Raw genomic sequence first — 51,713 nt, forward strand, 5'->3', positions numbered from 1 at the left:
GTTTGCCATCATTTTAATAATATCAACCATCATTATAGTTTATCAGATAAGGTATGCACAGGAGAGGGAAACTGGTTACAACAAAAACAATATTATCTACACTTTTATGCAGGGTGATGTTGCCAAAAATTACGATGTTATAAAACAATCATTGCTTGATAACGGAGCCGCTGTTGGCGTAACAAAATCTATGAGTCCTGTTACACAACAATGGAGTGATAGCTGGGGCTTTTCCTGGCGGGGCAGCACAGAAGACGATAAAAAGCTTGATTTCGGCAGATTCAGTACAGACGGCGATTTCATGAAAGTAATGGGCACTGCACTTGTTGAAGGAAGAGATATTGATTTGAAAAATTATCCGGGAGATTCCACCGCAATCATGCTAAATGAAACCGCTATAAAAAGAATGCGCCTGAAAGAACCTGTGATAGGGCAGTTTGTTATCAGCGGGGATGAAAAAATGCAGATCGTTGGTGTGGTAAAAGATTTTATTTTGGGTTCCCCTTACGAACCTGTTTCGCCATTAATGATTAACGGTCCCGCCACAGGATGGTTTAACGTCATTCACATAAAACTGAATCCTGCAAAACCAGTTTCAGAGGATCTGAAACTGGCAGAACAGGTGTTTAAACAATACAACCCGCAATATCCTTTCAACCCTATATTTGTTGATGAAGAATATGCTAAAAAATTTGAAGACACTCAACGCACTGCCACACTTGCGGCATTGTTTGCAGGGTTAACCATCATCATTTCATGTCTTGGTTTGTTTGGACTTGCTGCATATATGGCTGAAAACCGAATAAAAGAAATCGGTGTGCGTAAAGTGCTTGGCGCAAGTGTAATGAACATCTCAACACTTCTGTCAAAAGATTTTTTAAAACTGGTGATCATATCATTTGTTATTGCATCGCCTGTTGCATGGTATGCAATGCACCAATGGCTTTTGGGTTATACATACCGCGTAAGCATCGAGTGGTGGGTGTTTGCGGGCGCCGGCACAATAGCTGTTTTGATTTCATTGCTTACAGTTAGCTACCAGGCAATAAAAGCAGCAATTGCAAATCCGGTCGCAGCTTTACGAAGTGAGTAACTTATTGTCTCTCATTCCCAAAAAATTCAGATCCGTCTTATTAGTCTTGTTTCCCCTGTTTCAAAAAAAATTTGCGTAACCTAAAGGTTACATATATATTTGCAACCGTATGGTTACATAACCGGTTGTGATCCATGCCATGCCAGGGCATGGCAAATAAATTGATGGACTTTATAAAAAACTTACAATGAAAAACGAACCATTGATCATAGAGCGCACTTATAATGCGCCGGCCGACAGGGTGTGGAAAGCCCTGACCAATTTAGAGCAGATGCGGAAATGGTATTTTGATCTGGCTGAATTTAAAGCCGAACCGGGTTTTGAATTTGAGTTTGAAGGCGGCAAAGATGACCGGGTGTATTTGCACAAATGCAGAATAACAGAAGTGGTTCCCGGTAAAAAACTGCAGTACAGCTGGCGTTACGACGGGTATGAGGGCAATTCTTTCGTAACCTTTGAATTGTTTGCCGAAGGCAATAAAACCCGGTTACGGTTAACGCACGAAGGGCTTGAAACATTCCCGATGAACAATCCTGATTTTGCAAAGAATAATTTCGAGCAGGGATGGACGCAGATCATTGGTACTTCACTGAAGGAGTATGTGGAGAAGGTAGCTGTTTAACGCCTAACGCTTAATGCTTAACGCTTAATGCCTGCTGAATACTAAGGACGTGTTTTGCATTTTGCGTTAAGCGTTATGCGTTTAGCGTTTTGCATTTTGCGTTTTGCATTAAGCGTTATGCGTTTAGCTTGTTTTAATTGGCCGGCGCCTTCATGCTCTCTAACCCGTTTTGTTGTACCAGCTCCCTGTAGGTAACCAGTTGAATGGTTTTGTTTTTTATCAGGCGTTGTAATTCGGGCGACAGCAATACACTTAACTCAGTTGAACGGTGCATGGCAACCAGTGGTTTTTCATCTGAATGCTGGTCTTTGTTGTTCATGTCTACCAGTGCATTCATTTCGGGTGTTGCCTGTGCAATGTGCATCACAATTAAGTTCACTTTATCTTTCGGTGCTGCAGCAATGCGATTAAAAAATTCTTTCTTCTTTGTTTCGATCGGAACATCAAACATGGTTTGATAGTTTTCACCGAAATACCTTGAAATACCCAAATGGTATTGCTTTGCCAGTTTTTCAACAATGGCCCGTAATTCGGGCGTAGATACTGCTGTGCCCATGTGGTAATCGACATAATCGATCTTCAATCCTGACCGGATAGCCCGTTCAATTTGTGCGGCCAGTTCTTTCTCCACTTCATCCAGTTTATAATGACTGTTTAAAAACTCAACTCTTGAAGGAAGAAAAAGCCCGTTGCTGTCTACCAGACTTGGCACAGCGCTTTGACCCAGTACCGGGCCCCAGCGATAGTATTTCCATTCGCTGTTAAGCATAAGATGCACGCCTACCGATACATTGGGAAATTGTTTTAATACGGCCACCGCTTCCTGGTACCAGGGGCAGGCAAACATAACAGAAGTAGAGAAGGGGATGCCTGTTTCGGCCACCTGTTTAATGGCCATGGTAACAGAATGGCTCATGCCATTGTCATCTAAACGCAGTAGCACTTTGGTTGCGTTTGTTGCAGGTTGTGCTGTTGTTGCGCTATGCAATAACAGGCCGGCGATTAAAAGCCTGATAAATTTTCTCATGCAGCGATAAATTAGGTGTAGGCTAAACTATCGAATTTTACAGAAAGATGGGTGAAAAGCGGTGATTTAATAAGTTCAATGAACTTTTTAAATTCACGACAGTGAAGTAAAATTGAATGGTTGCCGTCAAATTGTAAAGAAGGAGGGGCCCTTATAAAACCTTTTTCAATATCCCTACCGCTTCCTGTTGTTCTTTTTCGTTCAGTGAGGCAAATCCAAACCGAAACGCATTGTAGTTGACAGCGCCGTTGCTGTACACACTGCCATCGCTCATGAACAAGCCCTGCGCAGCGGCTTTTGCCGATACAGAAGGTAAAGGATATTTTTTGTTGAACTGCAGCCACAGGGCCATACCGCCTGCCGGTTTTTGAAAGGTTACCACATCGCTCAGGTATTTTTCCATTAGGTTGCATAAATGGTTGCGCCGTTCGTGATAAAGCTTTACTGATTTTTTTAAATGGCGGGCCATATCGCCGTTCTTAAATAATATCGCCAACGCTTCCTCCTGTAAATTATCACTGCGCAGGTCTATAAGCCGGCGCAGTTGCGCTGCTTCATTAATAAAGTTTTCGGGAGCAATCATATACCCAACCCGAATGGAAGGCGCCAGCGTTTTGGTAAGCGACCCAATGTAAATGACCTGACCGCCATGACTGGCGCTTGCCAGCGGTAAAATAGGACTGCCGCTGTAATGAAAATCGTAATCATAATCATCTTCAATAACCGGTAATTTGTATTCACGAATTAATGCAAGCAGCTTCATGCGCCGTTCGGCGCTTAATGTAACCGTAGTAGGGTGGTGGTGATGCGGAATGATATACAACAGATCGGGTTTTTTCTTTTTGCATATGCTGCTTAGGGCTTCCACATCCATGCCGTTATCGTCAACAGGTATTTTTATAAGGCGGGCGCCAAATTGCTGAAAGATCATATCGGCCATAAAATAGCCTGGTTCGCCAACTGCTACTGTAGAACCGGGTTGCAATATCAGGCGGGCCGCCATAAATATGGCCATTTGGGCGCCATGCGATAGCAACACATTGTTTACGCCAATATTCAAACCCCTGGTAACTGATAAAAATTGCACCAGTTCTTTACGCAGATTCAATGAACCGGCCAAATCGCCATACATGATATTTCGTTTAAAGGCCGTGCTGTTGTATACGCTCCGGTATTCACGCATCAGTAAATCGACTATGCCTAACCGGGGATCCGGAAAACCGTCGTTGATATAAATGCGAAAATCACCTGTACGATTGGCGGGGCCTGGTACACTGATAATTTTATTAATGTGAAAACCTGCATGGGCTGCATAGGGTGGAATATTGGACGATGCTTTAAACGAGCGCGGTTTTATTTCAGGTAATTGCTGCGAAACCATAACACCCCTGCGGGGGATCGTTTCAATCCAGTCTTGCGTAAATAATTCGTGATAAGCTGCAACAATTGTTTTGCGATGCACCTGTAATAGGGCTGCCATTTCACGGCTGCCGGGTAATGGTGAGCCGGGCCTTAAAATGCCTTCGCGAATGAGGTTGATCAGCGCATTCGCTATTTGCTGATATACGGGAATAGCAGCATTTTTATTTATAGCGATCAATGTTTGATAAGGGAGCATGTGGACTACCTGTTTTGTATTAACTGGACTATAAAAGTAGGCCAAAGCAGGCATAATTTTGAAAAGAAACAAGGCACAAGGAACAGGAAATACAAAAACACAAATAAATAAAATAATATGAGTGCAAGATTTAAAATGGGAAAAATTCAACCCAATGCATACCGGGCCATGGATGCGCTTGACAAATTTGTACATGCATCTTCGGTTGATCCGAAGCATCAGGAACTGATACGTATACAGGCGTCTCAAATTAATGGTTGTGCCTATTGTGTACATGCCCATACCGGTGATGCGCGAAAGCTCGGCGAATCTGAACAACGGATTTATCTGATTGGTGTATGGAAAGAAGCCGGAACGGTATTTTCGGAAGAAGAACAATTAATTTTAGCGATGACCGAAGAAATTACCCTCATACACCAGCATGGGTTAAGTGATGCGCTGTATGAAAAAGCCATTGCGTTGTTTGGCGAAGAAAAAACGGCACAAATAATTATGACTATCATAACCATCAATGCCTGGAACCGCATTGGCGTATCATTAACTATGCACCCTGAATTATAAATTATATGGAAACAATCCGGTTTGCACAAAGCGAAATAGAAATAGAAAATTGCTTCGGGGTAATGCAGGTATTACGTCCGCACCTGCTCAAAGAAAATTTTGTACAACAAATCAGGGAAATGGAGCAGGAGGGGTATCGCCTGTTGTATGTAGCCATCGAAGAAAATAAGAACAGTAAAGTAGTAGCCGTTGCCGGTTATAGAAACATGCACATGTTGTATTGCGGCAAAATCATTTACATCGATGATCTGTGTACACTGCCTGCCTGCCGTGGCAAAGGATATGCCGGCCGCTTACTCGATTATATTCATCAGCTGGCAAAAGATACCGGCAAATCGGGCGTGCATCTCGACAGTGGTTACCAGCGCAACAGTGCTCACCGTTTGTATCTGAATAAAGGATATGTGCTGGCTTGTCATCATTTTAGTAATATGTGGAACTCATGATAAACCTGTTAATATAACTGTACCCCTGTTGGGGCGGGGTTCGAACCATGTGATTGATTCTCTCCGGCTACGACATCCCTTTTGGACACAACCCCATCTGATTTGGATACATTTCCCTGCTGTAAGAGGGTGACCTTTGCCGTAAATAAAATGAATTTTATGAGCAACTTGAAGCAAGTAAAATTAGGCAGTCAGGGACTTATTGTTCCAACTATAGGTCTTGGTTGTATGGGTATGACCGATTTGATGGGAATGAAAGTTTATGGAAAATCGGACGAAAGAGAAGCCATTGCCACCATTCACCGCTCCTTTGAGTTAGGAGGCAATTTTTTGGATACCGCAGATCTTTATGGCCCATTTAAGAATGAGCAGCTAATTTCCAGAGCTATTGAGGGAAAAAGAAACCAATACATCATTGCCACAAAATTTGGCTTTGGGCTCGATGATAACGGGCAAAGCACAGGCAGGATCAATGGCAGCAGGGACTATGTTAAGAAGGCAGCGGAGCGTTCGTTAAAAAATCTGAACACTGATTATATTGACCTCTATTACCTGCACCGCCTGGACAGAAATACACCGGTTGAAGAGACTGTAGAAGCTATGGCAGAACTGGTAAAAGAAGGCAAGGTTCGCTATATAGGTCTTTCTGAAGTAGGTTCAGAAACCATCCGGAAAGCACATAACGTACATCCGCTTACCGCCATACAAACAGAATATTCTTTATTTGAAAGGCAGGTGGAAGAATTAGGTATTTTGAATACCTTAAAAGAATTGGGCATTGGCTTTGTTGCCTATTCGCCGTTGGGAAGGGGATTTATATCAGGCGAAATTCAACATCCTGAGGATATACCTGCCGATGATTTCAGAAGGTACTTGCCCCGGTTCAAGGGCGAGCAGTTTTATAAGAACATTGAACTGCTCAATGAAGTAAAACGAATGGCCCAGGAAAAGCAGGTTACTCCATCTCAGTTGGCGATAGCGTGGGTGATTGCAAAAGGACATGTGCCTATTCCCGGAACAAAGCGGGTGAAGTATGTGGAGCAGAATATCGCTGCTGCAAAAATGGAGCTTAGCGCAGAAGACGTAGCTCGCCTGGAAGCCATAATTCCCCTGGGAACTGAAACAGGAGATAGATACGCCGATATGAAAGATGTTAACTTATAACAAAAGTGGGTAAGATTTTTACTTACCCACTACCTTTGATTTTTATCCATGCAAAGCAACAGACATCATATTTTTAATTCCATTTCAGAATTCCACGCCGCCCTGAACCTGAAAAAACCAGCGCATCCTTTGGTCAGTGTGGTGAAACTGGATGATATTAATCCCGAAGATGGTAAGGCTGTGGAAACAATTGTCCATAATTTTTACACTGTTTTTTTAAAGAAAAACTTTGATGGAAAAATCAGATACGGACAGCAGTACTATGATTTTGACGATGGCACAATGACCTTTTATGCGCCGAAGCAACGCATAACCATAGAAGGCTATACACCCACTAAATTAGAGGGGTGGATGCTCGCTTTCCATCCTGATTTTCTTCACGGGTATCCGCTTGCAAAAAAGATCAGGGATTATGGTTTTTTCTCTTATGCCACCTACGAAGCCTTACATGTTTCGGAAAAAGAAGAAGCGATTGTTTCCGGAATAATGCAAAACCTTCAATCAGAAATTGAAGCCATAATAGATGGTTATACTCAGGATGTAGTTGTTTCTCACATTGATCTGCTGTTAAACTACTGCAATCGATTCTATAACCGCCAGTTCATTACCAGGAAGAAAGTGTCTAACGATTTGATTGCAAAGTTTGAAGAGTTGCTGACCGCCTACATAAAGGATAACAGTTCTAATTCAGCAGGGTTGCCAACAGTTCAATATTTTTCGGAAAGACTTTTTGTTTCGCCTCATTATTTGAATGATATGCTGAAAAACCTCACAGGGCAAACCACACAGCAACATATCCACAACCACCTTGTCGAGAAAGCAAAGGTTTTACTGACGACAACTAATTTATCCGTGAGTGAAATAGCGTATCAATTAGGGTTTGAGTACCCTCAATCATTCAATAAGTTGTTTAAGAATAAAACGAACGTAACGCCGTTACAATTCAGAAGATCCTTTAACTGATAAAACTAACAGCAGGTTATTGAAATTTTCGATAAAATCAGGTTTTCGAATAGCAGCGTTAATTCGATAAATTGCGGTATTCCTTCGGCGTATGACCTACCTGTTGCTTAAAGAAGCGGATAAAGTGCTGCGGATATTTAAAACCTAATTCATAGGCTACGTCACTAACCGACTTGTCGGGATTGAATATCTTTTCCTTTGCTACTTCTATTACCGTGACTTGTATATGATCCAATGCAGTTTTACCTGTTTCTTTTTTAATAAGATCGCCAAAATAGTTTGCAGAAAGGTGCAGCTCATCGGCAAAGAAGGCAACCGAAGGAACGCCATCTGTCTGTGGTTTGTCCGAATTGAAATATTCATTCAATAGCCGTTCAAACTTTTCTACGATACCTGCATTCGCATGGTCTCTGGTAATAAATTGACGGTCATAAAACCGAACACAATAGTTCAGGAACAATTCAAGATTTGATACAATGAGCTTTTTACTATGCTTATCGATAGCATGTTTTATCTCGTAACCAATTTTTCGAAAGCACTCGAACACAACTTCTTTTTCCTGGTCGGAAAGATGCAGCGCTTCATGCACGTCGTAAGAAAAGAAGTTGTAATCTTTCATGGACCGGCCAAGCGCGGTGCCGCGTAATAAATCGGCATGGAACAAAAGAGCATGACCCTTAGGCTGGTAATCCTTACCATCTTTGTCTTCAACAGATAGCACCTGGCCGGGGGCAATAAACACCAGTGTACCTGCCTGGTAATCATAATTGCTTCTTCCGTATCGCAGGGAACAGGGCTTTTCGGTCTTAAAAAAAACAATGTATAAGTCGTAATTAATGGCTTGTCCGGCAGGTAATAAGGTATATGTTTTGGAGAAATCAATAACACTCACCAATGGATGGAAGGTTTCAGCCCCAAACATTTCATTGTATTCATGAACTGTATTTATGTTAATCACCTTTTTCATGTTAATGCATTTGCCTGGTCAAAGATAACATTTCCCGGGAGGCCTGTTCCATAGCGGCTGCCAAATCAGTAAAACTGGTAATTAAACCCGGAAACCGGGTTATAAACGGCCGAATGCTCAAAATACCTTTGTATAGTCAAATAACAAAGTTGATATAAGATATAATAAGTAAAAACAGAAATTAAAAATTAGGGATAAAATGAAAACAATAACAAAGTTTATAGCTACGTCCGTAACAGCAATGCTGCTTATGTCTGCCTGTAACACCAACAACACAGGTAATATTGTACCTGCCCAAAAGGATACAATTGTTGCGCCCATTGAAATTATTGGAAAGACTGGCTTTATTACGTTTCCGGGAGGAATAAAGGTTGAAGAAAATTTTCTTTCAGATACTGCACTTCACTGGAAATATACTGATGCAAATGGAACTGCAACCCAGGAAGATGAGCATATTAGCTACAAAAAATTAAATGACAGCCTATACTTTATTAACTGGATTGAAAAAACCGGCCTGACTGTTAGCCAGGTACTTGATATTAAAAAAGGAACGGCTACAACCTTCACAAGCCGGTTTGATGAGAAAAGTGAAAGGGGACAAAGGTCATCACTATTTCTGCAAGGCACTTTCGAGGTAAAATAATAAACAGGTAATCTTCAAAAAATCTTAATTAAAAAATCAAAAAATATGATCGTTTCAATTGTTTATGACAGTGGTTATGGTCACACAGCTAAGCAGGCAGAGGCAGTAGCAAAAGGCGCACGTCAGGTAAATGGAACAGAGGTAACACTTATTCCGGTGTCAGAAAAAAGTATCCCCTGGGAAACCCTGGAAAAAAGTGATGCCATCATCTTCGGATCTCCTACCTACAATGGCCTTATTAGCGCAAGGTTCAAACAGTTTTTTGAGGACTCAACCCGAACCGCCTGGACGGAATTAAAATGGCGTAATAAAGTTGCCGCCGGATTCACTAATTCAGGAGCCCAAAACGGAGACAAGCTAAATTCACTTATATCTATTGCTTTGTTTGCAGCACAGCATGGAATGATATGGGTAGGGCTCGATCTGCATCCTGCCAATCCAACCAGTACGGCACCTACTAAAGATTTGAACCCATTAGGTAGCTGGCTTGGTGCTATGGCACAATCAGACAATGCCAGCCCGGAAGTTACACCTGGTCAAAGCGATTTAAAAACAGCAGAATATCTTGGAAATAGAGTGGCGAAGATCACTGCCCGTTTCAGGAATAAGATCATTTAACTTTTAAAAGGGAAAAACCATGAAGGCAACCATGTTATATGGGCAGGGCGATATTCGATTTGAAGATCGGCCCGATCCACAAATTTTAAAACCGACAGATGCAATTATTAAAATTTCTGCAACCTGTGTTTGTGGTTCCGACCTTTGGCCGTATCGTGATCCTAAACAACTAAACCAACCCAACACAATGGGTCACGAATATTGTGGTGTTGTGGAAGAGGTGGGAAGCGCCGTCAGGCACATCAAGAAAGGGCAGTTTGTGATAGGGTCATTTGCCACTTCAGATAACACCTGCCCTCATTGCCAACATGGATATCAGTCATCCTGTGTTCAGCGGGAGTTTGTATCCGAAGCACAGGCCCCTTACCTGAGAGTACCTCTTGCAGATGGCACTTTGGTTCCAATATTAACTATGCCGTCAAAAGACTTGCTTCCAGGCCTTCTCACACTTTCCGACGTTATGGGTACGGGTTGGTATGCCGCCGATGCTGCAAATGTGAAGAAGGGTTCTACAGTAGTTGTCGTTGGAGACGGAGCTGTTGGCCTGCTGGGAATTCTTTCGGCAAGGTTAATGGGTGCTGAACGCATTATCGCCATGAGCCGGAATGAGCATCGTCAGAAAATTGCCCTTGAATTTGGTGCTACCGACATCGTAACAGAAAGAGGTGATGAAGGCGTTCATCGCATTAAAGAACTCACGAACAACATTGGCGCCGATTCAGTCCTGGAATGTGTGGGCAGCAAGGAATCAATGATGCAAGCGATAAATGTAACTCGCCCGGGTGGACATACAGGATTTGTGGGCCTGCCTCATGGTGTACAGTTCGACGGTCAACAATTATTTTTTACTCATATCCATCTGCATGGCGGTCCGGCTCCGGTAAGAAGGTATTTGCCAGACTTAATACAACGGGTATTACTTGGTGAAATCAATCCCGGTAAAGTCTTTGATCTTACGCTTCCTCTTTCACAGGTGGCCGAAGGGTATAGAGCAATGGATGAGCGAAGGGCAATCAAAGCTTTGCTAATGCCGTAGGAAGATCATTTCCTAATATTGGCCAAATAACAATTTCACAACACCAAAAAATAACAACCCAATGGATAAAAAAATTAAACCCGTGCTGTGTGTAGTAACCAGCAACAACGTAAAAGGCAAAAGCGGTCAGCCTACAGGCTTTTGGTTGAGCGAGCTGACGCACGCATTGGAACAACTGGAAAAAGCCGGACTACAATACGAACTGGCTTCTGTAAAGGGTGGAGAACCACCCGTTGACCAGGTGAGTATGGACATGAAAGATCCCATTAATGCGCACTATTGGAATGACCCAAAATTTCAGGTAGCCCTAAAGAATACACTAAGTATGGAGAAAGTAGAGCCGGAAAAATATTCGGCTGTATTTTATGCAGGAGGCCATGGAACCATGTGGGATTTTGCAGACAGCAAAGGAATACAAAAAGTAACCCGTGAAATTTACGAAGCAGGTGGCGTTGCTTCTGCTGTATGTCATGGCCCGGCTTCTTTAGTGAATGTAAAACTCAGTAACGGTTCCTATTTGATTGCAGGAAAAAAACTGGCTGCGTTTACTAATAATGAAGAAGCCGAAGTTCAGGCTACGGATATTGTTCCATTCTTGTTGGAGACAGCCTTAATTAATCACGGCGCTTTGCACCAGGCTGCACCCAACTGGTCTAAAAATATTGTAGTGGATGGTCGTTTGATAACCGGACAAAATCCTGCATCGGCTGCGGGTGTTGGTGAAGCAGTTGCCAAAATGCTTTTGAGTAATTAGTTCTGATAAATAGGGCCATTATTTCAATAGCGCAAAATTTAACTAATAAAAATTAAAAAAATGAAAAGAGTTCATGTAAACATCGTCAATCACCTGGACAGGATACCCAACCTCGAAGAAATTCTTCCAAAAGAATTTGCTGTGGCTACCAAATGGAAAGAGCAAGGTATTTTAGAGCATTTGTTTATAAAGGATGACAGAACCGGAGCTGTTTTGTTGTTTAAAGATGTTGATGAGGCAAAGGCAAAAGAATTGGTTTCGACATTGCCACTTTCGAAATACTTTGAAAGCATAGAATACGCTGTTGTTGAAAAGCCATTCTAATGTAGTTTGACAAGTGTGCCGGCACTCAATGAGCAGCATGAAAAAATTTTAAACTGAAAATAAAAATGAAAACGAAAAATACACCATTAATAGCATTGGGCACATGGTCATGGGGAACCGGTATGATTGGCGGAGATCAGGTCTTTGGAAACCATCTTACTGCAGAAAATTTAAAACCTGTATTTGACGCAGCAATGAAAGCAGGGCTGAACCTATGGGATACGGCTACTGCTTACGGAATGGGCGCGTCTGAATCTATCCTGGGAGAATTTGTTAAACAATATTCTCGTGAAGAGGTTATTTTATCAACCAAATTCACGCCGCAAATTGCAGGCGCTTCCGGTAATGCCGTTGCGGAAATGTTGGATAGCAGTTGTGAACGCCTCGGCACAGGCTATATAGATATTTACTGGATCCACAATCCGGCTGATGTGAGCAAGTGGACGCCGGGATTGATTCCATTGCTTAAAAGTGGAAAGGTAAAACGTGTCGGAGTGTCAAATCATAATTTGGACGAAATCAAACTGGCAAACAGTATTTTGGCAAAAGAAGGATTTAAAATCTCTGCCGTTCAAAACCATTACAGTCTTCTGTATCGTTCATCGGAAGAGGCCGGGATAATTGATTATTGTAAAGAAAATAACATCACATTCTTTGCTTATATGGTTTTGGAACAAGGCGCTTTGTCGGGAAAATATGATACCAAACATCCGCTTCCCGAAGGTAGCGCCAGGGCCAGTGCATACAACAAGGTTCTCCCGCAGTTGGAAGACTTAATTAATGCGATGAAAGAGATTGGCAATAGTAGAAAAGCTTCTGTAGCACAGGTTGCCATTGCATGGGCTATTGCCAAAAACACATTACCTATAATAGGCGTGACCAAAGTTGCACAGGTTGAGGATGCTGTAAATGCTTCTAAAATTACGTTGACAAAACAGGAGATAGATAAAATCGAAGCGCTCGCAACAAAAACAGGTGTTGATACGCGGGGATCCTGGGAAAGACCGATGATATAATATGGACGAGATGCGGCATATAATTCCAGAATCATAGAAGACAAGCCCGTTTGATTTTCATAACTTTATTATATGCAAAATAAAAAAGTGCGCTCGGTTTCGGAGTTCAATAATGAACTGAAGTTAAAGGGATTTAATGTGTTCCAAATCGAAAGCGACGGTAATGCAACACGCATTTATAGCAGAAAGGATTTTTATAAAATCTGCTTAACAACAGGTAAGAGCATCATTCACTATGCCGACCGGAGTTTTGAAACCGAGGGCACTGTTTTGTTTTTTGGCAACCCGCATATACCTTATTCCTGGGAAACGATTTCAAGGAGCTATGTAGGCTATACCTGTCTTTTTTCCGAAGACTTTTTAAAGCTGTCCGACCGCTCTGAAAGCCTGCAACAGTCGCCTTTGTTTAAGATTGGCGGCACACCAATTTTAAACATAACAGACAAACAACGGGAGTTCTTAAATATCATTTTCCAAAAAATGATCGAGGAACAACAGACCGATTATACCTACAAAGACGACCTCATACGTAACTACATTAATCTGATCATCCACGAAGCCCTGAAACTGCAGCCTTCGGAGAACTATGACAAACGTAAAAATGCCGCATCGCGCATTGCATCTGTGTTTCTGGAACTTTTGGAACGACAGTTTCCCATTGAAAGCGCCGACAATCCCCTTCAGTTAAAAGCAGCACAGGATTATGCAAAATGCCTTTTCGTACATGTCAATCATCTGAACCGTTCTGTAAAGGAAGTAACCGGCAAATCCACAACCACCCATATTGCCGAAAGAGTAATCACAGAAGCAAAAGCACTCCTGCAACATACCAACTGGACGATTGCAGAGATTGCCTATGCCCTTGGCTTTGAATACCCAACCTACTTTAACAACTACTTCAAACGAATGACAGGAACAGCACCCTCATCCCTGCGAGCTGAAATTGTTTGAAATTCTTAATGATCAGTTTGATAATCATTACCATGCAGAACAGGGCTAAAATACCTTTATGTGTAATAAAAACCTGAGCACAACGAGTGCTTCAGTAAAAAACACTAACGATATGAGCCAGGCAAACACAAATATTTTTGAAAGGGATAAAGGCGGCGAAACCATCCGGCTCGATGACCCGGAATATCCGAAACTTTTTGCTGTTATCTTAAAAGCCATTCGAACAACGGCTCAACTCAATAACCTTGTAACAGACGATTTGGGTAAAGTGAGGGAAGTCTTCAGTCGTCTTATTGGTAAAACAGTAGATGAGACATTCTTTCTTATTCCGCCATTTTATACAGATTTCGGAGAAAACATCACCATCGGCAAAAATGTCTTTATCAACCATGCCTGCACCTTCATGGACAGAGGAGGCATTACATTAGAGGATGAAGTATTGATTGGTCCTAAAGTAAATCTTATTACCACCAATCATCCTTTACATCCTTCAGAAAGGAAGGCGACCATTTCTCACCCGATAGTAATAAAAAAAAGAGCATGGATAGGAGCAGCAGCTACCATTATGCCGGGTGTAACCGTTGGAGAAAATTCAGTTGTTGCAGCCGGTGCAGTCGTAACCAGCGATGTTCCGGCCAATACGGTTGTTGGTGGTGTTCCCGCAAAGGTGCTCAAATACCTGGAAGTATAAATATCACATCAAATGAAAAATAAGATACAGCAATTACTAATTATCATAGCCGCATCCTTAATGATGTTAGGCCAGGCCTGTAATGAAAGTTCACAAACGAAAAAAACAGGGAATATGAAGAAAACAGAAAACAAAGAATATTTAACCTTTAAGCTAAGCGATAAGGTTACAAAGAAAAATGTTCAATATAAAAACAGGTACGGAATTACCATTGCGGCAAATCTTTATATGCCCAAAAACATTGACAAAACCAAAAAATACCCAGCTTTGGTATTGAGCGGTCCTTTCGGTGCGGTAAAAGAGCAATCTTCCGGATTGTATGCAAATGAATTGGCTTCCAGGGGGTTTGTAACATTGGCTTTTGATCCTTCGTTCACGGGTGAAAGTGGCGGTGATGTACGCAATGTAGCTTCGCCGGATATCTTCACCGAAGACTTTAGTGCGGCTGTTGATTACATTGGACTGTTACCTATGGTTGACCGCAACCGGATAGGCGTGATGGCTATTTGCGGCTTAAGCGGAATGGCACTCACAGCAGCCGCCAGTGATTCCCGGATTAAAGCAGTAGCCACAGCTTCTATGTATGATATGTCGCGAAGTATAAGCAAAGGTTATAGAGATTATTACACAAAGGAACAACGCCATAAACTGATTGATTATTTAAGTCAACAACGATGGATTGATGCAGAAAATGGCAAATATTCGCTCGGGTTTCATGAAATTCCTTTTGACGAAAATGGCAATATTGTAAAAGGCGACCATTTAATGCCTGAAAATCTACCACAGAACCCGAATCCAATTCTTGCAGATTTCTATAGTTATTACAAGACAAAGCGTGGTTACCACCCAAGGTCAATCAACTCTACTTCGGCCTGGACAGCTACAACACCAATGTCTTTTTTCAGTTTCCCGATGATGGCAAATATTGAAATGATTTCGCCTCGTCCTATTATGTTGATTGCCGGGGAGAAGGCACATTCTCGTTACTATTCAGAGGATGTATATAAAATGGCTTCTGAGCCAAAGAAACTGGTAATTGTGCCAGGAGCAACCCATTGCGATTTATACGACAGGGTTGACCTGATACCATTTGATAAGCTGGAAACTTTTTTCAAACAAAACCTGGAAGAGGCTAAACCTGCTCAAATCGCAAAGGGAAATAGTACGGTGTCGTCACAAGGCAAATAGTGAGAAAAAGAAATTGCGGCATGCACAATGTGCCTCGTAGTGATTGATGCAACACGATTCAAAAACAGGATCTATGAAACAAATACCTTTTCTTATTTTCTATGCACACATTTTTCTCACGAGTTGTGCCTGCTGTGGGAAAGAAAATAATTTAAGTCCCGAAAACCCTGATGTCGTAAACAACAATACCTCCGATACAATTCAAAATAAAATGAAAGTCAGGATTGGAAGCAGCACCTTCACCGCAATGCTGTATGACAATGCCACTGCAACTGCATTTAAATCCCTGTTGCCAATAACCGTCAATATGGTTGAGCTAAATGGAAACGAGAAGTATGCCGATCTATCCCGCAATATTATAACCAACGCCTCCAATCCGGGAACAATTGAGGTTGGCGATTTGATGATATACGGTTCTTCGACGCTGGTACTTTTCTACAAAACATTTCCTACCTCGTACAGCTACACAAGGCTTGGAAAAATTGATAACGTTAAGGGACTTGCTGCCGCAGTTGGTTCCGGAGATGTAGCAGTTACGTTTGAGTTACAGTAAATAAAAAATTTGAATTGATATTAAAAAAGCTCTTTTATGAAAAACGAGAACAATCATTCAAGAAGAAAATTCATTCAAAAAACCTCTGCTGCTATGTGATTGAAATAGCAACTATTTAAAGTCATCTCTCGCAATTTAGTAACTCAACTACGGCATAACAGGCATCAGGCAAAACAGTTACGGTACAGTTTGTTAATGAACACCAACGATTTTAATCCTCAGGTAAGTATAACGCAGGAACAAGTGAGTGGTTACTTCAGGTAAGTTTGTCAGTTGCGTACTACAGGTGCTTTAGGCAAATAAGTTTTATCGCTAAGCTGTTGGGAAGAGGATGTACGTAAGGCCCTGGCTGCCATGTACGGGGAAGATGATGATCAATAGTATGTCCTACTTAGAATCATTATAAGTTGTTTTAGCTTAGTCCCGCATTGCGGGACTTTTTTTACCCGCTGACGTTCCCTATTTAAGTGTCATTCAAAATTATTGGGCAGGATAAGACAGCCTGAACAAGACGGGTTGTGGCCGACATGTATACAGGAAGTGTTCGGGATGTGTTCGGGAAATACCCGAAGCCTTCCTGAGCACATCCCGAACACTTCCTGGATCCTTCCCTGTTTTAATACCTCTTATTTATTTAGTTGACCGATTAAGCGGTGTCCATGTAATTTCTTCTTTTAAACCTCCTGCCACATTAAATCCCCAGTAAATCCGGCGCGCATAAACGGCAAAGTGTTTACCGGAACTGCACTTACAGATAATCACGGCCTTTTACATAACGAGCGACAAATACGCCAAAAGCGGACAAATGTGAGTCAAAGTGAGTAAAAATGAGTAAAAGTGAGCGAATGTGAGTAAATGCGAAAGGCCCCTTTTCCGACTGCGGTATGTTTGTGTCGGAATCGGGCCAGTGGATATACCGGTTACACACACAGTACGGTTCCGTTAGTAAACCATTTTTTTCACTTTTTAAAACCATTTTGTATGGGAAAGTTTGAACAAGGTATCCTCGGCTCATTCAGCGGCAAAGTAGGAACCGTAGTAGGTAGTAGCTGGAAAGGTATAACAGTCATGAAAGGCAAACCCAGTCGCAAACGTTCATCGCCACCCAGTGATGATCAGTTAGAGCAACAGGCGAAGTTTAAAAAAGTAGCTCTTTTTCTGAATCCCATGAAAGGGTTGCTAAACGCAAGCTTTGTCCGTTTTGCCCAAAACATGACGGGCCTCAACAGCGCTATGAGCTACAACATCAAAAATGTCATTACAGGCGAATATCCTGATTTTGGCATTAACTACAGCAAAGCGCTTGTTAGTCGGGGTGACTTAGCCAATGATGCAGACGTTGCGGCCACCGCAGGATCGGGACAGGTAGTATTTACCTGGACTAATACCAGTGGCGAAGCCTCGGCTGCAGACAATGACAGGGCCATATTGGTAGTATACTGCGAAGCGCTAAACAAAGCGGTGTATATGTTGAACGGCGCCACGCGCGATGCAGGTACAGCTACCATTGATGTGCCCAAATTTCAGGGTCAGGTGGTTCATACCTGGCTGGCCTTTAAAAAAGCTAAAGGCAAAGAGTTCTCAGACAGCAGGTATACGGGTCAGTTGACCATTACCTAATGCCGTAAACCTTATCCTACCCTTCACGTTGCAGGTTGCAGGTTACAGGTTTCAGGAACATACTAACATGAGCAATATACCACACATTGAGCTCCCTGTAACCCGACAATTCGGGGCAGTTCTCTGAAACCATGTAACCTGTAACGTGTAACATGACAGTAATTGATTTTCTCACTTTTTAAAACTTAAACTTATGACAACGTTTTCGTCATCGTCAGGTAAGCTGACTAAAAAAGCAAAAGGAATTACCGGTTTCATTTTTGGCAATAAAAACGAAATGGATGCCACTATGACCCATATTCCTTACAGGCAAAAATTTGAACAGGCTTCAAATTTTGCCAACAGTTTAAAAGAGTTGCTGGCCATTACAGACCGTTATCATTATGGCAGCCAGTTTTTATGGTATCATACCGTACGGTACATTTTGCTTCATGCCTTCTCAAACAATCCGATCCCTGGTATCAACTACGAAAAAGTATTGATAACCCGGGGCTATTTATGGAACACGCATAAAGCGCAGGCAAAAGCCGCATCCGCAGCAATCTATTTTAAATGGGCAGACGACAGCGGAATGGGCAATGCCAGACCCAACGACCGGTGCATAGTGGTAGCTTATTGCAAAACACTGAATAAGTGCTTGTTTTCAGCTGAGGGTATTGAGCGTCGTGCGGGTAAAGCTACCCTTGCAGTTCCTGATTTTCGTGGACATGCAGTTCATACCTGGCTGGCATTTATGTCGGCCGATGGAACAAAAGCAGCGAATAGCGTGTATACGGGGCGGGTGACGATCACATAGGGGGTACCCCTACCCTTATCCTATAACGAATGCTGTTCCCGATGAGTAATCGGGACAGCATTTTATCAGACAGTTTCACAATATAATCCTGATTTTTGAGAAACCCTCTGTATAGATTCGACAAATGACGCCTAAAATAAATGTTAGTTAGCCTATAGGCATTTTTTTCTCACTCTTAACTGCGATACTTTATGAAAGTTCCAGACTTCAAAATTTGAAACATGCTGCAAAATATACGTTTGACTTCCATTAAATGACAATTCATACAACTGGTGAGTGTAAGCCAGGTCGCTTCGTATTAATATTGTTGATAACCAAAAAAATCGCACAATGAAAATATCTGGTCCGGGAATACATTTAAAATTAATCAACATTAATTATGTAACCGGAATTTTTAAATTAATCAGCGCGGGCAAAGTTACTACAACCAGTACCAGTAATTGAAACGACAGCGGTTACAGCCATTGCTTCAGTAAAAAACATCCATCAAAATAAAAAACAATCAACATGTTAACACAAACAATTTCAAACCAGATAGTGGTAAGTCCTTCAGCAATTATGCAAACGGGTTTGGGCTTCTGGTCATCCAAAGTATTGCTTACGGCAGTAAACCTCGACCTTTTTTCATCGCTTGCAGAAGGTTGCAAAACAGCGGAAGAAATACAGCAGCAATTTGGCCTGCAGCAACGCGGGCTTAACGACTTTCTGGATGCACTGGTAGCGCTGAACTTCCTCACCAGGGAAGGCAAAGGCAGCAGTGCTAAATACAGCAATACACTGGAAACAGATATTTTCCTGGACAGGAAAAAGAATTCCTATGTAGGTGGTATACTGGAAATGGCAAACAACCGTCTTTTTCCTTTCTGGAGCAACCTGGAAGATGCCCTGCGTACCGGCTTACCCCAGAACGAAGTACGCACAGGTGGTGCACCACTTTTTGAAACGCTGTATGCAAACGAACAAAGACTTGAGCAATTTTTAAGTGCCATGGCATCTGTACAGAAAAGCAACTTTATAGCATTTGCCCGGCAGTTTGATTTCTCCGGCTATCGCAAACTTTGTGATATTGGCGGCGCAGGCGGCGAGTTGGCGATACAGGTTGTAATGCACAGACCTAACATTAAAACCATTAGTTGGGATCTGCCGCAGGTTGCACCCATAGCACAGCGTAACATAGAAGCTGCCGGTGTGCAGGACATGGTAAAAGTGCAATCAGGTAATTTCTTTGAAGATGCTTTTCCCAAAGCAGACATCATTACTATGGGTAACATACTACACGACTGGAATCTGGAAGAAAAGAAAATGCTTATCTGCAAAGCGTATGAAGCATTACCTGTTGGCGGCGCCCTGGTAGTAATTGAGAATGTAATAGATGACGAGCGCAAACAAAATGCTTTTGGTTTACTGATGTCGCTGAACATGCTGATAGAAACCTATGGTGGTTTTGACTACACTGCTGCAGACTTTACAGAATGGGCCAATGAAGCGGGGTTTAAGAGCATCAACATTATGCATTTGACAGGGCCATCCAGTGCATTGATAGCATATAAATAGTTTTTGTATGCACGCAAACCGTAAAACACCAATCCATTTTTCAATTTGGTTGCAGGCTGCAGGTAATTATCATCAAACGTGGAAGCCGGTTACGATTGCTATAATAAAGATGCCCTGAATTTGGAGACATCAGCAGAGAATAAGATCATTAATATGCCCTGAGTCCACACAGGCTTTTGTAAATGGAACAGAGTTCATACACGCCGGGGCATGCGCGGAGAAATGTCGGTCAGCTTACACCAGGAAAAGCTAAATTTTCCCTGTTTGCAGATGGATGTATGAGGGGCAAAGAAACCACAAAGTATCCGTGCTCTTCTGCTACAATAACTTCTTCCTGCTGCATCAACTGATATTTAACGGCAATATTTTTTAACCCGATTTTGTGTGAAAACGGCTTGTCCACTTTCCTTTGCAGGTTATTTTTTATGATCAGCCTTCCATTTTCTTTTACGCTTATTTTAATTTGCAAAGGACGATCCCTGGAAGTAATATTATGCTTAACGGCATTTTCAACCAATAACTGCAGTGTAAGTGGTGGCAACTGATATTGATCATATTGAGACGGTATTTCGCAGGTTAGTTCAACGCCTTTATTGTATCTTAGCTTTAACAATTGATAAAAAGAATTGATAAATTTTATTTCCGTTTGCAGCGTAACCAGTTCATGCCTGTTATTGTCGAGCAGGTAACGATACACTTTAGTCATTTCATTTAAAAATCGGTCTGCTTCCACAGGATCTTCCGTGATAAGAGAGGATAAAGAATTTAAAGTATTAAATAAAAAATGCGGAGGAACCTGCTGGTTCAAGGTTTCCAACTCGGCCCATAATTTCTCCTTTTCCAACCGTTTCCTTTCCTCCTCAGAATGATTGAGCCTGGCATAATAATACAGTGCTTCGTAAATACCAAAAAAAAGGGCAAACTGCAGAAAAAGCTGAAAACTGAAGAGCGTATTGAATAGTTGCCCATTACCTATTTCAGCAAAAGCCTTAACCGGCCCATGCAGTATCAAATTTCTGGCATAAGCAGTGCCCACAAGCATGAAACAGGTGTATAGCATGCCGGCGAAAAAGACAAAGGATATTCTTTTTATAAGCTCGTAACGGCCTGAAAATTTTCCACGAAAATGTAAAATGATAAACCTGTTGCCCTCCCAGGTGAGAGCGATGGATACCGGTATCAGTAATATTCGGCCAACCAGTTCCCAGGTGAGGGGTTGCCCATACAATTTATTTGAATAAACAGCCACCAGCCAAATACAGGTAATGGCTATCACCCTAAACCATTTGTCTTTAACCTTTACCATAAGCCTCAAATCTAAAAAAAAGAATATAGATGCCTGTCACAATTTTTTCACGGGCGCCGCCTGGCAAAAAATTGACCCTTCCTTCAATTCATCTACCCTTCCGGGCGGTTCATGACACCCGTCTCTTTATTATACTGACAGCTGTATTATTTTTAAAATAAATGACCGGCGCAGTATGCAGATAAAAATAACCTTGCGGTATGTAGTGGCCTTTTTTGCATTGAATATGCTGATGGTTGAATTGCATGAACAAACCCATATCATTACAGGATATTTAATTTGCGGTTGTTATGGCCCCAGGGATTTCAACGTTTGGGCAACGTGTGAACAATGCGTTTTACAGCAATGGTCTTTTCTGGCCACTTTGGCCGGTCCTATATTTTCCTGCAGCCTGATGTGGCTGGGCGCCTGGTGGATCGCCAAAGGCATTGGTCATAAAAAGAAGGGACTCGGTTTTTCATTGTTGTTTTCCAATCTTCCTTTTGCCCGCATATTTACTGCCCTGGCCGGCGGTGGAGACGAAAAAATAGTGATACAGGCAATTCGGGGCAATACCGGTCTTTTCCTGAGTCAACTAATGGCAATCCTGATCGTAACAATAATATGCCTGCCGCCGATGATCATTGCCTATAAAAAATCAGTTGTTCCCAACCGCTTTTTACTAATAACAGGCTTCGCCACTATACCGTTAATCTATGGCATGCTGTATCAGCATCTTTTTTTAAACTGGCTGTTGAAAAAAGGAATTGGTTCCGACAGTTATATACTGGGTACACCGTCTCTTATCCTGCTGCATTTTTTACTAATGCTGCTGTCATTTATCTTGTCCAGAAAAGGGTTATCACAATCTGGTCGTCTGTTATGCATAGAAACACGTTTCAGATAAAACCTTATCTGGCGGAATTGTACGAAAAAGGGCTAATCAAAAGGCTGGCAACACATTGGATATAAAACCACAATGTTTGCCAGCCGCTTTAAATCCATTAAAAAAAGGTTCGAAAATTGTATCGACGGTGTTACAAAATCATGTAATGAGGCGTCATACCTCACTTACTGCTTATTGAACACCGGTTGAGGAACAACATTTTTAACCGGTGTTGTTGATTTCAAATAGGCAAAAATCGCCTTCAGGTCATCATCACTTGCTTTAGCAACGCCAGGCCAGGGCATAGGTGGCAATAACGGACGGCTATTATCTAATCCTTTGTACCTGCCTTCGCGTATCGCTTTAAAAAACTGTTGCTCTGTCCATGCACCAATACCTGTTGAATCGGATGTAATATTGGCGGCAAATGAAATACCCCAGGGGCCTACTGCAGATGTAAGCATGCCATTAAATAATACCCAGTTTTTTGCCGTACCAGTGTCAAACTTTGCTATAGGCATGTCGGCAGGTTGCCCTGATAATAATCTGTCCGGATCGGGATAAGGTCCTTGCGGACCCATTTTTTTGGGAGAATGACAATCATGGCAACCCATAATTTCAACCAGATATTTACCCCGTTTAACAAGGCTGTCGCGGGAAATGTTTTCACCTTTAATCAAAATAGCTTCATCCTGTTTTACGGGTTGATTGCAATTTATCAGCAAAACAGCTATAAGCACGGTAAGTGCTGTCAATACAGTAATTTTTTTCATAACTAAAACTTTTAAGGGTTAAACCAAAATTAACAGAAGCGTCAAAGGCGTCTGCTACCTATTGTAATCAAATGAGCTTTTTCATGTATGAATTGCAACTAAGCGAGTGCTTACTTTAGCGCTTGTACTTCTATTCTTCTGTTTGCCGCTTTTCCTTCTTTGGTTTTATTATCAGCTACTGGTTGTGCTTCGCCTTTACCGTCTGTTTCAACTCTTGATTCGTCTATACCAAATTCATTTACGAGTGAGATTTTAACTGCTGCGGCTCTTTTTTGCGATAGTTGTAAATTGTCTTTATCGTTACCATCGCTATCGGTAAACCCGGTGATTTTGACACGTACGTTATTGTGCTCTTTCAGGATGCCGGCCAATTCTTTTATAGTGCCATAAGATTCGGGTTTCAGAATGGCTGAGTTAACATCAAACAAAATAGATGTAGTGCTGAACTTTCCTTCGTCAATAAGCTTGTGTCGTGCATCAGGTAATCCTTTGGCCATTTTGATATTACTTATATAAATACCATACTGGTTTTCGTTATAATTTGTGCCGTGAACCCTGATTTGTAATTGATTCATTATATAATTCATAGGAACAGCTTTAGGTACGTCAAATATTTTTATTTCATTGGCCCACATGCGAAAGCGTTCTTTTTGAACCTGTATAGCCATATGAACCGGTTGCCCGTACCACTGCTCCAACTCAGCCAATGGTTTTGCGGCACCGGTAAAAAAGCTTTTGCCATCTACATAGGATTTAAGCCCTACTTTACTGCTTTTAAATTCACCAGGACTAAACAAAGCGGTAATGCAACCATATTTGTTATAATCTTTTAAAAAATCATTGTCTGTATTAGATGCTGTGTCTGAAGAAAAAAGCCCGAATGACACCTGCGGGTACATCCATCCATTGTTTTTTAGCTGCAGAATAATGTCAAATTCTATAGTATAATTTTCACCGAATTGCTGCTGATTGGCTGTGAGATAAGTAAAAGGCTGATGCAAACGCAACCATTTGCCGGGATATTTATCCAATACGGTTACTTCACCGGTACCGTTGGTATTCCAGCCTGCGGGTAATTCGCCTATCGCTTCCTGCTCAAAGCTTTCGTAATAAAATATTTTTTCACCCGCAATGAAATCATATTTGGTGGTGCTCATGAAAGCCGGTTCTGCTGTTGTAGCATTGCCAGCAGCAGCATTAGGAGCAGAAGCAGCAGCAACAGATTGGCTCCCTGCCTGATCCGGCTGTTGTTTATCAATTGCGTTATCCAGTTTCGACTCGACCCGTTGGTTTACTTTGCTTTTTACTTTGTTCACGAGGCCGCCTAATTGTGCCGAACCTGCAAATGGTAATGTAGCCAACATAATGGCTACTGGAATTTTAATCATGGTAATATGCTTTTGCCAACAAAGCTATGCGCAGTTGGATGCAGTAAAAAGCATGACTTGATTGAAATGCTAAAAATGGCGGGTGAGTTGAAAGGAACTAACGAATACACATACTTGTTGTAAAGGCGAAGCATAAATAAAAAAACCTGCCAGGCCTTAACGGCCTTGGCAGGTTACCCCGTCCTGTGCTGTACTATTTATGATTGAGTTCTGTATACAAATCCTTCCAGAATGAAACTGGTTACGCCTTCAGTTTTTACAATGCGCATTTTAGTAGGATAATAACCGCTTGTTTTAAATTTAACCGGCACATCAAAAGTTCGTTCGAATGAAGCATTGGCATCAATAAACGCTTTGGTGATCATCGGCTCATAAAAAGCTACTTTGCCATTATATGAACCGTACAAAAATGTTTGAGTAAATGGTTGTCCATGTAATTCAGGGGTGTTAACATCGATCCAGTGAGCGCCCATCTGGGGCACACCACCCGGAATAGGAACATAAGTTGCCGGCATATAACCAGGCGCCGGATAGTTTAAGAAACCGGTACTATCGGTTTGATACAGCGGAATTGCCAGTCTTTCTTCTTCGGGAATCATATAAAAATGAAAATCAAAATGCGGCTTGTCGTAAATGCCTGCTGGTTCATGACCATGCGGATTCCATTCGAGCAATGCGTGGGTGAACGGCGTAATAGATGCTTTAGGATGAAATTGTAACGACAGTTCGTTTTCATCATTGTGGGTTTCTTCTCCTTCCATACCCTGATCGAGGCTGTTCATTGCCGCATCGTCGATACTGATAGCAATGCGTTCGGGTTTATTGTCAGCATCCAATTCGATCCAGGTCCATGCAGAGCCATGCTGAAATTTTGATACCGGTCCTTTAAAAATACCGCCTTTACCACCTTCTTTTTTACAGGATGTAAATACTATGGTTGCTGCTGAGAGCAACAAAAAAATACGTTTCATTTGTTTTAAGAGTTTATAGTTTATTGATGATTGCTGTGTAAAATTGCATTTTTAACAACCCCATGTAAAGTGCTGTATGCATGAGTTGTTATGTACGCTGAATGAACTGGCGGGCAACAAATGCAGCTCATTAGTGGTTTTAACCGGCTCATCGGCAACATCAACAATTCATCGCCAGAAAAGCACATTTTATATCATCAAAATATTATATTTGAAATTCATTATCTGATTTGTGCGAAAACTGACCTTTACCGTTTTATTATGCCTTTTATGTCTTGTGTGCCTGCCGCAGTCTGAAAGGCAATACGCTTTTGTACATTATGGAACCGATAAAGGCCTGGCGGCATATGAAGTAAATGGAATTGTACAGGATGAAACCGGTTACATATGGATCGGTACAGCTACCGGTTTACAGCGTTTTGACGGTACCCGGTTCATAACTTTTTATCACCACGATAAGGACAGTTTATCCATTCCGGAAAATCATATTCTTCAGCTTCTTCGCGACAAAAAGAATAACCTGTGGGTGATGACGGCCTCTGGCCGGTTTGGCATTTTTGATACAAAAAAATTCAGGTTTAAAGAAATTGTGTTACGACCTTCCAATGCAGGTTCAATAAGAAGCCCGAAAGGTCTTATTACAGATGCTCATGGAAATGTTTTTGTTGGATGCTTTAAAAGCGAATTGCTTATTTATAATGAAAAAAATAACTGCTTTTTACCAGCTGACAAGTTGATTCCCCATCCTGATCAATGGCCTCTTCTGAACTTTATTGAAGACAGTAATTCGGGCAAATATTATATCGGTTCCGATTCGGGGCTGGTAGTATTTAACCCGAAAACCAAAACGCTCAGTTATCGCGGACACAATGTGGAGAATGAACCTTTGATCAATGAATATGGGCATATCCGGTTTGTGTTACCTCAACTGCTCGATTCAAAACACAGACTGTGGTTCTTTACCTGGGGGCCTACCGCAGGATGTCCTTTCTTTTACTGTTATGATCTGAGTACCAAAAGCACAATCATAAACAATCTTAACCTTATTCCTTTGGTGAAAGGATATTTTGAGCCGGTGCAAATGATAGAACAAAAAAACGGCTGTATCTGGATCAGGGGTACCAATTTATTTGCCCGTTATCTTGAAAGTCAAAAAACTTTTCAACTGGTGCATAACGGCTATGTAAACGAGCAAAGCATTGCCTTTGAAGAAATTCGGGATTTAACAGAAGACCGGGAGCAAAATCTTTGGGTTGCCACCAATAATAATGGCTTGTACCGGTTCAATCCCTCGAAAGAATTTTTTTCAAACATAGGTCATTTAAACAGGGGCACTAATTTACCTGGCAATGGTTCGCCCATTAGTTTTATACCAGATAACAATGGAACGCTTTTAATGGGATCGTGGGGCGACGGAATTTACCGTTATGATTCCTGCTTTAATAATATACCTCTATCTATAAACGGCATTATCGAAAAAAACCGGGTCCTTATTTGGAGCATGCACCAAAGTGCCGATGGCCGTACAGTATGGATGGGAACACAGCCCGGGGGCATGTATAAGTACGACCGTATAAGCAAAAAAGCAACGTATTACAACATTCCGGCTATAGAGCAGTCAACTGTGCGACAAATTGTCGAAGATAAAAATGGTAACCTGTGGTTAGGTACCCATGGCAGAGGGGTGTTTAAATGCACAAAAACAGTCGGGGGCTTTGATTTTAATAGAAACGTAGAAAAAATAGCTGATATAGATGCCCGAAGGATCCATTCCGTTTGCATCGATAATGCAGGACTTATATGGGTAGGCACCATGACAAATGGTGCATACGTTATTGACCCTGCTACAAACAGTATAATACATCATTTTACCCCGGATGGCCCCGCTCACCAAAGAATAAGGAATAATTTTGTTACAAGTATTTGCGTTTATAATGATACCACCGTTATCATTGCAGCAGGTGGATTAAATATTTACAATACCCGTATTAAAACCATAAAAACACCGGAATGGCCACCTGTGTTATCGACCGAAATTGTAAGTATGCAAAAAGACAGGAATGGCTATGTATGGGTTGCATTAGGTGCAGGCATTTGCCGCTATGCTATTGACAAAAATATTTTCATTCATTTCGACCGCGTTGATGGCATCGGAAACGACCATTTCCAGATAGCAGCTTCGGCCACTTTACCCGATGGACGAATGGTTTTTGGTAACAGCAATCAATTCATTGTTTTTGACCCTCAAAAAATCAGCATGGAAGATCCGGCGCCGGATATTACTATCACCAGGTTGAAAGCAGGCAATCAATATTTACCAGTCGATTCGCTGAAGAAGTTAAAATTCATTGAACTTTCATATCAGAGTTCTTTATCTATTGAATTTTCGGGATTACTGTATAGTTCTGCATACAGAATCAAATACAAAATGGACGGAATAGATAAAGACTGGATGCGCGCTGATAACAGCAATCAGGTTACTTACTCTTATTTACCACCAGGCACGTATACGTTCATGACAAAATCTGAGAACAGTGAGGGTTTGCCGGGAAAAAATATTACAATCCTGGTATTGAAAATAAAACCTCCTTTCTGGCAAACATGGTGGTTTTTAGGCATGGTCATTTTTGCAGCCCTCGGTATTTTTCTTTGGGTTGATAAACTTAGAATGCAACGAATCAAAGCTACCGAAGGTGTTCGTAACCGCATTGCACAAAGCCTTACCGAAGATATGAGCAATTCCCTAAGCAGTATCAATATTACAAGCGAACTGGCCAAAACAAAAGTTGATACTGATAATGAAAGGACCAAAGAATATATTAACCAGATCAGCGACAGCAGTAACCGCATGGTACAAGCTATGTACGATATGGTTTGGAGCATTAATCCGGAAAACGATACGCTTCAGCATACCATTGATCGCATGAAAAATTATGCGGTTGAAATAGAAAGCCAATACAGTCCTTCAATCATTTTTCAGGTTGATGAACATGCAAAAGATGTGCAATTAAGCATGGAATCGCGTTATGAAATGCTGAGCATTTATAAAGAAGCGCTGAACAATGCCGCCCAGCATGCGCATGCAAAATACATTGAAGTTAATATTTTGTATAAAAAGCCGTTTGTAACCCTGTGCATCCGGGACGATGGAAAGGGATTTGATTTGGAAACAGTTGAATTATCACGCGGCCTCACCGAAATGCGGCGCCGGGCCAATACAATAAATGCAACACTAACTGTAAAATCAGAGATCAATACGGGAACAACTGTGAAGTTGAAGATCAGTCAGTAAAACACTTCAAATGTTGTTCTATTTCCCCATCCATTTTTTAAAATCGGTAACTTTTTCACGGCTGACAATGGCTTCTTTATCAACGGCTGGTTTAAGGTTCAGTAATAACCGGTTGCCAAAATATTCATGGATCTGGGCGATACTGTTTATTGAAACATAAAAAGCCCGGCTGATACGGAAAAACTGTTCCGGGTTCAACATCTCTTCCAGATCATCCATCGTATAATCTACTACGAATTTTCTGTTATCGCCCGTTTTAAAAAAGTTAAGCCGCCCGTCGCTGTAGAAATAAGCAATTTCTTCAACATCAACGCTCACCAGCTTTTGTGCCTGCTTAACCAAAAATCTTTTTCGGAACTCTTTGGGTTGCAATTTTTGTTGCAGCTCTTTTACAAGATTATCTACATTCAATGAAGCGGCGCTGTTGCTGGTGCCGAACATCGATTTTAAGTTTTTCAGCTTGTCGAGCGCTGCCTGCAGGTCTTCCCTTTGCACAGGCTTAAGCAGGTAATCAATACTGTTTACTTTAAATGCTTTCAACGCATATTCATCATACGAGGTAATAAAAATAACGGTACTTTTAACTTCTACTTTATCAAAAATCTCAAAACTCTGGCCATCGGCCAGTTCAATATCCATTAATATCAGATCAGGAGTAGGATTATTTTGTAACCAGCTCACCGAACTGCGAATACTATCTGCTACGCCCACTACTTCTGCATCAGCATCTACGCCGGCCAATGTTTTTTGTAGTTTTTTTACTGCCAGTTCTTCATCTTCAATAATAAGTACTTTCATACCGTGGTTTAATATAAAATTTGGGAGGCATTCAAATATAAAACCTTAAATTACTTCAGTTCCGGGTCTTTTACCAGCCGGGTTGTATAAATTGTAATAAACCGGGATGAATTGTTGTTTTTACCGTTGAATCGGTTTAATGCTTTAATCATTCATGGATGTATCAGCGGAATGATCACTGCAAACTCCTTTCCATCGTCTCGTACGCTGATCTCTTCCTTTTTCATTAGCCGGTATTTTTTTACAATATTACTCAGTCCCACTTTGTTCGACGCTACCATTCTGTCTTTCCGCTGAAGGTTATTACTAACGATCAGTTTTCCGCTATTGGTTGTCAAAATAAGGATCTGTAACGGACTGTTTTTTAAAATCATGTTGTGTTTTACCGCATTTTCTACCAGCATCTGAAGGGTAAGGGGCGGTAATAAATAGCTTAAAAATCGATCATCGATAGTGGTTCCCAACTCAAGACCATCACCATACCGTGTTTTTAGCAAATGAAAATAAGAATTAATAAAGTCCATTTCGGCCTGCAGGGTGGTAAGGCCATCTTCATTCGTGCGCAGCAGGTACCGGTATACTTTACTCATTTCGTCAAGAAACTTTTCTGCCTTCACCGGGTCATCACTTATTAATGAAGAAAGCGAATTAAGACTATTGAATAAAAAATGTGGATTTACTTGTCCTTTTAACCCTTCCAACTGGCTTTGCAGGTTTTCTTTTTTCAATTGTTCTGCTTCATCTACTACTTCGCGCCATCGTTCAAAAAAAGCAGCGCCTTCATTCAGGCTTGTTACCATGATATTAAAAAAAGCGCCTACGATCAGTGCCCATACATATTTTGAAAGACTGATCTGATACCCAATAAATCCAAGATAATCATAACCCCAAAAAATAATGCTAAGGGCGGCAGTCATGATGGCAATGTAAATGCATAACCCTATTGAAATTCTTTTAAATGTTTGGCTGTATTTGGGAAAGCGGTTGCGCAACATAACGGCCACCATGCCGCAACTTATATATACCAGCGTAATTACAGCAAGCGTTACAAAGGTAGGGATCAGGAAGTTTTTGAGAGAAGAAAAGTACTGCGCTCCAAATAACACATAGTTCAGTAAAAGTGAAAGAGGGGGCATTAAAAGTACGGCAATAATCCATTCTTTCTTAGAGTACGACAAGGGTTTTATATCGTCTGTAAATACTTCCATTCCCTTCAGTTTGGGTTTAAATTACAATTGTTTTATGCCTGCTGTTTGGGTAACTTCATCAATTGATGATTTAAGCGATAAACTGACCTGATTGATCGTTGATTTGTGCAATTTATATACAAATTCCAGCAAAATTTAAAGAAGGGAAACTTAAATAATAGGCCTTATAAAAATATTGGTTATCAAACAGAAATATTTAACAACGTCCTCAAATATCCAATAAACCGGTTTGAAAATTGTATCGACGGGGTCACCTAAGGAATGCTTATTAAACAAAGAACTGAGAACTGAGAGCCCAATACCCACAACCGGCGGCCTCAGAACTCAGAACTTTGTTTCCTTCACATTAAAGGATTATAGGAACAGATTTGGGGTTCATAGGATTCGGAGTGTTGGGAGCTTTCATTGGGCAATAAGCAAAAGTCCTCAACGCTTAGGTATAATCACTTTTAAACGGCAACCCTGGCCCGGAGCCGATTTCAGCTCAACCGTACCGTTATATAATAAGGTTCTGTCGTAAATGTTGCGCAGGCCGATCCCTTTTGTTTTTTTCAACGGATCAAAACCAACACCATCGTCGCTGATGGTTAGTTCGGTACATTCAGTATCCGATTTCAGCTGAATGGTTACTTTTTTGGCCTTACTGTATTGAATAATATTTTTAAGTTGTTCCTGTAATATCCGGTAAAGCGCTATTCTTTTGCCTTCACACAGGTCGTCGTTGGTTTGCTGGCGGTCGTGTAAAAAAATGGTCTCGAACTTACAGGTAGTTTTTAAATCGCTTACCAGTTCCTTTATACTGTCGGGCAGTGTTTTTTCTTTCAGCTTTGGCAATACCATTTCGCGCGATATGGCCTGTATGTCGGCTATGGCCGATGAAATGGATTCAATTACTTTTTTAACGATCGACTGGTTATCGGCATCGGGTGGTTTTAACAGGCCAACATATAATTTGGCAACGGTCAGCAACTGGTTCACGTTGTCGTGTAATTCCTGACCCAGCCTGGTGCGTTCTTTTTCCGTTGTATCTACGATCGACCGGGCGATTTCTTTCTGGTGTTTTATTTTTTCCTGAAGCAGCTTGTTCTCCAGTTCTTTTATTTCTGTTACATCGAGAATGGAGCCTATCATTTTTACCGGTGTATCTTTTTCATATACAACATAGCCTCTGTCGCGAACGGTTCTGTATTGGCCGTTGGCATATTTGAACCGGTATTCGCCATGCCATGATGATGATTTTTTATGCAGGGTGTTTTGAATGCTGAATTCAATGCGGTCCCGGTCTTCGGTATGAATGCGGTTAAACCACCACGATAGTCCCTTCATTTCATTTTCATTAAAGCCGATAAGGTCCTGCAGCGGTTTGTTGCGGAATACGAGATCGGTTTGCAGGTCCCATTCCCAAATGGCTTCAGATGTTACCTGGGTTAAATGGATCAGCCGTTCATTGGCACGGGCAATTTCCTGGTGTACATCGTATCCAAATGTTATATCGAATGCCTCGCCGCCAAGGAGCTGTTTGTTCAGGTTATTGGGAACCTGAAAAATATTTACAAGGTAAAAATAATTGCTTCCATCTGCCAGCGGCATTTTGTAAATCTTTTTATGGGCGATGCCTGTTGCCAGCACGTGGCGATGCTCTTTTTCGAAGATGGCAGTAAAGAAAGAGGGTATTACGTCCTGGGCCTTTTTATTCAGATCATTTTCATTCATGCCCAGAAAGCGAAGAAAGGCAGGATTGGCAAAGATCAGTTGTTCGGTTTCGGCATCGATCAGCCAGGTCATGGCTGAAGTGATGTTTAAAAACTCTTTCTGAAACAGTTGCTTTTCGTGTTTTTGCCGGGCTTCCTGTTTTGTAAGTTCAGTTATAATAGTAACAATAGAAAAGGGTACGGATTGTTCGTCATCAAAGAGAGGATGGGAAATAAACTGAAGCCATTTACTTTCGGGGCAACCCGCATTCAATTCAATTACCTGCTCATAATTATTGCCTGAAAGCCGGGATTTCACAGGACCTGGATTTTCAAAGGATATCGGACCTGTTAAAGTTTTTAAGGACTGCCATAAACCTGATAAATGCGAATTAGTATTCAGGTTTTCAGGATTGGTGTTTAACAAAGTTGCGGCCCTGTCATTGGCATCAATCACTTTACCGTTTTTATCCTGTACCAGAATACCAAAGGCAGGTGTGTTGGCCAACTCATGAGAACCTTTTTTATTGGTTGGTTTTTCAATTTTTATTTCGTGCCCAATACAAATAAACAGGTCCTGATTGTTACCGGTTGTTTTTAACCGGGCAATATGCCAGGCCGCCCTGTGAACGCTGCTATTTAAAAGGTCCATTTTTAACCAGGCCGGGTTGGCGGCATGCCCTGCCATCTGAAGCGCTTCTTTCAGGTTTTTCGAAGAGGTGGGCGATAACAAACTAAAGATCACCTCCTCTTTTGGGATATTGGTATCAATATGCATGCATTTGGTTAATCCGGCATTGGCATATTGAATTACACCGTGTTTATTTATTACGGTAAAATAGCTGGTCTCATAAGATTGGTCTCTATCCTCTATCATAATGGCACGGGTTTAAGGTCAGCACATGACCAGATCGATTTGTTCAGTTAGTTTGGATTGCAGGTTTCATCTCTGATTCCCTGCGCTATTGTTCCGATATTTTCAAAATCAAGCGACTTGTCGATAAAGTAATCTGCCCCTGATAGCATACACACTTGTTTGTAATGGTCATTGGCATGATTCGTTATCATCAACACTTTTGTAAAAGGATAATTTTTCCGGATCATCCTTAATAACTCAATACCGCTTTTACCAGGTAAATTGATATCGAGTAATACCAGATCTATTTTCGTTTTTAAGAGCCGGATAGAGGCTTCTTCATAATCATGGGCCTGTAAAACAGGATGAAGGTTAAGTTCGTGGAGTAAACAACTCAATCGTTGTCTGAACATGGCCGAATCGTCAACAACCATTACTGTGAATCCACCGGAGGCCATACTGTAGGCTTTATATCAAATTTAACATGTATATGCGCCTTCTTAGAATAGTGCAGCTTATGATAATTTTGTAATTATTGTATAAGCATATTTGTAGTATAAAATCGACAAAATCTGAACCCGGAAAGGGTAATAAGTGTAACTGTAACTATTATTTGCTTGTGTATCGTTTTAGCGATTAAGTAGGACATTATTGTCTGGAAAACTATTATTTGGTTAAGGCCTCGTTAACCCGGAAAACGAAGCAGGAAGTAAGAAGTATGAAGTACGAAGAACCTTAGTGTTGGAATGGTTGATAGGTTGTATCCCCGCTATATCAGCCGAAGCAGGAAGTATGAAATAAGAAGAGTCTCAATTTTGGAATGGCTCACAAACTGTACCCACAATGCAAATGCTTCGCATAGCAGGATCATCGGACCTCAGACTTCAGACACCCGACATCAGATCAGCTTCTTCTCGAGCGCATAACGTATAAGATCAGTGTTGGTTTTGAAGTTCATTTTTGTAAGAATGCGTGCGCGGTAGGTGCTTATGGTGGTAGAGCTTAAAGAAAGGATGTCGGCGATTTCAGAAACCGAATTTCCGGCGGCCAGCAATTTGAACACATCAAATTCCCTGTCGGAAAGACGCTTATAAGGTTCTTTCCCGTTTTCTTCATCAAGTTCGGCGGCCAGTGTTTCGGCCAGGGTAGGAGTGATATATTTTTTGCCGGATAATACTTTTCTTACTGCATTCACCAGTTCTTCCTGTGCAAGGTCTTTACTGCAGTAACCCGAAGCGCCTGCTTTTAATGCCCTGATGGCATACTGTTCTTCGGGATGCATGCTGAGTATAAGTACCGGCAGCCGGGGATGGGCTACGCGGATCTGCTGCAATGCTTCCAGTCCGCTTCGGCCGGGCATGGATATGTCGCTGATGATCACATCCCACTTTCCGTGAATCGCTTTCTGTAACAGCTCTTCGGTATTAGAGCATTCTTCAATTTCGCCGAAAGGATATTCATCCAGTAAAATCTGTTTCAACCCTTTTCGCACAATAGCGTGATCATCTGCTACCAATACTTTCATGGTACGTTAATTAGGAATTCATGAATAAATAGATCAGTAATGCAACACTATTCGAAATATCGGTTTTATGCTATTAATGCCCCACATAAAGACAACTGGTGCGATGGCTGTGGCATAGTTTACGTTAAAATATATTTCGAATCGATGTTATTTATATTGTTCTGTTTGGTCGTCGTCTTGTATGTTTAAGGAAGCGGTTACAACGATGGTCGTCCCTTCATCAGGGGAGCTCTTTATTTCAAAAAGACCGCCCATCATCAGGGCGCGCTCTTTCATTCCCAGTAACCCAAGCGTTTTTTTAGTGCTTAGGTTACGCATATCAAATCCCCGGCCATCGTCTTTTATAGTGAGTATTAATTGATCGTTTTGTAATTGCAAATTTGAAAAAACATTTTTTGCTTTTGCATGCCGGCCTATATTGGTCAGCGCTTCCTGGTAAATTCTGAACAACGAGGTAGCTACTGCAGTTGCTATGGGAGGTTGCGATACATCCGATTGAAAATTGATGTTGATGCCCGACCGGTTTTCAAATTCTTTGCTTTGCCATTCCATCGCCGCAATTAAACCCAGGTCGTCGAGCATACTTGGTCGCAGATCAGTTGCAATGCGTCGCACCGTTTTAATGGTTTCGCTCAGCATGTCAACGGTTTCTTCTATCTTTTTAGAAACCGCCGCATCCTCATAGCTTTTTAATTTTTTTTGCAGCCATGCAATATCCATTTTTAAAATGGTTAACTGCTGACCCAGTTCATCATGTATTTCACGGGCTATATTGGTTCGTTCGATTTCACGTATGTTCTGCAGGTGATCACTCAGTTCGCGCAATTGCACAGTGGTTTTCTGGAATTCTTTTTCGGTTTTTTTTCTTTCAGTAATATCGTGGCTGATGCTAACCACATCGCCATCAGTGGTAAACTGGGCACATATTTCTACATATAAAATTGAACCGTCTTTTCTCAGTAACTGACCATCTTTATAAAATATGGGGCCGCTGCGTAGCTGATAAAAGGGGTCGGCGCCTCCATTGCGCAGGTGAACAGGCACCAGGTCGATAAAATTTTTATGTAACAATTCTTCCCTGGTATATCCGCTCATTTCACTGGCTCGTATGTTTACATAAGAGAACCATCCATGCTGGTCGCAAATAAAAATGCCATCCATAGCCTGTTCAATAAGCAGGCGGTATTTTTCTTCGCTTTTCTTTAATGCTGTATCAGGTATAGAGTCGCTTCTGTCTTTTGTTATTGGATCACCGGGCAGTATACATTGTTCAAATGGCCTGAATGTAATGATGAAACCGGTAGATATGGTGCTTTCTTCAAAAACATGCAAAGACGCATGTACATGTATTTTTTGTTTTGTTTTGGTTATTTGTTCCAGTACGCCTTGTGTAAAGCCTTTGCTTTTAACTGAAAGAGAGCGTGTGTTTGAAAGGAAAGTTGTGGCGGGGATCAGAAAATCAATATCGTGGCCGAGTATTTCGCTTTCTTTATAACCAAACAGGTTTTCGGCTGCTTTATTCCATGCGGATACCCTGAAACGGAAATCCGTTATAACAACAGCATCTTTTATATGCTGTATAAACACATGATTGTTGGGTTGGTTGGGTAGCTCGTTTTCCATTTGAATAAACGGGTACATAATCAGGCACAGTTACACATTTCATAGAAAACGATTCGGGCGACAATTTTACCTTTTTATTTTTAATTAACCATGAATTACACCATAATTGTTGCTAAATAAACAGCATCTTTTTCGATGTTTAAAAAACGCTGAAGCGCAGGAGGGTAAAGCAATACATGGAAACATGTATTTTCAATAAAGTGATATCATTGGTTTCGTTGTTATTGTTTGCCGGAAATTTTGTTGGGAATTAAACAAACCTACCTTTATTGCAGAAAGATTCTTGCCATATTGCCACCCATTAACCTCGCCCTCGACTACTATCCTGGTTAAACCTGAAACCTTTTTCAGCGGAGCTGTACAATTGATTTAAAACTTTACTTGTTGTTATTACGCTTTTGCAGCTGTTTTCAGCTTGCGAAATGAACTTAATTTTTGTTTTATGAATACTTCAGGAATTAAATTGGCATTGGTAGATGATTCATCTCTGATACGAAACAGTATTCAGGAAATTTTAAAAGCCTGGGGATATCAGATTGTGCTGGAAGCAATTAATGGCAAAGACTTTTTCAGACAATTAACTACTGCCAACGCACCGGATATTTGTATTACTGACATTAATATGCCGGAAATGAATGGGTATGAAACCATTAAACAACTAAAACAGCAATGGCCTGATATTAAGATCGTTGCTTTTTCAATTAACGGTCAGGCCGAAGCTGCCCGGGCATTACGAACAGGGGCCGATGCTTTTGTTTCGAAACTAAGCCCCATTGCAGAACTGCATAAGGTATTGAAGAGCATGAGCAGTTCATTGATTTCGGGATTTTGAGATTTCGGGATTTTGAGATTTGTTTCGGTGATACTGCCTAAGGAAATCACAAAATCACAAAATCTCAAAATCAGAAATTGTTGCTATTACTGTCCTTTCAGTACAAGTTTATGCCATATCACATTATCTTCCAGTAATTGGTGAAAATCTTCTTCACCGGATTGTTCTTCGCCGGGGGGCGGACCTGGTGGCGGCATCATGCCTTCTCCGGGCGGCTCGCCAAAATCGGGCATGCCATTACCATCGGGGCCTGTAGAAAACATGCCTTTTTCGATGATGCCAATGCTTACCGGCGTATTCATGGCAGGCGCTTTGGCAAATACATCGAAAGGAACCACTGCCTGGTATATTAAAGTATCGTTACTAAACTGCAACGAAACCTGTAAGCCCGATGGGTGCCGGTTGTTTTGTATGCCGTTCAGTTCTTCTTTAAAACCGGTAAGCTTCATTTCATTTTTTTGCAAAATCACCCGCTTCAGTTGTTCACGCATATCTTTCTTTTCAAAAGGTTGCTGATTACCGGTTGGTGAAACCGGTGCCGCCGCATTCCCTTTTTCAGGCGGCTTAGCTGCTAATGGAAACACAATGCCTGTACTTTTTTTCTTTTTTGCTTTGGCGTCGATCCAGATTTCCACGCCGTTTTCAATTACTTTTTTTTGTTGCAATGCATCAGTGATCAGTAGCTGAATATAAATGGCACCGGCATCGTTGTAAACCGTATACCATGTTTTGGAGGAAGGATCGTATCCTGCTTTTGCATTTGTTTGCTGAACAAGCGCAGCGATATTGGATGGAATTTCAGGTTCAAGATTTATTACAGGCTGAGCCGAAGTGTTAAAATAACTGGTTATAATCAATATACCGGTTATTGCTGATCGAAGGAATGGAGAGATGCTGCGCATATTTTAAATTCTATTTCTGATTTCCGGATTTCGGGATTTTGAGATTTAAAATGCATGCCTGCTATAAAAGAAATCCCGAAATCTCAAAATCACAAAAGCAGAAATCGTAAGAACGGAATCGGGGATGCTACCGGATGGATAAAAACTTTGAAACTTCTGTTGCTGATAAAAGAATAGCACCCCCTTACCGTTTAGCTACTGTTATTAACACCATGAAGATAAAAGCGGCTGATTGCATCAGGTTCAACAAATAGATGAATTCGGTAAATGTATCGATAGGAGGGAGGAAAGCGGTTATCCACATTTTATTCATACTTTTCGTGCTGCTCAATAAATCATATAACGAAGCGTTACGTAAAAAAGGCATAGTATTTGAAATTATTGATTGCCCCGCCTTACCAGCGCTGCGGAAGTTGTAGAGTTTCAGTGAGAAATCGAATTTTCCGGTAATAACCCATAACCTCAGAACTTAAAACTTAGAACTTATAACTTAGAACTCTATTCTCATTCTAATATCCTGCCCGTAAGGGTTTCATTACTTTCAACGTATTTTTTCTTTTATACTTATATATCAATATATGTTACAACCGCTTCCATACCATTTGAAGGTTCGTGATCATTTTGCCCGGCAAACCCAAACCTGGAATTTTTTTGCTGCAGGCAAAACCAAAGAAGAACAGCTGGCCCAATACAAAACCGAATTGTTAAAAAATACTTACAAATTTGATATTAAGGCCGATGCCGGTATATATGAAAAAGTTAATACAGCCAAAAATAAACTGGGGCTCGAGCAACTGGCAGTAACCGTTTACCAGGCGCAGTATACCGACGAAATGAATGCCAGCATTGTTTTTTTAAATAATGAAGCACATATTGTTTTCAGCGGCCGCATTACGCAGTTATTAGATGACAACGAATTGCTGGCAATTCTGGCGCATGAACTTACTCATATCAAACTGTACAGCATGTTACAGGGCGAACTCGAAACTGCCGAACGCATCATTATGGCTATTGCCGGAAATTACCACAGTGATGCCGCTTATTATGAAACAGCAAGACTGTACAGATTATATACTGAAATTTTCTGCGATCGCGGCGCTTATACGGTAGTGGAAGATACAGGTCCGGTGATCACTTCGCTGGTAAAAATTGCCACAGGATTAGATAAGGTAAGCGCCGAAAGCTATTGTCAGCAGGCGCAGGAAATATTTGCGGCCGGCAGCAGCGTTAAAGCGGCCACCGTTTCACATCCCGAAAATTTTATAAGAGCGCGGGCCATACAGCTATGGCACGAGAAAAAAGAGGCGGCCGAACCTGAAATCATCAGCATGATCGAAGGCATTGCCGATCTTGATCAGCTCGATGTGTTCAAACAAAAGGAATTGTCGCTGTTAACCCAAAAATTCATGCAACTGTTGCTGAAACCAAACTGGTTCCGCAGCTCGCTGGTTATTAGTCTTGCCCAACAATACTTCCCCGGTTTTTCATTTGATGATTCAGTAACGCTCGATGAAACTTTTGTTGAATCGATCAGTCAAACGCATAGCAGCATAAAAGACTACCTGGGCTATGTGATGCTCGATTTTTCGCTGGTAGACGGTGCACTGGAACAAATTCCCTTCGGATGGGCCTTTCAGTTTGCCGACAACATACAGATGAAAGAAGTTTTTGACGCCATTGTAAAAAAAGAATTACAACTGAGCGATAAAAAACTACAGCAACACAAACAAAATACCATGAGCGCCTGGTATAAAATAAAAGAAGGCGACAAAGAATTTGAAAATTTGAAAATGACTGAATTTGAAAATGATAAAACACTTTCAAATTGATGAATTTTTGGAGAGAGATTTACAATGAGCCAGTTTGGCTTTCAATTTTCAAATTTTCAAATTAATTAATTTTCAAATTGTATTCTATGTCAATACAGGTTCAATCGTTCAGACAATTTTTAAAAACGGCATTCAAAAACGGCGATTATGCCACCGACGATGTAATTGCATTTGTGCTGCCTTTGTGCAAAGAGGTAATTGGTTTTCATGAAGCAGGCCTGGTGGCCCCGTTCGAAAATGAGCTGTCGCTGTTTATTACCGATAACAGGCTTGATATTGACGAGCGCCTGGCCCATAAGCCCATGAACGCCATTGGTAAAGTATTTGCCCTGTTCGAAAAAAATAAATCGCGTCATTTTGAAGTAGTAGGCAATCTGAATCAGGATATTGACGACGACAGTGCCGTAACAGTCGAAAACTCCAACATACATTTAAATGGAAGCGAATCGCTGCCATATCCGGCCTTTATTCCCGGATATCGCTGTTTTGAAATGTCGCTGGGCCACCACGATGAGCTGACCGATATTTTTTGTCTCGGTTGTGTATTGGGAAGCATGGCGCTCGGATTGAATCTGTTTGAAGAAAAAGACCTGGCCCTTTTTGCCAGGTATCGCAGCAATCCTATATTATATAACCATCGCATTCATCCTACCATCAGTTCGCTCATTGCCGAAATGACGGAACTGAGCAGGCAAAAACGCCTGCAGGACCTTTACGATATTGTAAATCGTTTGCAACATTATCGCGATTATGATCCCGAAAAGCAAACCGACCTGAGCAATGTGGCCGGCTGGATCAATAAATCACTGACCAATCGCAACCAGCTTATTTTAAGCAAGCTTCGCAACCGGTTATTCGATACCAGCAGGCGTAACCGCTTATTGTATTACAAAGCGAACATGCGGTTTGTGAATTTAACGGTAAGCAGCGTGCCCATGGTACTGCATTATCAAAGCATTCGTCCTGAATTATTGTTTACCTGGAATAAGGATATTGCCGAACGCGTTATCGGCATGAAGGAAATCATCTTAAATAAATACCTGCGGTTCGAAGACCATTTGTACCTGCCGTCGTCGCTCGATAAAATAAGGGTTGAAGCGCAACGCGATATTCAGGAATACGGCTTTAGTCAACTGAAGCTGGTTATCGTGTATTTGAACTGGCATAATCTGAAAGAAGATACCGAGGAGCGCATACAAAGTCCGCTGTTGCTGGTGCCTGCCGAACTAAAGAAGAACAAAAAGCTGAAAGAAGATCATTTTGTTTTAAAGATAACCGATAACGTGGCCGAAGTGAATCCGGTGCTGGCCAGTTATCTGAAAGAATTGTACGGTATTGAGCTGCCCGACTTTGTTGACCTCGATGAAATGACGCCCGAGCAATTTTATCAGTTGCTGAAAGGACAGATCGACGCTGCCAACCAGGGAATCGTATTGAATTATATTCATAAGCCACGCATTAAGCTGGTGCACAATATTGCCAAGCAAACGGTAACCACTTTTAAAAAGCGGTTAAAACGTTCGGGCAAACAACTGAGCAATTACAAAGATGTTGGCTACAGTTACCAGCAGGAGCAATACAAACCGCTGGGATTGGAAATATTTCGCCAGCGTATTGAACCCAAAAAAATATCGCTCGACCTGCTTACCAGCGAAGAAGCAAAGATCACTTCGTCGCAATTAACCGAAAGCGCTTCATCAAAAAGACGCCCGTCGTTTGAGCTTACCGAAAGCGAAGGCAATCCGTATAGCTGGGATTTTGATATGTGTAACATTGTGCTGGGCAATTTCAATTATAAAAAAATGAGCCTGGTACGCGATTACAATTTTGTGATCGACAACCAGGTTCCCAACGAAGTGTTTGAACAGTTGTTCAGCAGCCAGCCAAAGCCTACCAGCGATGCACCGCGCAACTGGGATAAAACCGAAGACTGGTACCATGTAATTACAGCCGACCCTACCCAAACGAAGGCCATTTTAAAAAGCCGCGACAGGGAAAGCTATATCATTCAGGGACCTCCCGGTACCGGTAAAAGTCAAACCATTACCAATTTGATTGCCGATTTTGCGGCCCGTGGCCATAGCATTTTGTTCGTGTGTGAAAAGCGTGCAGCCCTCGATGTGGTGTTCCATCGCCTGAAAAAACAGGGCCTCGATGAACTGTGCTGTTATATTCACGACAGCCTTGGCGACAAAAAAGAATTCATCAGGAACCTGAAAGCCACTTATGAAGATTTTACGAAGAATAAGATGGATCTCGAAAGAATTCAGGCAAGCCGCGATGCATTGTTAAAACAAACAAACGATCAGTTGGAACTGCTGAAACAGTTTCATGCTACCCATACAGGCATCCCTGAACAGGCAGGTATTGAATTCAGAAAATTACTCGAACGAGTAGTTGAACTGAAAGAGCATCTTATTAACCGTACTGCGAAGGAAGCTGATGCCTTGCCGCATTATAATCAGTGGCTTGAGTTTGGCAACGTTATTCAGCAATTGAGCAACGCATTGGAAGAAGCAGGGGCCGAGCCAATGTTTGCCGAACATCCGTTCAGTAAAATAAATGAGAACGTTTATAGCAACGATAATCCAAAAGCGGTTTTAGAAAATTTGCTGGCGCATTGCCGCAACCTGCTTACCGATATTACTTCGGTGGTGCGGGAGAATAATATTCCGCCCGAACATACCAACAGGCTTGAGCAAATCAAAAACCTGGTACAGGTGGCCATTGTATTACACCCACTGGCCGAAACAGATAACCTGTCGCTTGTGGATGAAGGCAATGAGCAGGCACGCAAATTTGAAAAAGGAGTTCATTTATACAAACAGCAGCAACAGCATTACGAGCAGATACGCGAAAGGAACAGCAACTGGAAAAGCAGACTGAGCGAGCAGGATGTAGTAGCTGCATTGCCGCTGGCTGCCAAACATGAACAAACCTTCCTGAAATTCCTGAACAGCAAATGGAACAGGCTGAAGAATAAGATAGATGAGAGCTATGATTTTTCGCAACATGCAGTACATCCTGGTTATACTACCGTATTGCAACAGTTGAAAGAAGAATATGATGCTGCCAATATGGTGGCTATGGAAAAGCATTTTCTGCAGCAGCAGTTTAAAGTAGATAACGTTGATTTAACCTTTTTAAGCATCGAGCGCATCAGGGCCAGAAAGGGTGATAAGGAAATTGATTATTTATTGCATCATCCCGAGGCCAACCAGCTGGTAATGCGGTTGAGCAAGCTGAATAATAACATGCAAAAGCTGCAAACCCTGTTACAGCAATGTTTGAATGATTACGACAACAAACCTATCAATGAAATTTACGACGAGCTCGAAAGCATCAGCATGAATGCCGAAAGCCTGCGCGATCTGTTGCCGGCGCTGCGTGAATATGCTGAGCTACCCGATTCGGTAAAAGAAGTGATACGCAAAGTGCCTGTTACACCATTACAGGCCGAAGCCGGCATGGCCAGCAAAACGTTGTCGCACATTTATCAGAACAATAAAATATTTGCCAATACCGATATGCAGGCCATTGAAAAGGCCGTGCGGCAAATACAGCATTGCTATAAACAACTATTAAAGGTGAATGCCGATTATATCAGAGCGGCGGTTCGCCAGCGCTTTTTACATAATGTTGAACTAAGCAATATCGCCAGCAGCCAGTTATCGCCCGAGCAAAGGGAATTTAAAAAGAATTATACCGAAGGCCGTAAGATACTGGAGAATGAATTTAATAAGAGCATGCGGTTTAAAAGTATCCGTGAGTTATCGGCCAAGGAAAGCGGATTGGTGCTGAAAGACCTTAAGTCGGTTTGGCTGATGAGCCCGTTAAGTGTAAGCGATAGTTTACCGGTTGATATCGGCTTTTTCGATGTGGTGATCTTTGACGAAGCCAGTCAGATTACATTGGAAGAGGGCATCCCCGCATTGTATCGCGCCAAACAAACCATTATCGTGGGCGATGACAAACAAATGCCGCCAACCAACTTCTTCACAGTAAGAACCGAAGACCCCGACGATCTGGAAGTATATGCCGATGAAGATGATGATGAATTGCTGAGCAATGATGCCGACAGCTTACTGGTGCAGGGGGCCCGCAAACTGAATAATGTGATGCTGGGCTGGCATTACCGCAGCCGTTTCGAAACATTGATCAGTTTCAGTAATCATGCCTTTTACGATGCAAACCTGTTGACCATTCCCGACAGAACAATACATCATACCGAAAAGAAGGCTATTGAGATCACCAAACCACAGGAAGCGGCAAAACATGCCGATGCACTATTTGATCGCAGCATCAGTTTTCACTTTTTACCAAACAGTGTATATGAAAAACGCATCAACACCGATGAAGCGGAATATATCGCATATATGGTAAAAACCCTGCTGCAGCGAAAAGTAAAAGAAAGCATAGGTATTGTGGCATTCAGCCAGGAACAGCAACAGGCTATTGAAGATGCATTAACGGCACTGGCGTCGAAAGATAAAGAGTTTGATCAGCTGCTGGAAGATGCCTGGAGCCGTACCGAAGAAGATCAGTTTACAGGCTTGTTTGTAAAGAACCTCGAGAATGTGCAGGGCGATGAGCGCGATATTATAATTATGAGCGTATGTTATGGTTTCGATTCGCGCAGGAAGATGATCATGAACTTTGGGCCCATTAATAAAAAAGGTGGTGAAAAAAGGTTGAATGTGATCTTCAGTCGCGCTAAAAAACATATGGCCGTGGTGAGCAGTATACGCCATACGCATATTACCAACGAGTATAACGAAGGCGCCAATTACTTCAAACGCTTTTTACAATACTCCGAGTTGGTAAGCTGCGGAGATATGAAAACAGCCCGCACCATATTAGACAGCCTGGTGCTGAATAAAAAACATCATCCGAAGTCGAAAGGCGATAGCATCATTCTGCAACAAATAAAAGAGCAGCTCGAAAAACGAGGCTATGAAGTGGCAGAACAGGTAGGGCAATCAGATTTCAAATGTTCGCTGGCCGTAAAAGCCAAACCAAACGATACAACCTACTCGTTAAGCGTGTTGCTCGACGACGACAGGCATTACAGGAACGAGAACCTGCTGGAGCAGTACTATCAGCGCCCGGCTATTTTGCAAACCTTTACCTGGCGTACGATCAATGTATTTGCGAAAGACTGGTTAAGTCAGCCCGATAAAGTGATTGAGCAAATCATCAAACGATTACAACAGGAGCCCGGTGCAGAAGATGAGAAAGCACCTGAGCAGGCAATAACGGTGGAAGCAACAACTACCACTGTTGAAAAGGTGGATGAAACGCCTGCTATTCCCGGTATTGTAAAAGAAGAACCGGAAGTAGCGGCCATGCCATATGATCATTTAACTTTTGAGCGGCTTATCAATTCAGAAGGTGAAAACAGCCGTTTTTGGGAAGCAGCGCTCGACGGTACCAAACTGATCGTGCGATACGGAAGGGTAGGAACAAAAGGACAGGTACACGTGAAAACCTTTGCCAAGGAATCGACCGCTCAGTTAGAGAGGGATAAGCTGGTTAAAGAAAAGATGAATAAAGGTTATAAGCAGAGTAGTAAGTTGTAAGTAATAAGTAGTAAGTAGTAAGTCGGAAGTAGAAAGTAAGATGTAAGAAATAGAATATAAAGTTCGGAAGATGTTTGTTAAAGATCCTTCCGGACTTTTTTTTATTTGACCACATTTATCTATTATCTATTGCACCAACTACCATTTGCCGATTGCCGTTTGCCGTTTCACGATTGACCATTCACCATTGACCATTGACCGGGATGCTTACTTCAAGCCGGCATCCATTGCCGGGTGATGAAATCAGTTGTGCCGTTCCGTTATACGATTCAACCCGGTTGAGGATGTTGCTAATGCCTACACCATTGCGTGTTTGAGTAGGGGTAAAACCAATGCCATCGTCGTGTATGCAAAGGTGTACCGTTTGGGCATCGTTATATAGTTTTATAACTGCTGTATCGGCCTTTGCATGCCTGATGATATTGGCAAGTTGTTCCTGTGTAATACGGTATATCGTTTCTTTAATATTATCGGGTAAAAGTGTTTCATTCAATCCGGTGATATCAAGCTGCACCGGTTGTTGCTGGCAGATGTTATCGATCGTTTTTTCAAGCTCAGCCTGCAGGCTTGTTTCGGCAAACCGGGGCAGTACCAGGCGGTGCGACAGGTTACGGATTTCCCTGATCACTTCTTCAATATTGGTTTTGCAACGTTCTATGGTGCATTTTTCTTCTTCGTAATGATCGAGACTGTATTCGAGCTGCAGTTTTACGGCAGCAAGTATCTGGTTGATGTTATCATGTAATTCACGGCCTAATTTATTCCGCTCATTTTCCTGTGTTTTTATCATTATGCGATTGATCTCTTTTTGCTGTTCGGCATTTACCTGAATGGTTTTCTGATTGCTTAGTTCTTCCGGGGTGATGTCTTTCAATGTTGCCACCAGCCCTGCCGGTTTATTCATTTCATCCCTTGCATAGGTAACGGTTGCCAGTAAGTAGAATTTCCTTTTATCGCTACGGGTAAACACTACCTTGCCCTGCCAGCTGCCTGTTTGCTGCAGCACCTGCAACGCCTTTTCGCGCGAATCGCCGAAATATTCATATTGAATTACATCGCGTAGCAGCCGTCCCGTTACTTCGTTTGACCTGATCGCATACAGTTGTTCGGCTTTTTTATTCAGGTACAGAATATGTTGATCAAGATCAGTAAATATCACGGCATCACTGATATGGTCGAGCAATAGATAGTTGGGAAAATTAGTGTTGTGATCTGTTCGCGTATCTGCTGCCGGCAGGTAATTCACTGCCGAAAGTTGGTTTTGAGGAAGGTGGACGCTCATGGTTAAACAGTTTTTGCTACGCTTAAGTGTTTTGGTTTTCAGCATTGGATATTCTTTTACAATAGGGTAAATAAGTACACGTAAATTAGAGAAGCCCACACTCCATAAACATGATTTTTATCATATCAGTATATGACCTGGAAATATAAACGAAAGAAGTTGTTTTTAATCAAGTTGCAAATAAGGATTTCTGTTACTTTTAGTTAGTTTTTCGATATTGCCTGTGGTTGATGAATAGCTGATAAAAAACCGGGGGAATCAATAGATGAATGGAGCGCTCTTATTTTGTAAGTGTTTCTATTTAACACAAAAACTAATAATGCGCATCTTTATTGTTTTTCTTTTTGTTTTTATTTAATTCCTCGCGCAATACTTCATCGTTTTCGGTTGCTTCAAAGGCATTGGCTGATACTACATGTTTAATTTCATCGGCAGCGTCATCATCTTTTTTTATCAGGTTCGCATTTGCTTTTTCTTCGGAAGCTACCCCCCTACATGATAATTATTTGTTAAGGGCGGTTTTTTAGCACACTTTTTTCAGTGTTCAAACGTAGTTATGTATCTAACAAAAATTCTTACTATGTGGTTACCGGCATTTTTATTGATTACCAGTAGATTATTATTCCCGGGATGGGGAACAGACTTTGAGCGGGCCAGGGAAACAGCCCGGCAGGAACACAAATACATACTCCTTAATTTTTCGGGTTCCGATTGGTGCGGCCCCTGTATCAGGTTGCACAATGAGGTATTCGAAAGCGAGGCCTTTAAGCAAATAGCTGGTGATAACCTGGTGTTGCTGAATGCCGATTTCCCCAGGTTGAAAAAGAACCAGTTGCCGAAAGATCAACAAAAGCAAAATGAACATCTGGCCGATCTGTACAATTCGAAAGGAAGTTTTCCCCTGACCGTGTTGCTTACGGCTGATGGAAAGATCGTGAAGCAATGGGAGGGCTTTCCGTCGGAAGGTGCCGGACCGTTTGTTAGCGAGATAAAAGCTGCCTGCAATGCCGGTAAATGATGTGTTTACCATAGCGCCATCGATACACAGAAAGGTGTTGAAACTGATGGGTAACCGGTTTGAGCTGACCGTGGTTGATGACGATGCATCGAACGCGGCCGCAAACATTGAACTGGCCATTGAAGAAATCAGACGCATTGAAAAATTACTCACCACATTCAGCGACGATAGTCAAACCAATCTTATAAATCGAAATGCAGGCATTGCCCCTGTTCAGGTAGACCCCGAAGTGTTTTCACTGATCAAACGCTCCATTCGCATTTCAGAAGTTACACAGGGCGCTTTTGATATTACCTACGGATCTATTGATAAAAAGCTGTGGAACTTCGACCAAACCATGACGGCGTTGCCCGATGCAGCTACCGCAAAGCAACTCGTTCGTTTGATTAATTACCGCAATATTATAACGGATGAAAAGAACGGTACGATTTTTTTGAAAGAAAAAGGCATGCGCATTGGTTTTGGCGGTATCGGAAAAGGATATGCAGCTGAAAAAGCCAAATGGGTGTTGCTGAACAACGGGGTTCGCAGCGGCGTGGTAAACGCTGCCGGCGATTTAAGCGCCTGGGGTTATCAGCCAAATTTAAAACCATGGACCATAGGCATTGCCGATCCCAATGCAGCGCATCATCCGTTTTCGAGCCTTGCAATTACCGATATGGCGGTTGCTACATCGGGTAATTATGAAAAGTTTGTAATGATCGATGGTAAAAAATATTCGCATACCATCGATCCCAAAACAGGATTACCGGTAAGGGGTATCAAAAGCGTAACGATCATTTGTCCCAATGCCGAAATAGCCGATGCCATGGCTACGCCGGTTATGATCATGGGTGTAAAAGTTGGATTGAATATGATCAATCAGTTGCGCGATATAGCCTGTATCATTATCGATGATAACGATAAAATATTTACTTCAAATAATATCAATTTAAAATGAAACCAGTAAGGCTGCCACTTTCTTTACCGGCGATGGTATGTGCCGCGGGTACTATGCTGATCGTTGCATCGTGTACTACCGTAAAAGAATACCAGAAAAACAGGCTCAACGACTCGGAAATGTCGTTAAGCAACCGCAAAGTCGAAAAACCCGAATTGAATTTTCAGTCTTATCGCGAAGGCGCTTCGGGAGCCAATGCCGGAAAAACAGGCGGCGGCTGTGGTTGTAATTAATTTTCTTTCCCTTGTAACTAATCACCATAATGAGGAAAATTTGTTTAACTGTTGTTGGTTTGTATATAGGCCTGCTCACCGCATTTTCTCAAACCACACAAAATGATTCTGCTTACAAAAGCCGTAAATTAAAGGTTGAAGAAGTAAACCTGGTATCAAGCTATTATGTGCAGGATGGCGACCATGCAGCGGTAACCGGTGGCATCGGCACACAGCATTTGACCAATATGGCCGGCTCCATCGATATTAAACTCAGCAAATACGATCGCAGATACCGTAAACATAGTTTTACGTTCGATTTGGGCGTTGATCATTATACTTCGGCTTCGTCTGATAAGATCGATCCCAAAACCATTTCTTCGGCTTCAAAAACCGATACGCGTATTTATCCTTCATTTGGCTGGTCGGTCGAAAACGAAGAAAAAGGAACCACATTCGGCGCCGGTGTTTCGTTATCGAATGAGTTTGATTATACCTCTACCGGAGCCAATATCAGTTTCGCCAAAAAAACACGCGACCGCAGCGGAGAGTTCAGTATAAAAGCACAGGCATATCTTGACCGGGTGAAAATAATTCGACCGGTTGAATTGCGAAATACCAGCGTAATCGTTCCGGGCGATGAAGATAACAACGGCTATGCCTCGCGTAATTCGTACAGTACTTCGTTATCATATGCGCAAATCATTAACCAGCGATTGCAGATCATGTTCCTGCTCGACCTGGTTTATCAGAAAGGATATCTTGGCCTGCCATTTTATCGCGTTTATTTTAACGATAATTCGGTGCATATTGAAAATCTTCCTTCAACGCGGTTTAAAGTTCCGATAGGCTTCAGGGCCAATTACTTTTTGGGCGACAAAATAATTTTACGCAGCTTTTACAGGTATTACCAGGACGACTGGGGCCTGAAGGCGCATACATTTGATCTGGAAGCACCGGTTAAGCTAACGCCGTTCTTTTCCATTACGCCTTTCTACCGGTTTTATCACCAGAATGCAGTTGATTACTTTAATGCATATGGGGCTCATACGGCGGCTGATAAATATTTTACCAGCAATTACGATTTGTCTACATTCAACAGCCAGTTCTTTGGGGCCGGTTTTCGCATAGCGCCGCCAAAGGGAGTATTCGGAAGCCCGCATTTTAACATGATTGAGCTTCGCTACGGGTATTATACACGAACCAATAATATGAATGCGAATATTGTGTCGGTGAACCTGCGGTTTAAATAAACTGTTTATCGCAGGTGTTGATTGAACAAGGCTATCTTCAAAAAAGAGGATAGCCTTTTTTATTGCTCTGAGCGGAGTCGAAGAGTTGCTATGAAATCACTCATTTTCTATGACTTAAGCCTTCGTCTTCCATGGAAAAACCTGCCCCGTTTCGGGGAATATGTTATGGGATTGAATACCAACTATTTCGCCATTGCAGCACCCAGCTACTTTTCGGGCATGCAGTTTTAAGGTTTTATTGACGGGTACTCTGATTGAAAAAGGTTAAATTATGGGAAGTTGATCAGTTAACCAGTTGATCAGTTAACTTGTCAACCTGTTAACTTGTCAACCTGTTAACTTTTTTAACTTATCAACTTAACTTAATGTTACGAAGCTCTTTTATCATATTATTCATTTCACTTTGTATAACAACGCAGGCGCAGATAGTGCATAACGACAAATACCGCCGTTCGCTGAATGAAAAATATACCTCAGGTTTTTTTACCAGTGATGATGCCTGGATGCTGGTTCCGCCCGATGACCCTGTTGCATTGGGATCGATAAACGTTTTTCAATACCTGCAGGGTCGTATACCAGGTTTGCAGATTTATAATACAGCAGGTCTTAAACCTTTTGTGCAGTACCGCTCGGCACGGCCGGCTTTTTTCCTTGATGAAGTACGGGTAGATGAGTACGTTATTAATAGTATAAACATTAATGATGTGGCGCTTATTAAAATATTCCGCCCGCCTTTTGCGGGTGCCTTTGGTAATGGCCCCGGTGGCGCCATAGCCATTTATACAAAGGATGGAGATGAGGAGTAAGTCAGTAAAGTCCGAAAGACCGTCCGAAAGAAAATGCACTTTATAGGCTTTCGGACTTTACTGACTTTCGGACTTCCGGACTAAATTACACAAATTGATAAAGTTTAACCCGTTAGCATCTGGTTAACAAAGAACAGCGTTTTTGGCACAAATTTTTTATTACAACAGTAAAAATAAGTTATGAAAAAGACCATAATGATGTTACTGGTAGCCGGTGCGCTTACAATGGGTACCACATATGCACAGGATGCGCCAACGCAAGACAAGAAAAAAACGGAAACGGGCGATACTAAAACAAAAGTAAAACCCAACACTACGGTAAAAGATAAGGCGCATAATGTAATACACCCAAAAAATAAAAGATCGCACGGAACAAAAGCAAAGCATAAAACAGAACAAGGAAAATCAAAGGTAGAAACAAGCACAGAAAAGCAAAAGCAATAACTGATTAATTGATTGGTTTATATAACCGGCTATTGTAAAAAGAAAGCTCTCCGCACACGCGAAGAGCTTTCGTGTTGTGCGCCTGGCATGATCATAGACTTGAAGGTGCAAGTCC

At 41.8% G+C, this 51,713-nt stretch carries 47 protein-coding genes (1 of these 47 cut by a window edge); 31 read left to right on the forward strand and 16 right to left on the reverse strand.

Annotated elements, in window-relative coordinates:
* Both AC59IL_RS29655 and AC59IL_RS29660 read left to right on the forward strand, forming a co-directional pair.
* Nucleotides 1-1,093, forward strand: partial view of an ABC transporter permease gene (locus AC59IL_RS29655; RefSeq protein ID WP_496555863.1) — the 3' end only. 1,250 nt of this gene lie to the left of the window's left edge; the window shows 1,093 of its 2,343 coding nt (coding positions 1,251-2,343); the start codon falls outside the window, past its left edge; the stop codon is at nt 1,091-1,093.
* Nucleotides 1,094-1,280: 187 nt separating this feature from the next.
* Entirely contained in the window at nt 1,281-1,715 is a 435-nt protein-coding gene (locus AC59IL_RS29660) for an SRPBCC family protein (protein ID WP_496555864.1), read from the forward strand.
* Between the two features lie 133 nt (nt 1,716-1,848).
* Here the strand turns inward: AC59IL_RS29660 and AC59IL_RS29665 are convergent, their stop codons facing one another.
* Together AC59IL_RS29665 and pdxR are read right to left on the reverse strand one after the other, a co-directional pair.
* Nucleotides 1,849-2,742 carry a ChbG/HpnK family deacetylase gene (locus AC59IL_RS29665; protein ID WP_496555865.1) on the reverse strand — a complete coding sequence of 298 codons (894 nt, stop codon included), beginning with the start codon at nt 2,740-2,742 and terminating at the stop codon, nt 1,849-1,851.
* 151 nt (nt 2,743-2,893) lie between these two features.
* Complete coding sequence (gene pdxR, locus AC59IL_RS29670; protein WP_496555866.1) at nt 2,894-4,360, reverse strand: MocR-like pyridoxine biosynthesis transcription factor PdxR; 1,467 nt, start codon at nt 4,358-4,360, stop codon at nt 2,894-2,896.
* 117 nt (nt 4,361-4,477) lie between these two features.
* Here pdxR and AC59IL_RS29675 point away from each other — a divergent pair, with 117 nt between their 5' ends.
* The 4 genes from AC59IL_RS29675 to AC59IL_RS29690 all read left to right on the forward strand — a co-directional run bounded on the left by AC59IL_RS29675 (nt 4,478) and on the right by AC59IL_RS29690 (nt 7,494).
* Nucleotides 4,478-4,921: a carboxymuconolactone decarboxylase family protein gene (locus tag AC59IL_RS29675; RefSeq protein ID WP_496555867.1), complete on the forward strand. Its 444-nt coding sequence runs from the start codon at nt 4,478-4,480 to the stop codon at nt 4,919-4,921.
* Between the two features lie 5 nt (nt 4,922-4,926).
* Nucleotides 4,927-5,367, forward strand: a complete 441-nt coding sequence (locus AC59IL_RS29680) for a GNAT family N-acetyltransferase (RefSeq protein WP_496555868.1) — start codon at nt 4,927-4,929, stop codon at nt 5,365-5,367.
* A gap of 159 nt (nt 5,368-5,526) precedes the next feature.
* Nucleotides 5,527-6,531, forward strand: a complete 1,005-nt coding sequence (locus tag AC59IL_RS29685) for an aldo/keto reductase (protein WP_496555869.1) — start codon at nt 5,527-5,529, stop codon at nt 6,529-6,531.
* Between the two features lie 48 nt (nt 6,532-6,579).
* Complete coding sequence (locus AC59IL_RS29690; RefSeq protein WP_496555870.1) at nt 6,580-7,494, forward strand: helix-turn-helix domain-containing protein; 915 nt, start codon at nt 6,580-6,582, stop codon at nt 7,492-7,494.
* A gap of 58 nt (nt 7,495-7,552) precedes the next feature.
* Here the strand turns inward: AC59IL_RS29690 and AC59IL_RS29695 are convergent, their stop codons facing one another.
* On the reverse strand, nt 7,553-8,461 hold the full coding sequence (locus tag AC59IL_RS29695) for a helix-turn-helix domain-containing protein (RefSeq protein ID WP_496555871.1): 909 nt from the start codon (nt 8,459-8,461) through the stop codon (nt 7,553-7,555).
* Nucleotides 8,462-8,660: 199 nt separating this feature from the next.
* Between AC59IL_RS29695 and AC59IL_RS29700 the strand changes: the two genes are divergently transcribed.
* The 11 genes from AC59IL_RS29700 (at nt 8,661) to AC59IL_RS29750 (ending at nt 17,855) form a co-directional block, all read left to right on the forward strand.
* Complete coding sequence (locus AC59IL_RS29700; protein ID WP_496555872.1) at nt 8,661-9,104, forward strand: MoaF-related domain-containing protein; 444 nt, start codon at nt 8,661-8,663, stop codon at nt 9,102-9,104.
* Between the two features lie 45 nt (nt 9,105-9,149).
* Nucleotides 9,150-9,722 (forward strand): flavodoxin family protein, encoded by a 573-nt coding sequence (locus AC59IL_RS29705; protein WP_496555873.1) that lies wholly within the window; start codon nt 9,150-9,152, stop codon nt 9,720-9,722.
* Nucleotides 9,723-9,741: 19 nt separating this feature from the next.
* Nucleotides 9,742-10,758: a zinc-dependent alcohol dehydrogenase family protein gene (locus tag AC59IL_RS29710; protein ID WP_496555874.1), complete on the forward strand. Its 1,017-nt coding sequence runs from the start codon at nt 9,742-9,744 to the stop codon at nt 10,756-10,758.
* A 61-nt stretch (nt 10,759-10,819) separates the two neighbouring features.
* Entirely contained in the window at nt 10,820-11,512 is a 693-nt protein-coding gene (locus tag AC59IL_RS29715; protein WP_496555875.1) for a type 1 glutamine amidotransferase domain-containing protein, read from the forward strand.
* A gap of 60 nt (nt 11,513-11,572) precedes the next feature.
* Entirely contained in the window at nt 11,573-11,836 is a 264-nt protein-coding gene (locus AC59IL_RS29720) for a hypothetical protein (RefSeq protein ID WP_496555876.1), read from the forward strand.
* A 65-nt stretch (nt 11,837-11,901) separates the two neighbouring features.
* Nucleotides 11,902-12,852, forward strand: a complete 951-nt coding sequence (locus tag AC59IL_RS29725; protein WP_496555877.1) for an aldo/keto reductase — start codon at nt 11,902-11,904, stop codon at nt 12,850-12,852.
* A 72-nt stretch (nt 12,853-12,924) separates the two neighbouring features.
* Nucleotides 12,925-13,803 carry a helix-turn-helix domain-containing protein gene (locus AC59IL_RS29730; RefSeq protein WP_496555878.1) on the forward strand — a complete coding sequence of 293 codons (879 nt, stop codon included), beginning with the start codon at nt 12,925-12,927 and terminating at the stop codon, nt 13,801-13,803.
* A 58-nt stretch (nt 13,804-13,861) separates the two neighbouring features.
* Nucleotides 13,862-14,494, forward strand: a complete 633-nt coding sequence (locus tag AC59IL_RS29735) for a sugar O-acetyltransferase (RefSeq protein WP_496555879.1) — start codon at nt 13,862-13,864, stop codon at nt 14,492-14,494.
* Between the two features lie 114 nt (nt 14,495-14,608).
* On the forward strand, nt 14,609-15,682 hold the full coding sequence (locus AC59IL_RS29740) for an alpha/beta hydrolase (RefSeq protein WP_496555880.1): 1,074 nt from the start codon (nt 14,609-14,611) through the stop codon (nt 15,680-15,682).
* A 73-nt stretch (nt 15,683-15,755) separates the two neighbouring features.
* Complete coding sequence (locus AC59IL_RS29745; RefSeq protein WP_496555881.1) at nt 15,756-16,235, forward strand: cyclophilin-like fold protein; 480 nt, start codon at nt 15,756-15,758, stop codon at nt 16,233-16,235.
* Nucleotides 16,236-17,216: 981 nt separating this feature from the next.
* Entirely contained in the window at nt 17,217-17,855 is a 639-nt protein-coding gene (locus AC59IL_RS29750) for a DUF6266 family protein (protein ID WP_496555882.1), read from the forward strand.
* Between the two features lie 16 nt (nt 17,856-17,871).
* Here the strand turns inward: AC59IL_RS29750 and AC59IL_RS29755 are convergent, their stop codons facing one another.
* Nucleotides 17,872-18,009, reverse strand: coding sequence for a hypothetical protein (locus AC59IL_RS29755; RefSeq protein WP_496555883.1), 138 nt, complete (start codon nt 18,007-18,009; stop codon nt 17,872-17,874).
* Between the two features lie 39 nt (nt 18,010-18,048).
* Here AC59IL_RS29755 and AC59IL_RS29760 point away from each other — a divergent pair, with 39 nt between their 5' ends.
* Nucleotides 18,049-18,651, forward strand: coding sequence for a DUF6266 family protein (locus tag AC59IL_RS29760; RefSeq protein WP_496555884.1), 603 nt, complete (start codon nt 18,049-18,051; stop codon nt 18,649-18,651).
* Nucleotides 18,652-19,158: 507 nt separating this feature from the next.
* On the forward strand, nt 19,159-20,205 hold the full coding sequence (locus tag AC59IL_RS29765; RefSeq protein WP_496555885.1) for a methyltransferase: 1,047 nt from the start codon (nt 19,159-19,161) through the stop codon (nt 20,203-20,205).
* A gap of 229 nt (nt 20,206-20,434) precedes the next feature.
* On the opposite strand, the gene AC59IL_RS29770 is transcribed toward AC59IL_RS29765, so the two are convergent.
* The gene (locus AC59IL_RS29770) at nt 20,435-21,511 is read right to left on the reverse strand and encodes a sensor histidine kinase (RefSeq protein WP_496555886.1); all 1,077 of its coding nucleotides are present in this window, start codon (nt 21,509-21,511) and stop codon (nt 20,435-20,437) included.
* Between the two features lie 175 nt (nt 21,512-21,686).
* On the opposite strand from AC59IL_RS29770, the gene AC59IL_RS29775 reads away from it, so the two are divergent.
* Nucleotides 21,687-22,397: a hypothetical protein gene (locus tag AC59IL_RS29775; protein ID WP_496555887.1), complete on the forward strand. Its 711-nt coding sequence runs from the start codon at nt 21,687-21,689 to the stop codon at nt 22,395-22,397.
* Nucleotides 22,398-22,561: 164 nt separating this feature from the next.
* On the opposite strand, the gene AC59IL_RS29780 is transcribed toward AC59IL_RS29775, so the two are convergent.
* From AC59IL_RS29780 to AC59IL_RS29790, 3 genes are all read right to left on the reverse strand, one after another.
* On the reverse strand, nt 22,562-23,149 hold the full coding sequence (locus AC59IL_RS29780; protein WP_496555888.1) for a diheme cytochrome c-553: 588 nt from the start codon (nt 23,147-23,149) through the stop codon (nt 22,562-22,564).
* Nucleotides 23,150-23,259: 110 nt separating this feature from the next.
* On the reverse strand, nt 23,260-24,537 hold the full coding sequence (locus AC59IL_RS29785; RefSeq protein ID WP_496555889.1) for an OmpA family protein: 1,278 nt from the start codon (nt 24,535-24,537) through the stop codon (nt 23,260-23,262).
* A 197-nt stretch (nt 24,538-24,734) separates the two neighbouring features.
* Nucleotides 24,735-25,508: a hypothetical protein gene (locus tag AC59IL_RS29790; RefSeq protein WP_496555890.1), complete on the reverse strand. Its 774-nt coding sequence runs from the start codon at nt 25,506-25,508 to the stop codon at nt 24,735-24,737.
* A 232-nt stretch (nt 25,509-25,740) separates the two neighbouring features.
* Between AC59IL_RS29790 and AC59IL_RS29795 the strand changes: the two genes are divergently transcribed.
* Nucleotides 25,741-28,800: a ligand-binding sensor domain-containing protein gene (locus AC59IL_RS29795; protein WP_496555891.1), complete on the forward strand. Its 3,060-nt coding sequence runs from the start codon at nt 25,741-25,743 to the stop codon at nt 28,798-28,800.
* Between the two features lie 18 nt (nt 28,801-28,818).
* Here AC59IL_RS29795 and AC59IL_RS29800 read toward each other — a convergent pair whose 3' ends face one another.
* From AC59IL_RS29800 to AC59IL_RS29825, 6 genes are all read right to left on the reverse strand, one after another.
* The gene (locus AC59IL_RS29800; protein WP_496555892.1) at nt 28,819-29,598 is read right to left on the reverse strand and encodes a LytR/AlgR family response regulator transcription factor; all 780 of its coding nucleotides are present in this window, start codon (nt 29,596-29,598) and stop codon (nt 28,819-28,821) included.
* 152 nt (nt 29,599-29,750) lie between these two features.
* Entirely contained in the window at nt 29,751-30,806 is a 1,056-nt protein-coding gene (locus AC59IL_RS29805) for a sensor histidine kinase (protein WP_496555893.1), read from the reverse strand.
* 426 nt (nt 30,807-31,232) lie between these two features.
* Nucleotides 31,233-33,374, reverse strand: a complete 2,142-nt coding sequence (locus AC59IL_RS29810) for a PAS domain-containing sensor histidine kinase (protein WP_496555894.1) — start codon at nt 33,372-33,374, stop codon at nt 31,233-31,235.
* A gap of 47 nt (nt 33,375-33,421) precedes the next feature.
* Nucleotides 33,422-33,811: a response regulator gene (locus AC59IL_RS29815; protein ID WP_496555895.1), complete on the reverse strand. Its 390-nt coding sequence runs from the start codon at nt 33,809-33,811 to the stop codon at nt 33,422-33,424.
* A gap of 440 nt (nt 33,812-34,251) precedes the next feature.
* Nucleotides 34,252-34,878 (reverse strand): response regulator, encoded by a 627-nt coding sequence (locus AC59IL_RS29820; protein ID WP_496555896.1) that lies wholly within the window; start codon nt 34,876-34,878, stop codon nt 34,252-34,254.
* 147 nt (nt 34,879-35,025) lie between these two features.
* Nucleotides 35,026-36,519 carry a PAS domain-containing sensor histidine kinase gene (locus tag AC59IL_RS29825; RefSeq protein WP_496555897.1) on the reverse strand — a complete coding sequence of 498 codons (1,494 nt, stop codon included), beginning with the start codon at nt 36,517-36,519 and terminating at the stop codon, nt 35,026-35,028.
* Between the two features lie 424 nt (nt 36,520-36,943).
* On the opposite strand from AC59IL_RS29825, the gene AC59IL_RS29830 reads away from it, so the two are divergent.
* Nucleotides 36,944-37,333, forward strand: coding sequence for a response regulator (locus AC59IL_RS29830; RefSeq protein ID WP_496555898.1), 390 nt, complete (start codon nt 36,944-36,946; stop codon nt 37,331-37,333).
* Between the two features lie 86 nt (nt 37,334-37,419).
* Here the strand turns inward: AC59IL_RS29830 and AC59IL_RS29835 are convergent, their stop codons facing one another.
* Nucleotides 37,420-38,235, reverse strand: a complete 816-nt coding sequence (locus AC59IL_RS29835; protein ID WP_496555899.1) for a hypothetical protein — start codon at nt 38,233-38,235, stop codon at nt 37,420-37,422.
* Nucleotides 38,236-38,813: 578 nt separating this feature from the next.
* Here AC59IL_RS29835 and AC59IL_RS29840 point away from each other — a divergent pair.
* Both AC59IL_RS29840 and AC59IL_RS29845 read left to right on the forward strand, forming a co-directional pair.
* A complete protein-coding gene (locus tag AC59IL_RS29840; protein WP_496555900.1) occupies nt 38,814-40,064 on the forward strand; it encodes a M48 family metalloprotease in 1,251 nt (416 codons plus the stop codon).
* Between the two features lie 86 nt (nt 40,065-40,150).
* On the forward strand, nt 40,151-45,643 hold the full coding sequence (locus AC59IL_RS29845) for an AAA domain-containing protein (protein WP_496555901.1): 5,493 nt from the start codon (nt 40,151-40,153) through the stop codon (nt 45,641-45,643).
* A 181-nt stretch (nt 45,644-45,824) separates the two neighbouring features.
* On the opposite strand, the gene AC59IL_RS29850 is transcribed toward AC59IL_RS29845, so the two are convergent.
* Nucleotides 45,825-46,925 carry a PAS domain-containing sensor histidine kinase gene (locus AC59IL_RS29850; protein WP_496555902.1) on the reverse strand — a complete coding sequence of 367 codons (1,101 nt, stop codon included), beginning with the start codon at nt 46,923-46,925 and terminating at the stop codon, nt 45,825-45,827.
* A gap of 556 nt (nt 46,926-47,481) precedes the next feature.
* On the opposite strand from AC59IL_RS29850, the gene AC59IL_RS29855 reads away from it, so the two are divergent.
* The 7 genes from AC59IL_RS29855 (at nt 47,482) to AC59IL_RS29885 (ending at nt 51,598) form a co-directional block, all read left to right on the forward strand.
* Nucleotides 47,482-47,943, forward strand: coding sequence for a thioredoxin family protein (locus AC59IL_RS29855; protein ID WP_496555903.1), 462 nt, complete (start codon nt 47,482-47,484; stop codon nt 47,941-47,943).
* Nucleotides 47,930-48,883, forward strand: a complete 954-nt coding sequence (locus AC59IL_RS29860) for an FAD:protein FMN transferase (protein WP_496555904.1) — start codon at nt 47,930-47,932, stop codon at nt 48,881-48,883. The genes AC59IL_RS29855 and AC59IL_RS29860 overlap by 14 nt, the downstream gene beginning before the upstream one ends.
* Nucleotides 48,880-49,116, forward strand: coding sequence for a DUF4266 domain-containing protein (locus AC59IL_RS29865; protein ID WP_496555905.1), 237 nt, complete (start codon nt 48,880-48,882; stop codon nt 49,114-49,116). Before AC59IL_RS29860 ends, AC59IL_RS29865 begins: the two co-directional genes overlap by 4 nt.
* A 29-nt stretch (nt 49,117-49,145) precedes the next feature.
* Nucleotides 49,146-50,348 (forward strand): DUF3570 domain-containing protein, encoded by a 1,203-nt coding sequence (locus AC59IL_RS29870; protein ID WP_496555906.1) that lies wholly within the window; start codon nt 49,146-49,148, stop codon nt 50,346-50,348.
* Between the two features lie 90 nt (nt 50,349-50,438).
* Nucleotides 50,439-50,579: a hypothetical protein gene (locus tag AC59IL_RS29875; RefSeq protein ID WP_496555907.1), complete on the forward strand. Its 141-nt coding sequence runs from the start codon at nt 50,439-50,441 to the stop codon at nt 50,577-50,579.
* 134 nt (nt 50,580-50,713) lie between these two features.
* Nucleotides 50,714-51,154 carry a hypothetical protein gene (locus tag AC59IL_RS29880; RefSeq protein WP_496555908.1) on the forward strand — a complete coding sequence of 147 codons (441 nt, stop codon included), beginning with the start codon at nt 50,714-50,716 and terminating at the stop codon, nt 51,152-51,154.
* A gap of 180 nt (nt 51,155-51,334) precedes the next feature.
* Complete coding sequence (locus AC59IL_RS29885; RefSeq protein ID WP_496555909.1) at nt 51,335-51,598, forward strand: hypothetical protein; 264 nt, start codon at nt 51,335-51,337, stop codon at nt 51,596-51,598.
* Nucleotides 51,599-51,713 lie beyond the last annotated feature (115 nt).

The sequence above is a fragment of the Niastella sp. sgz303648 genome (assembly GCF_059587045.1).

Coding starts and splice junctions, on each gene's coding strand:
- AC59IL_RS29660 (WP_496555864.1), top strand. CDS start 1,281: ATGAAAAACGAACCATTGATCATAGAGCGCACTTATAATGCGCCGGCC.
- AC59IL_RS29665 (WP_496555865.1), bottom strand. CDS start 2,742: ATGAGAAAATTTATCAGGCTTTTAATCGCCGGCCTGTTATTGCATAGC.
- pdxR (WP_496555866.1), bottom strand. CDS start 4,360: ATGCTCCCTTATCAAACATTGATCGCTATAAATAAAAATGCTGCTATT.
- AC59IL_RS29675 (WP_496555867.1), top strand. CDS start 4,478: ATGAGTGCAAGATTTAAAATGGGAAAAATTCAACCCAATGCATACCGG.
- AC59IL_RS29680 (WP_496555868.1), top strand. CDS start 4,927: ATGGAAACAATCCGGTTTGCACAAAGCGAAATAGAAATAGAAAATTGC.
- AC59IL_RS29685 (WP_496555869.1), top strand. CDS start 5,527: ATGAGCAACTTGAAGCAAGTAAAATTAGGCAGTCAGGGACTTATTGTT.
- AC59IL_RS29690 (WP_496555870.1), top strand. CDS start 6,580: ATGCAAAGCAACAGACATCATATTTTTAATTCCATTTCAGAATTCCAC.
- AC59IL_RS29695 (WP_496555871.1), bottom strand. CDS start 8,461: ATGAAAAAGGTGATTAACATAAATACAGTTCATGAATACAATGAAATG.
- AC59IL_RS29700 (WP_496555872.1), top strand. CDS start 8,661: ATGAAAACAATAACAAAGTTTATAGCTACGTCCGTAACAGCAATGCTG.
- AC59IL_RS29705 (WP_496555873.1), top strand. CDS start 9,150: ATGATCGTTTCAATTGTTTATGACAGTGGTTATGGTCACACAGCTAAG.
- AC59IL_RS29710 (WP_496555874.1), top strand. CDS start 9,742: ATGAAGGCAACCATGTTATATGGGCAGGGCGATATTCGATTTGAAGAT.
- AC59IL_RS29715 (WP_496555875.1), top strand. CDS start 10,820: ATGGATAAAAAAATTAAACCCGTGCTGTGTGTAGTAACCAGCAACAAC.
- AC59IL_RS29720 (WP_496555876.1), top strand. CDS start 11,573: ATGAAAAGAGTTCATGTAAACATCGTCAATCACCTGGACAGGATACCC.
- AC59IL_RS29725 (WP_496555877.1), top strand. CDS start 11,902: ATGAAAACGAAAAATACACCATTAATAGCATTGGGCACATGGTCATGG.
- AC59IL_RS29730 (WP_496555878.1), top strand. CDS start 12,925: ATGCAAAATAAAAAAGTGCGCTCGGTTTCGGAGTTCAATAATGAACTG.
- AC59IL_RS29735 (WP_496555879.1), top strand. CDS start 13,862: ATGTGTAATAAAAACCTGAGCACAACGAGTGCTTCAGTAAAAAACACT.
- AC59IL_RS29740 (WP_496555880.1), top strand. CDS start 14,609: ATGAAGAAAACAGAAAACAAAGAATATTTAACCTTTAAGCTAAGCGAT.
- AC59IL_RS29745 (WP_496555881.1), top strand. CDS start 15,756: ATGAAACAAATACCTTTTCTTATTTTCTATGCACACATTTTTCTCACG.
- AC59IL_RS29750 (WP_496555882.1), top strand. CDS start 17,217: ATGGGAAAGTTTGAACAAGGTATCCTCGGCTCATTCAGCGGCAAAGTA.
- AC59IL_RS29755 (WP_496555883.1), bottom strand. CDS start 18,009: ATGTTACACGTTACAGGTTACATGGTTTCAGAGAACTGCCCCGAATTG.
- AC59IL_RS29760 (WP_496555884.1), top strand. CDS start 18,049: ATGACAACGTTTTCGTCATCGTCAGGTAAGCTGACTAAAAAAGCAAAA.
- AC59IL_RS29765 (WP_496555885.1), top strand. CDS start 19,159: ATGTTAACACAAACAATTTCAAACCAGATAGTGGTAAGTCCTTCAGCA.
- AC59IL_RS29770 (WP_496555886.1), bottom strand. CDS start 21,511: ATGGTAAAGGTTAAAGACAAATGGTTTAGGGTGATAGCCATTACCTGT.
- AC59IL_RS29775 (WP_496555887.1), top strand. CDS start 21,687: ATGCAGATAAAAATAACCTTGCGGTATGTAGTGGCCTTTTTTGCATTG.
- AC59IL_RS29780 (WP_496555888.1), bottom strand. CDS start 23,149: ATGAAAAAAATTACTGTATTGACAGCACTTACCGTGCTTATAGCTGTT.
- AC59IL_RS29785 (WP_496555889.1), bottom strand. CDS start 24,537: ATGATTAAAATTCCAGTAGCCATTATGTTGGCTACATTACCATTTGCA.
- AC59IL_RS29790 (WP_496555890.1), bottom strand. CDS start 25,508: ATGAAACGTATTTTTTTGTTGCTCTCAGCAGCAACCATAGTATTTACA.
- AC59IL_RS29800 (WP_496555892.1), bottom strand. CDS start 29,598: ATGAAAGTACTTATTATTGAAGATGAAGAACTGGCAGTAAAAAAACTA.
- AC59IL_RS29805 (WP_496555893.1), bottom strand. CDS start 30,806: ATGGAAGTATTTACAGACGATATAAAACCCTTGTCGTACTCTAAGAAA.
- AC59IL_RS29810 (WP_496555894.1), bottom strand. CDS start 33,374: ATGATAGAGGATAGAGACCAATCTTATGAGACCAGCTATTTTACCGTA.
- AC59IL_RS29815 (WP_496555895.1), bottom strand. CDS start 33,811: ATGGCCTCCGGTGGATTCACAGTAATGGTTGTTGACGATTCGGCCATG.
- AC59IL_RS29820 (WP_496555896.1), bottom strand. CDS start 34,878: ATGAAAGTATTGGTAGCAGATGATCACGCTATTGTGCGAAAAGGGTTG.
- AC59IL_RS29825 (WP_496555897.1), bottom strand. CDS start 36,519: ATGTACCCGTTTATTCAAATGGAAAACGAGCTACCCAACCAACCCAAC.
- AC59IL_RS29830 (WP_496555898.1), top strand. CDS start 36,944: ATGAATACTTCAGGAATTAAATTGGCATTGGTAGATGATTCATCTCTG.
- AC59IL_RS29835 (WP_496555899.1), bottom strand. CDS start 38,235: ATGCGCAGCATCTCTCCATTCCTTCGATCAGCAATAACCGGTATATTG.
- AC59IL_RS29840 (WP_496555900.1), top strand. CDS start 38,814: ATGTTACAACCGCTTCCATACCATTTGAAGGTTCGTGATCATTTTGCC.
- AC59IL_RS29845 (WP_496555901.1), top strand. CDS start 40,151: ATGTCAATACAGGTTCAATCGTTCAGACAATTTTTAAAAACGGCATTC.
- AC59IL_RS29850 (WP_496555902.1), bottom strand. CDS start 46,925: ATGAGCGTCCACCTTCCTCAAAACCAACTTTCGGCAGTGAATTACCTG.
- AC59IL_RS29855 (WP_496555903.1), top strand. CDS start 47,482: ATGTATCTAACAAAAATTCTTACTATGTGGTTACCGGCATTTTTATTG.
- AC59IL_RS29860 (WP_496555904.1), top strand. CDS start 47,930: ATGCCGGTAAATGATGTGTTTACCATAGCGCCATCGATACACAGAAAG.
- AC59IL_RS29865 (WP_496555905.1), top strand. CDS start 48,880: ATGAAACCAGTAAGGCTGCCACTTTCTTTACCGGCGATGGTATGTGCC.
- AC59IL_RS29870 (WP_496555906.1), top strand. CDS start 49,146: ATGAGGAAAATTTGTTTAACTGTTGTTGGTTTGTATATAGGCCTGCTC.
- AC59IL_RS29875 (WP_496555907.1), top strand. CDS start 50,439: ATGAAATCACTCATTTTCTATGACTTAAGCCTTCGTCTTCCATGGAAA.
- AC59IL_RS29880 (WP_496555908.1), top strand. CDS start 50,714: ATGTTACGAAGCTCTTTTATCATATTATTCATTTCACTTTGTATAACA.
- AC59IL_RS29885 (WP_496555909.1), top strand. CDS start 51,335: ATGAAAAAGACCATAATGATGTTACTGGTAGCCGGTGCGCTTACAATG.